Here is a 57,671-nt window from a genome sequence, read left to right as displayed (position 1 = left end):
CATGGCGCGGAGGTTCTCCAGGACCTGCTTGCCGAGCGGGGTGTTGAAGGCGGCCTTCTTGCCCGTGGTGTCGACGACGTCGCCGCCGAGGCCGTAGATCGAGGCGGTGAAGTGCCAGCCGCCGTTGTTGCCGGCGCTGTACTCGCCGAAGCCGGAGACTCCGCCGCCGAGCTCCGCGATCTTGTCGGAGGCCGTACGGACCTCTTCCCAGGTGGTGGGGGGCGAGTTGGGGTCCAGTCCCGCCTCTTCGAAGAGCTTCCGGTTGATCAGCAGGCCCATGGTGTAGTTGCTGGTCGGCAGGCCGTAGAGCTTGCCGTCCTGCTTCAGCACGTCCAGGACGTTGGGGTCGATGTCCTTCAGCGCGGGCACGGACTTGTCGTTGACGTACGCCGAGATGTCCTCGGCGCCGTCGTTGTCGAGCACCTGCTGAAGGTCGGTGAAGTAGGTGTAGTAGACGTCGGGCTGGGACTTCGCCTTGAGCATCGCGGTGAAGCGCGGCGGCTCCAGGCACTGGCCGGGCGTGGACTTTCCGTCGATCTTGACGTTCGGGTACGTCTTGTTGAACTCCTTGACGTCCTCGTTCCACTCCTTCAGCTCCGCGGCCTTCGCGGCCGGCGGCATGCAGTCGATCGAGAGCGTCACCTTCGCCTTCGGGTCCAACGGCGCTGACGGGTCTGACGACCCGCCGCCGGAGTCGCCGTCGTCGTCGCTGCTGCTGCTGCTCGTGCCGCAGGCGGCGAGAGTCAGGGCGAGCACGGTGACAATGGCGGCCGCGGCGGTGCGGTCGATACGGCGATTACGGCGGAACCCAGCACTTCTCATCGATGGTCCCCTTCGGGCATGAGCGTGGAAGGCCCACGGCTGAAACTCTGCCGGGGCGCGGCACACTCAACCACCGTCGACAGGGGACCGCAAGATCTCGCGCCGTTTTCGTAAAAGTTTGACAGTCTTCCGCATCGGCTACGACCCGCACCGGGGGCCGGAGTTGGACAGGGCGGGATTTGTCAGACAGGCCCCTCAGGACTGCCGCAGGGCCCCCGAGGGGGCCCTGGAAGGGGCTTGCAAGGGCCGTACGGGGCCGTCGGCGCGGCCAGGGGGAATCCGGGTCCGCGCGGTCGGGCCGGCCCGGACGGGAGGCCGTGGGGCCCGTCGCCCGGACGGGGTCTAACGGGGCGACTGCGCCGTGGAGCCCCGTACGACCAGCTCCGGCTCGAACAGCAGCTCGCCGGGCGGCACCGCGCCTCCCTGGATCTGGGCGCACAGCAGCTCGACCGCCGCCCGCCCCATGGCCTCGATGGGCTGACGGACCGTCGTCAGCGGCGGCTCGGTGCAGTTCATGAAGGCCGAGTCGTCGTACCCGACCACGGAGACCTCGCCGGGGACGTCCAGACCGCGCCTGCGGGCCGCGCGTACGGCTCCGAGGGCCAGCGGGTCACTCGCGCAGATGATGCCGGTGACGCCCCGGTCCAGCAGCCGCGCGGCGGCGGCCTGGCCGCCTTCCAAGGAGAACATCGACCGCTCGATGAACTCGTCGGGCAGGGACTCCCCCGCCGCCTTCACGGTCGCGAGGGCGGCGGCGAGCTTGCGCCGCGAGGGGACGTGGTCGGCCGGGCCGAGGACGAGACCGATGCGCTCGTGGCCGAGCGACGCCAGATGCCGCCACGCCTGCTCGACGGCGACGGCGTCGTCGCAGGAGATCGTGGGGAAGTCGAGATTCTCTATGGGCGCGTTGATGAGCACGACGGGGATCTTGCGCTCGTGGAGCTGGCGGTAGTGCTCGTGGGGAGCGTCCGCCTGGGCGAAGAGACCCCCGGCGAAGACGACCCCGGACACCTGCTGCTGGAGGAGCAGTTCGACGTAGTCCGCCTCGGAGACGCCGCCCTTGGTCTGTGTGCACAGGACGGGCGTCAGGCCCTGCTGCGCCAGCGCGCCGCCGATCACCTCGGCGAAGGCCGGAAAGATCGGGTTCTGCAGCTCGGGCAGGACCAGGCCGACCAGTCGGGCGCGCTCGCCGCGCAGCTGGGTGGGCCGCTCGTACCCCAGGACGTCCAGGGCGGTCAGCACGGACTGGCGTGTGGCCTGGGAAACTCCCGGCTTGCCGTTGAGCACCCGGCTGACCGTGGCCTCGCTGACCCCAACCTTCTTCGCCACCTGAGCAAGTCGTCGCGTCATGCACGCAAGACTAGCGCAAGCGATGCAAGCTACTTACTTCTCAGCGTAAAGTCCCAGCACAGCCATGGTGCCACCCGGGGAGCCCCCGGGCGGCACCATGTCGACGCCCACACCTGTGGTGCGCGGTGCCTCGCGCCGTGTGCCGCTGTCCTACGGGTTGATATGGATCTTGAAGTTGGGCGTGGTGTTCTTCACGTCCAGAGCGTTGCCGCTCATCCTCAGACCGTTGAACGTGACCTCACCGACCGCGGGACCCTGCCCCGCCTCCGACATCTCGTTCGCCCACAGACCGAAGCCCGACTTGGCGTCGAAGGCGTCACCGCTCTTCTTGGCGCCGGTGATCGAGATGTCGCTGAGGATCGTGTCCTTGATCGGGAACTGCGGTTGTCCTCCCACGTAGTTGGTCTGGAACATGATCCCGCTGTACGTCGGGTCGACGATGTCCACATTGTTGATCCGGATGCCCTGGAACACCTTGGACGCGGAGAACAGCCAGATTCCGGGGAATGTCTGCGAGCCCCAGAAGTGACCGCCGGCTCTGACGATCGACACGTTCTCGATCGTCGTGGGCTCGGTCCCGAAGCCGTTCATCGGATAGCCGAAGTCCAGTGAGCTGACCGTGATGCCCGAGTAGACGAGCGTGTCCGCGATGTGGATGTTGCGGAAGGTGTTGTTGAAGCCGCCGTAGACGGCCACACCCGCCGCGCGCCAGGTCAGGATCGACGTCAGGTTCTCGTAGACGTTGTCCTTCATGTCCGCGCCGCCGGCGTCGATCGCCGAGAAGAGCGCGAAGCTGTCGTCTCCCGTGGCCCGGGCCTCGTTGTTGGTCACGAGGTTGCCGGTGCTGCCGTTGGTCATGTTGATGCCGTCGGCGAACATGTTGCGGATACGGGAGTTCTTGATGGTCATGTCATCGGTGTTCGCGCCCCAGTAGAGGCACACCATGTGCTCGTTCCAGATGTTGTCGATCTCGATGTCGCGCACATTCGAGAAGTCGAACACCTTGCCCGGACCGTCGATACGCGAGGTGTAGTTGCCGAAGTACGCGAAGTTCTTGAACGACGAACCCGCGGCGGCGGCCTCGGCCCGGAAGCCGACGTCGGTGTTGTCCTGCGTCGACGGGGCGTGGAACTTGGTGTACCAGGGACCGGCCCCGATCACCTGCACGGGCTTGCCGTACACCTGGAACTTGCTGGCCGTCTGGTAGTCACCGGCGGGCAGGTAGACACCCTTCAGGGTGCCCGTGTTGTCCATCCGGACCCGGTCCAGGGCGTTCTGCACGTCCTGGTGGGTGAAGCCGGCCGGGACCGTGTACGTGGCGGGGTCCGGGTTGGCGACCGGTGCGACCTGCTCCAGGTTGATGAAGTCGATCGCGTAGGTGGTGTTGTTGGCCGCGTCCTTCTGCAGCTTGATCTTGCTGCCCGCCGGGACGGTCTTGCCCAGCATCACGTTCGCCTCGTCGTAGATGTGACGGGGCGCGCCCTGGCCCGGGGAGTTGCCCGGTCCCGCCTCGGCGCCGTACAGCCAGGCGTACTTGGACGTGAGGTCGATCGCCTTGAGGAAGACCCCGTCCACATAGACGTTGAGCGTGGAGTTGATGCCCCCGCCGCCCGCCGAGTCGGGGATGGAGAACCGGGTCACCAGCGTGTTCGTGCTGGCCCGGGTGGTGAACTCGACGAACTCGCCGGTCGCGTCGAGGTTGACGGCCCTGCGGCCCGACGCCTCGCCCGCGATGTCGCCGATCGTCCGGTTGGGACCGACCTTCGTCGCGCCGCCGCCGGTGGTGCCGTCCTCGGCCTCGTACATGTCGAACGGCATGTTGGCGCCGCGGCCGACGAAGAGCGGCTGGGTGCTGGTGTTGTTCTCGCGCTTGACCGGCACCTCGTTGGCGTCGTCCGCGACGACGACCCGCACGGTGTACGAGCCGTTGGCGGCGGTCCAGGTCCCCATCGAGACCGGCGCCGCGGTGGCGCCCGCCGCGATGGCCCCGCTGTGCGCGCCCGTGAGGGTGCGCACCGTGGCGCCCTCGGAGTTGAGCACGGTCAGGGTGATGCCGTGGCTGCCGCCCGCGGAGGCGACGGTGCCCTGGTTCTTGAGCGTGACGGAGAAGTTGACCGTGTCACCGGCCGCCGGGGCGGACGGGGACGAGCCCAGGGTCGCCACCAGGTCGGAGCTGGCGACCGGCTTCACCACCAGCGGGGACGCGGCGGTGAAGGTGTTGTTGGTCTCGTTCTGCTCGATGACCGCTTCCGCCACGTCGGCGACCGCGCTCAGTTCGTAGCTGCCCGCGTCACGCGGACCGATCGAGGCGCTGACGTTCGCCGACGCGCCGGGGGCGAGGGTGCCCACCGCCGCCGTGCCGACCTTGGAGTCACCGAGACGGAACTCCAGCGAGCTGGCGGCAGCGGCGACCGTGCCGTTGTTGCGTACCGTCGCCGACAGGGTGATCGGGTTGGACTCGACCGGCTCGGTGGGAGACGCGGTCACCGCCGTGACCTGGAGGTCCGGGTTGGGCGCCGGCTCACCGAGCACCTGGAACTCGGCCACCTGGCCCGCGCCGGCACCGGTGTTGGAGGTGAACCGGACTGGACGTCCGCGACATTGCCGGAGACCGGGATCGTCACCTGGTTCCCGGAGGCCGGGCTGAACGCGTAGTCCTTCGCGGCGGCCAGGCTGGTGAAGCCCGTGGCGCTCTGCTCGCGCCCCAGCACCTGGATGTTCTGGGTACGCGGTCCCCAGCTGCTGTCCGGGTTGAGCTTGACGACGACGCTCTCGGTGGAGGCGTTGGCGCCCAGCTTCACGGTCAGCGTGTTGGGGTAGCTGCCCCCGGCGCCCTCCCAGTAGGTCGACGTCGAGTTGTCGTTGGCGTTGGCCGCGACGAACGTGTGGACCACGGAGGAGGCGCTGATCGGCTTGCCGACGGCGAGGTTGGAGACCGAGCCGGTGCTGCCGGTGCGCACGACCGTGTTGCTGTTGCCCGACCGGTTGCCCGCCGCGTCCCTGGCCCGTACGAAGTAGGAGACCGTGGTGCTGGCCGGCTGGGTGTCCGTGAAGGTCAGGACATTGCCCGCGACGGTGTCGCGCAGCACGTTGTTGGCGTAGACCTCGTAGCCGGTGACCGCCGTGTTGTCGCTCGACGCCTGCCAGGTGAGCCTGACCTGGGTCGGCGACGGCGTGGTGTGGGCGAGGCCCGTGGGCGCGGTCGGCGCCTGGGTGTCGCCGCCGGCCGGCCTGCGGGTGACGGTGTTGCTGTTGCCCGACTGGTTGCCCGCCGCGTCCTTGGCCCGTACGTAGTACGAGACCTCGGCGTTGCCGGGCTGGGTGTCGGTGAAGGTGGTGACCGTGCCGGCGACGCTGGTGCGCAGCACGTTGTTGGCGTAGATGTCGTAGCCGGTGACCGCCGTGTCGTCGGTCGACGCCTTCCAGGTCAGCTTGATCTGACCGGAGGCGGGCTCGGTGTACGCCAGCTCGGTGGGCGCCGTCGGGGCCTGGGTGTCGCCCGTCTCGGGGCCGTAGATCTCCAGCTCGGAGAGCTGGGCGCCGGGCTGCTCGGTGTTGGCGGTGACCAGGACCCGTACGTAGCGCGTGGTGGTGGCGTCGAAGGGGATCGTCACCGTGTTCCCGGAGCCGGGCGCGAACTGGTACGCCTGGGAGGCGGTCAGGTCCGTGAAGGAGGTCCCGTTGGCGCTGCCCTGGATCTTCAGGGTCTGGCTTCGCGCTCCCCAGCCGTCGGGGAGCTTCAGCACGACGCTGTTGACGCGGACGGAGGAGCCGAGGTCGGCCTGGATCCACTGGGGGAAGGCGCCGTTACGGCTCTCCCAGTAGCTGGCCTTGTTGCCGTCGTTGGCGTTGGCCGCCGCGTACACCTCGGTGTGGCTGCTCTCGGTGAGCGTCCGGCCGGCGGCCAGGTTCACCGACGCCGCGGCGGCCTTGTGGACCTGGAGCTCGGCGAGCTGGCCCGCGGAGGCCACGGAGTTCTTGGTGATGTTCACACGGACGAAACGCGCCCGGGTGGCGGGGAACGAGATGCTGACCTCGTTGGCCTCGCCGGGACTGAAGGTGTACGAGGCTGAGGTCTTCAGCGTGGCGAAGCTGGTGCCGTCGGCGCTGCCCTGGACGGCGAGGGTCTGCCTCCTGGTCTCCCAGTCCGCCGGGAGCTTCAGGGTGACCTGGTCGATCCGGGCGGCGGAGCCGAGATCGGTCTGGACCCACTGGGGAAGGCTCTTGCCCGAGCCCTGCCAGTAGGTGGACTGGTTGCCGTCCGCGACCATCCGGGCGGAGTGGTCGATCGACGCGCTGCTCGCCGCCGCGGTGGAGCCCGCGGCGATGTTGGGACCGTCGGCCGCCGAGGCGGTGAGCGACGGCCAGCCGACCATCAAGAGACTGGTGGTGACGACGGCGGAGAGCGCCCGCCATCTCCAGCGGTGAGATCTCATGTATCCCCGATCTTCGGCCTCGGCGCGGGGGCGCCGGGGCGCGGCTCTGTCTGCATGGCTGGTGCCACCTGGCTGGTGCGACAAGCGTTTCTGCACTGACGAGAGGGATCTTTTGCGTTGTGCGGTCAGAGAGTTGCAGAGAAATGCGAGAGCGTCCACCAGTCCGACAGAACCAAGTCGGCCGTTCTCTGGCGCGAAAACACCCACAACGGACCCACCAGCCCCTATCAGTCAGCTTTCCAGCGAACCTTCGGCAGGCCGCAAGCGGGCCGCAAATCGCGTAAGCCATTTGCGTCATCCTGGAAATTTCAGAAAGACACCTGCGCGGTCTACCGTTCTCGACCATGAGCGCCGGACCGACGACCTCGCAGCGACGGCGGCGATTCGGCTGGCCACGGCGCGTCTTCTCGCAGGTGCTCCTGATGCAGCTGGCCGTCGCCGCGGGTACCGCCGTGCTCGCCACCGGACTCTTCCTCCGACCGCTGAGCGACCAGCTCGACGACCAGGCGATGCGCAGGGCGCTGGCGATCGCCGAGACGACCGCCTCCGAGCCGGTCGCAAAGGCCCTGCTGGCATCGCGGCCGTCGGTGGACGGCCCGGTGCAGACGGAGGCGGAGCGCATCAGACGGGCCACCGGCGCCGAGTATGTCGTGATCATGGACAGACGCGGGGTCCGCTGGTCACACACCGACACCGGCCAGATCGGCCGGGTCGTCTCCACCGACCCCAGCCAGGCGATCGCCGGCAAGGACGTCATGGAGATCGACAGCGGCACCCTCGGCCGCTCGGCGCGCGGAAAGGTCCCGCTGCGCTCCTCGTCCGGGGAGATCATCGGCGCCGTCTCGGTGGGCATCGCCTACGACAGCGTCCGGACGCGTCTGCTGGCGACGATCCCCGGACTGCTCGCGTACGCGGGCGGCGCCCTGGCCGTCGGCGCGCTCGCCGCGTATCTGATCTCCAGACGGCTCCAGCGCCAGACCCATGACCTGGCCTTCTCCGACATCTCGGCGCTGCTCGCGGAGCGCGAGGCCATGCTGCACAGCCTGCGCGAGGGAGTGATCGCCCTCGACGGGAGGGGCCGGATCCGGCTGATGAACGACGAGGCGCAGCGGCTCCTCGGTCTCGGGCCCGAGGCCACCGGACAGCCGCTGGACATGGTGCTCGGCCCGGGGCGTACCACCGATGTGCTGGCGGGCCGGGTGGCCGGCGACGACCTGCTGACCGTGAGCGGCGGCCGGGTGCTCATCGCCAACCGGATGCCGACGGACGACGGCGGCGCCGTCGCCACACTCCGTGACCGCACCGAGGTCGAGCGGCTGGGCCGGGAGCTGGACGCCACACGCGGTCTCATCGACGCGCTGCGCGCCCAGGACCACGAGCACGCCAACCGGATGCACACGCTGCTGGGGCTGCTGGAGCTGGAGATGCACGACGAGGCGGCCGAGTTCGTGACCGAGGTCGTCGGGGTCCACCGCGCCACCGCCGAGCAGGTCACCGAGCGGATCCACGACCCGCTGCCGGCCGCCCTGCTGGTGGGCAAGGCCACCGTCGCCGCCGAGCGGGGTGTCTCGCTGCGTATCTCCCCCGCCACGCTGCTGCCGGACCGGCTCGTCGACCCGCAGGGGCTGGTCACGGTACTGGGCAATCTGGTGGACAACGCGCTGGACGCCACGGCCGGCTCGAAGGACGCGCGCATCGAGGTGGAGGTACGGACCGAGGGCCGTACGGTCGTCCTGCGGATCTCCGACAGCGGGCCCGGGGTCCCGGCGGAGCGGCGCGAGCTGGTCTTCACGGAGGGCTGGACGACGAAGGAACTGCCCGCGCACGGGCGGCGCGGGCTGGGCCTCGCCATGGTGCGAAGGCTCGCCGAGCGTCAGGGCGGCAGCGCGCGGGTCGGCGAATCGGCGGACGGGGGCGCGGAGTTCACCGTCGTACTGCCCGAGGCGCTGGCCGAGGAGAGGGGCGAGGAGACGGAAGGGGTGGCGGGCGAGTTGGCGGGCGCGGAGCTGGGTGAGGTGGCCGAGGTGGCTGAGGTGGCAGGCGATACGGCGGGGGCCCCGGCGGGTGGCGTGCCGGGTGATACGGCGGGGCCGGTGACCACGGGAGAGACACGATGATCGACGTACTGGTCGTGGACGACGACCTCCGGGTCGCCGACATCAACACCGCCTATGTGGCGAAAGTGGCCGGTTTCCGGGTCGTCGCGAAGGCGCATTCGGGGGCGGAGGCGCTCACCTGCCTCGCCGACCGACCCGTCGATCTGATCCTTCTCGACCACCATCTGCCCGACCGCAACGGCCTCTCGGTGGTACGGGAACTGCGCGGGCTCGGCCATCCGACCGACGTGATCATGGTGACCGCCGCGCGCGACGTGGCCACCGTCCAGGCCGCGATGCGCCACGGGGCGCTCCAGTACCTGGTCAAGCCCTTCAGCTTCGCCGGGCTGCGCACCAAACTGGAGGCGTACGCGAGGCTCCGCCGGATTCTGGAGAGCGGCGGCGAGGCCGAACAGGCCGACGTGGACCGGATGTTCGGCGCGCTGTCGGCGCCCGCGGCCCCGCCCGAACTGCCCAAGGGCCACTCGCCGAGCACCGCCGAGGTGGTACGGCAGGTGCTGCTCGGCGCCGAAGGGCCGCTCTCCGCTCAGGAGATCGCCGAGTGCGCCGGCATGAGCCGGCAGACGGCGCAGCGGTATCTCAAACTGCTGGAGCGGGCGGGCCGGGTACGGCTCAGCCTCCGGTACGGCGAGACGGGCCGCCCCGAGCACCGTTACGCGTGGACGGCCGGCGGCTGAGCCGGTCCGCCCGTCAGACGGCGCCCGCTCCGGTGAGTGAACGCACCTCGGACTCCGCGTGCTTGGCCTCGTCGGCCGGTTCGCGGGAGAGGACTGTGCCGATCCAGCCCGCCAGGAAGCCGAGCGGGATCGAGACCAGGCCCGGATTCTGGAGCGGGAAGACATGGAAGTCCACGCCCGGGAAGAGCGCCTCGGGGGTTCCGGAGACGACGGGTGAGAACACCACCAGGAGCACCGCCGGCACCAGTCCTCCGTAGACCGACCAGACCGCTCCGCGCGTGGTGAAGTTCCGCCAGAAGAGCGAGTAGAGCAGCACCGGGAGATTGGCGGAGGCGGCGACGGCGAAGGCGAGACCGACGAGGAAGGCCACGTTGAGATCGCGGGCGAGCAGCCCGAGCGCGATCGCCACGGCGCCGATGCAGGCGGCCGCGATCCTGGCCACGGCGACCTCGCCGAGCGGCTTGGCATGGGGGGCGGCGCGGTTGCCCGCCCGGGAGTTGGCGCGCCGCCTGCCGCGCCGCCCGCCGTGCGGCCTGGCTCGCGACTCGGCGTAGGGCCCCGCCTGCGGTCCGGTGCGCTGCCCGGCGTGCGACCCGGCGTGCGGCCCGGCGTGCGGCCCGGCGTGCGGACGCTTGAAGGAGGCGTAGAGGTCGTGCGCGACGGACGCCGACGAGGCGAGTGTGATGCCCGCGACGACGGCGAGGATCGTCGCGAAGGCGATGGCGGCGACCACGGCGAAGAGGACCGTGCCGCCGGTGGAGCCCGCGCCCCCGCCCAGGTCCAGGGCGAGCAGCGGCACCGCCGTGTTCCCCGCCGCGCTCGACGCGCGTACCTCGTCGGTGCCGACCACGGCGGCGGCCCCGAAGCCGAGCACGATCGTCATCAGATAGAAGCCGCCGATCAGTCCGATGGCCCAGACGACCGAGCGGCGCGCCGCGCGGGCGGTCGGCACCGTGTAGAAGCGGGAGAGGATGTGCGGCAGCCCGGCCGTACCGAGCACCAGGGCGAGCCCCAGACTGATGAAGTCGAGGCGTGCGGTCCACCCCCCGCCGTAGGCGAGACCGGGCGACAGGAACTCCTTGCCGTGGCCGCTGCGTTCGGCCGCGGTGGTGAGCAGCGCGTCGAAGTCGCCGTGGAAGCGGAGCAGTACGAGAACGGTCAGCGCGACCGTGCCCGCCATCAGCAGCACGGCCTTGACGATCTGGATCCAGGTGGTGGCCCGCATCCCGCCCAGCGTCACATAGACGACCATCAGCGCGCCGACGCCGATCACCGTCCACGCACGCGCCGCCTCGCTCGTGCCTCCCAGCAGCAGTGCGACCAGACTGCCCGCCCCGACCATCTGCGCCACCAGATAGAGAACGGACACGGCGACGGAGGACGTTCCCGCCGCGATCCTCACCGGGCGCTCGCGCATCCGCGCGGCGACGACGTCGGCCAGCGTGAACCGGCCGCAGTTGCGTACGAGTTCGGCCACCAGCAGCAGGACGACGAGCCAGGCGACGAGGAAGCCGACGGAGTAGAGCATGCCGTCGTAGCCGACGAGGGCGATGAGACCGGAGATACCGAGGAAGGAGGCGGCGGACATGTAGTCACCGGCGATGGCGAAACCATTCTCCATGGGAGAGAAGAGCCGTCCGCCGGTGTAGAACTCCTCCGCCGAGCCGTGCCGCTCGCGGCTCACCCAGGTGGTGATGCCGAGGGTGACGGCGACGAACCCGCTGAACAGCAGCAGCGCCAGGGTCTGATGGTCGCCGCTCATCACCGCTCCCCCGCCCGCGCGATGTGGTGCTCCCGCGTCCTGGGGCGCTCCCAAGTCCCGTGGTGTTCCCGCGTCCCGTGGTGCTCCCGGGTCCGGGTCCGGTCGAAGACGTTCCAGCGCAGATCGAGCGCGTCCCGGTCCCGGTGCAGCCGGGCATGGCGTGAGTACGCCCACGTCAGCAGGAACGTGCTGAGGAACTGGCCCAGCCCGGCGACCATCGCCACATTCACCGCCCCCGCCACCGGGCGCGCCATCAGGTCCGGCGCGGTGGTCGCGGCCACGACATACGCCAAGTACCAGGCCAGGAAGGCGAGCGTGGCCGGCCCGACGAAGCGCCGGTAGCGGCCGCGTACCTCCTGGAAGGCCGCGCTCCGCTGGACCTCCAGATAGATGTCGGCCGCGCGGGGCCGGTCTCCGTGCTCACCGGCGCCCGCCCCGGCGTGGGTCGTGCCCGTGGCCGGCGCGAGGGGGGTCGTCGGTGTGCCCGTACCGTCCAGTTCGCCCCAGCCGGAGGCTGGCGCGTCGTACCAGGGGTCGTCGGTCCGCACTGCCGCGGCGTCGCGCCCCTCCTGCTTCTCCACCGGTCAACTCTCCTTGTCAGCGAGCCGTTTCGGCCGCGCCCCAAGAATGGGCAGATCGGGAAGATCCCGGACTCTTCTCTCTTCGACTTCACCCCATCAGGTGATGTTTGTCCCGGGTGGCTGGATGAGCCCGTGCTGATAGGCGTAACGGACCGCCTGCGCCCGGTCGCGCACCCCGGCCTTGCCGAAGATGTTGTTGATGTGGGTCTTCACCGTCGCGGCCCCGATGCGCAGCCGCCGGGCGATCTCATGGTTGGAGAGGCCCTCGGCGACCAGGGACAGCACCTCGGTCTCGCGGGCCGTGAGCCCGTCGGGGGCCGCGTCGCGCTCCGGTACGGCGGAGACCGCGCTGACCCGTTCCAGCAGTCGGCGCTGCACGGCGGGGGCGAGCCCGGCGTCCCCGGCCATCACGTCCTGGACGGCCTTGACTATCTCGTCGCCGCTCGCGTCCTTGGTCAGATATCCGCGCGCGCCGGCCCGTAGGGCGGGGAACAGCGAGTCGTCGTCGTCATAGGTGGTCAGCACCACGACCTGGGTCGCCGGGTGCCGCTCACGGATGCGGCGGGTCGCCTCGACCCCGTCGCAACGCGGCATACGCAGGTCCATCAGGACGACGTCGGGGCCGAGTTCACCGACGAGGGTCACCGCCTCCAGGCCGTCCTTCGCCGCGCCGACGACGTCGATGCCGGGCATCAGCCCGAGCAGCATCACGATCCCCTCGCGCACCACGGCCTGGTCGTCGACCACGATCACCCGCGCGGCTGTGGCGGCGCTCACGCGGGCACTCGCAGGCGCACGGTGAAGCCTTCCCTCCTGGACCGGTCCCGGGGATCGGTGCCGTTCGCGTCTGCGCCCTCCCCGGAATCGCGCGGCCCGGGACCGCTCGCGACGCCGCCTCCTCCTACGGAGGCCGAGGGGCCCGCCTCCAGACTGCCGCCGAGCAGTTCGGCACGCTCCCGCATCCCCAGGAGGCCGAACCCGGAGCCGGAGAGGGCCAGTTCACCGCCCGGCGCGTCCGCCCCCTCGTCCCGTACCTCCAGCGTCACGACACCCTCCCCGTACTCCAGCCGCAGCGTGACGTCCGCCCCCGGAGCGTGCTTGCGCGCGTTCGTGACGGCCTCCTGCGCGACGCGGCGTACGGCCCCCGAGGCCTCCACGGGCAGCAGCCGCGACTCCCCCACGACCTCGGTGCGCACCCCGTCGACCGCCAGCTCCCGCAGATAGTCCTCGACAGGCACCATCTGCCCACGGAGCGCCGAGAGCGCCTGCCGCGTCTCGGCCAGGCCCTGTCTCGCCATGGAGCGCGCCTCCACCACCCGGCGCAGCACCTGCTCGCGGTCGTATCCGCCCTCGATCTGCAGCCGGGCCGCCTCCAGATGCACGAGCTGCGCGGAGAGGCTGTGGGCCAGCACGTCATGGATCTCGCGGGCGATCCTGGCCCGCTCGGCCAGCGCGGCGGAGTCGGCCTCGGCCGCCCGCGCCGCCCGCTCCTCCGCCAGCAGCCGGAAGCCGGTCACACGCGCCTGGGCGTCGAGCCGCAGTGTGTAGCCGCCGAGCAGGACGGCGCTCATGGTGACGATCACCGAGGGGAGCGCCTCCTCGTTCGCCAGGGCGAGGACCGCGAACAGCGACGTCCAGACGCCCAGGGCAGCGGCGAGCGGCAGTCTGTCCATCGCGAGGACACCGCCCATGACCCAGAGCAGCGCGGCCGTCTTCTCGGCCCCCGCCGCGTACGCGCCTCCTCCCAGGAGGGCGGCCAGGAGAAGCAGCCCCAGGGAGGCGAGCAGTCGGCCCTCGATGGTCCACCGGTGGAAGAGCACCACGATCGCCAGGAAGCAGAGCAGCCCCAGCACGGGCAGCACCAGGAGCCGGCCGTGGAAGGCGTCGGAGTGGTACGCGCTCACGACCAGCCAGCAGGCGAGCACGGAGGACAGCAGATAGTCCAGCGCGGTCCTGACGGGCGGCAGCCCCACCCGGGTCAGCGCCTCTCTGCTCGGCCACGCGGTCCCTGCGCCGATCGGCATCCGAAACCCTCTCTCTCGGCGTCGATGCTACGGAGCGCGAAGGGCCGCGGAATCCTCTTCCGGGTGGAACCGTGAACGGCACCGGGCTCCACCCGTGGGTGGAGCCCGGTGGACGGTCGGGCGCCGGGTCAGACGTCGATCCTGGCGCGGTCCAGCGTGGCGGCGGAGCTGGTGATGAACTCCTTGCGCGGCGCGACCTCGTTGCCCATCAGCAGATCGAACACCTGCTCGGACGATTCGAGGTCCCCGATGTTGATCCGCCGCAGCGTGCGGTGGCGCGGGTCCATGGTGGTCTCCGCGAGCTGGTCGGCGTCCATCTCGCCGAGGCCCTTGTAGCGCTGGATGGAGTCCTTGTAGCGCACGTTCTTGCGCTGGAACTCCAGGAGCGTCTGCCGCAGCTCGTTGTCCGAGTACGTGTACACGTACTTGTCCTGGCCCTTCTTGGGCTGCACGAGCTCCACCCGGTGCAGGGGCGGAACCGCCGCGAAGACCCGGCCCGCCTCCACCATGGTGCGCATGTAGCGCTGGAACAGCGTCAGCAGCAGACAGCGGATGTGCGCGCCGTCGACATCGGCGTCGACCAGCAGCACGATCTTGCCGTAGCGCGCGGCGTCGATGTCGAACGTCCTGCCCGACCCGGCCCCTATGACCTGGATGATCGCACCGCACTCGGCGTTCTTCAGCATGTCGGACACCGACGACTTCTGAACGTTGAGGATCTTGCCGCGGATCGGCAGCAGCGCCTGGAACTCGCTGTTCCGGGCGAGCTTGGCCGTACCGAGCGCGGAGTCGCCCTCGACGATGAACAGCTCGCTGCGCTCCACGTCGTCGCTGCGGCAGTCGGCGAGCTTGGCCGGCAGCGACGAGGTCTCCAGCGCCGTCTTCCTGCGCTGCGCCTCCTTGTGCTGACGGGCGGCGATACGCGTACGGGCCGCGGCGACGACCTTCTCCAGGACGGCCCGCGCCTGCGCCTTGGCGTCCCGCTTGGTCGACGTCAGGAACTCCTTGAGCTCCTTGGAGACGACGTTGGCGACGATCCGGTTGGCCGCCGACGTCCCCAGGATCTCCTTGGTCTGGCCCTCGAACTGGGGCTCGGCGAGACGGACCGTGACCACGGCGGTGAGCCCTTCGAGGGCGTCGTCCTTGACAACGTCGTCCTCGGCGACGCGCAGGAGCTTCGCCGAGCGCAGCGCCTCGTTGACCGTCTTGGTCACCGCGCGCTCGAAGCCAGTCATGTGCGTGCCGCCCTTGGGGGTGGCGATGATGTTCACATAGCTGCGCATCGTGCTGTCGTAGCCGGTGCCCCAGCGCAGCGCGATGTCGACGCCCAGCTCACGGGTGACCTCGGTGGGGGTCATATGACCGCGGTCGTCCAGGACGGGCACGGTCTCCTTGAAGACGCCCTGGCCGGTCAGCCGGAGCACGTCGCAGACGGCCTTGTCCTGCGCCAGATACTCGCAGAACTCGCTGATCCCGCCGTCGTAACGGAACGTCTCCTCGACCGTCTCCCCGCCCTCGCTCTCGCCGGCCGCCCGCTCGTCGCGTACGACGATGGTCAGCCCCGGCACGAGGAAGGCGGTCTGGCGGGCACGCTGGTGCAGCGTCTCCAGCGAGAGCCTGGCGTCCTTGAGGAAGATCTGCCGGTCCGCCCAGTACCGGATCCGGGTGCCGGTGCGCGTCTTGGGCACCCGCTTGCCCTTCAGCAGGCCGTTCGCGGGATCGAAGGGGGCGTCGGGGCCGGACTCGGTGAACATGCCGGGGACGCCGCGGCGGAAGCTGATCGCGTGCGTGGCGCTGTTGCGGTCGACCTCGACGTCCAGCCGGGCGGAGAGGGCGTTGACGACGGAGGCGCCCACACCGTGCAGACCGCCGGAGGCCGCGTACGAGCCGCCGCCGAACTTCCCGCCGGCGTGCAGCTTCGTCAGGACCACCTCGATGCCGGAGAGGCCGGTCTTGGGCTCGACGTCGACCGGAATGCCCCGGCCGTTGTCCTTGACCTCGACCGAGCCGTCCTCGTGCAGAGTGACGTCGATCCGGTCGCAGTACCCCCCCAGGGCCTCGTCGACGGAGTTGTCGATGATTTCCCAGAGGCAATGCATCAGGCCACGGCTGTCGGTCGACCCGATGTACATACCGGGTCGCTTCCGGACCGCTTCGAGCCCCTCAAGGACGAGCAGGTGCCGCGCGGTGTAGTTGGAACCGTCACGATCTGCGGTCAGCAGCGCACTGGACGGCACGGACGTCTCGGCGGTCACGCGGTTCGCTCCTCGCTGAATTTGAAATGTGGCCCGATGGGTAAGGGCCCGGCATCGGTCGCCGCTCAGAGGGTACAGAGGCCTGGTAGAGCCGTTGTAGCGCCACCCTATTGAATTCTCATGCTAGCCGAGGCTCGCATGAGTGTTCGATCCCTCGATGGAGTGAAGCACACATCACGTTCCCTTCCAGGCATGAACCATTTAGGCTCCGGGCACGTCCTCATGAACAACCGGCAAGCCAGCCGGTGAGGATCGACCCCCTGACAAGCAACGCGAAACCGTAAAGCTAAGCAATACGGCTCATTCGCCGCCAACCGGCAACACACAGCCGCCTCGGGAAGAAGTTTCGAGGAAAGGCCGCGAGCGGGAACGTTTTCGGCCTGGTTGGATGTTGACCCTGGTACGACAGCTCGTCGAGCTAGAGAAGAGGCGACGTGACTACTGTTCTGACCCCCGCGAGCCCGCTGACGGCCGCTGACCGCTGCGACCGCTGCGGCGCCCAGGCATATCTGCGCGTCGTCCTGACCAGCGGTGGTGAACTGCTCTTCTGCGCCCACCACGGACGCAAGTTCGAGCCGGAACTCAAGAAGATCGCCGCGGAAATACAGGATGAGAGCGACCGACTGACGGCCGTGCAGGCCGCCGGTGGTGAAGAGGAACGCTGATCCCTCGCATCCACGACGAGCCAAGGGCCGATCCAGGACCGGCCGACGGGCCGCCACCCCGCTGAAACCGGGACGGCGGCCCGTTCTCGTTGATCGGGCCCGGCGCCCCCTCAGCCCCTGCGACGGCTGCCCACGGCCCCGGCCACCTGGTCCACGGCCGAGGTGATCCGGGTGTAGACCCCCGGACTCCCGGCCTTTCCGCACCCGCTCCCCCACGAAACCAGCCCGATGAGCCGCCCACGGGCCACCAGCGGCCCTCCGCTGTCGCCCTGGCAGGCATCGTGCCCGCCCTTGGGATCGCCGGCACAGAGCATCGTGGAGGCCTCGTAGCGGCCCCCCGAGCCCCCCGGGTAGGCCCGCACGCACTCGGAGTCCGCCAGGACCTTCACGGGAGCGGAGCGCAGCGCGGAGGCGTATGCGCCCTGGCCGGTGGTGTCGCCCCAGCCGTAGACCTTCGCCGGGGTGCCCGGAGCCAGGGCCTCCGTGCCCGGATCGGCCGGCCGGACGGCGTACCGCGCGGGCAGCGGCTCGGCCAGTGTGAGCACCGCGAGGTCCGAGGCGTGGGTGGCCGGGTCGTACGCCGGGTCGATCCGTACGGAACCGACCCGGACCTCCCTGCCGCCCTTCCCCCGCAGCTCCTCCCGGCCGGCGATGACCCGCAGATCGGTCACGTCCTCGGGCTTCACCCCGAGCACGTCCCTGCCCATGCAGTGCGCGGCCGTGAGCACCTTCGTCGGCGCCACGACCGCGCCGCCGCAGAACTGGCCCGCACGGGTGTCCCCGAACCGCTCGCGGCTGGACAGCGCCACGACCCAGGGACTCTCCGCGGCCGGCGCCGGCTCCCCTCCCACGACCACCCGGTCCGCGGCGGCCGGTGAGGGGGACACGAGCGGCAGCACCGCCCCTGCGGCGATCGTGGCCAGTCCTCCCGTGAGCACTCGGGCAATAGGGCGACGCATACTGGCTCCTGACTCTCCGGTGACTCCTACTGACACAGAGTCACCCATTGAGCCGACAAACGCATCCCCGCAACGCCTGAGGGCCCGCGATCCCGGTCGGGATCGCGGGCCCTCGGCAGGGGCCGCGCCGGTACGGAGAACCGGCCTAGTCCAGGTAGTCGCGCAGAACCTGCGAACGCGAGGGGTGACGGAGCTTGGACATCGTCTTGGACTCGATCTGACGAATGCGCTCACGCGTGACGCCGTAGACCTTGCCGATCTCGTCCAGCGTCTTGGGCTGTCCGTCGGTGAGGCCGAAGCGCATGGAGACCACACCGGCCTCACGCTCGGAGAGCGTGTCGAGCACCGAGTGCAGCTGCTCCTGGAGCAGCGTGAAGCTGACCGCGTCCGCCGGGACGACGGCCTCGGAGTCCTCGATGAGGTCACCGAACTCGCTGTCCCCGTCCTCACCCAGCGGGGTGTGCAGGGAGATCGGCTCACGACCGTACTTCTGGACCTCGATGACCTTCTCGGGGGTCATGTCGAGCTCCTTGGCCAGCTCCTCCGGGGTGGGCTCACGGCCCAGGTCCTGGAGCATCTGGCGCTGCACGCGCGCGAGCTTGTTGATGACCTCGACCATGTGCACCGGGATACGGATGGTGCGGGCCTGGTCGGCCATGGCGCGGGTGATCGCCTGACGGATCCACCAGGTGGCGTACGTGGAGAACTTGTAGCCCTTGGTGTAGTCGAACTTCTCGACCGCGCGGATCAGACCCAGGTTGCCCTCCTGGATCAGGTCCAGGAAGAGCATGCCGCGGCCGGTGTAGCGCTTGGCCAGCGAGACCACCAGACGGAGGTTGGCCTCCAGGAGGTGGTTCTTGGCGCGGCGCCCGTCCTCGGCGATGATCTCCAGCTCGCGCTTGAGCTTGGGGGCGAGCTTGTCGGCGTTCGCCAGCTTGTCCTCGGCGAACAGACCCGCCTCGATGCGCTTGGCGAGCTCGACCTCCTGCTCGGCGTTGAGGAGCGGGACCTTGCCGATCTGCTTGAGGTAGTCCTTGACCGGGTCGGCGGTGGCGCCGGCGACGGCGACCTGCTGGGCAGGCGCGTCGTCCTCGTCGTCGTCGGAGAGGACGAAGCCCTTGTTCTCGCCCTCGGTCTCCTCCTCCTCGCCCTTGCCGGCCTGCGCCTCCTCGGGCGTCTCCTCGCCCTCGGCGGCCTCGTCGGCATCCTTCTTGCCGGCGGTCTTCTTCGCCGCGACCTTCTTGACGGCGGTCTTCTTCGCCGCCGCCTTCTTGGCCACGGTCTTCTTCGCCGCCGCCTTCTTGGCGGGCGGGGCGGTCTCGTCGGCGGGCGTCTCGACGGTCTCGGCGACCGGTGCGGCGGTGGCCGCGACGGTCTTCGTATGAACGGTCTTGGCGGCGACTGTCTTGGTGGCGGTGCGCTTCGCCGGGCTCTTCGCAGCGACGCTCTTGCGGGCGCGCTTCGGCGACTCCGCGGCACTGACCATCAGCGTCACACCCTCTTCCTCGAGGATCTGGTTGAGGCTGCGCAGAACATTCTTCCACTGGGTTGGCGGAATCTGGTCAGCCTCGAAGGCCCGACGCACGTCGTCGCCGGCGATCTGCCCATCAGCCTTTCCCCGCTCGATGAGCGCCATCACAGACTCGGACTCGGCGATCTCCGGCGGGAGCGTACGGGATGTGCTGGCCGACACGAACAACCTCTCGGAACGATGGAAACGGCTTCCGGCTCCCCCCAAGGATCGGGGCGGAGCCGACGACCGTCGACTGGGGATGCGCCGACGGCGCGGGCTGGACCTCGGAGGCTGCGTACAGCGCCACTCCTCGTGGCGCTATTCCCTCCGTGGCTGTCACCTCTTAGGTCATCGCCCTGCCTCGCGGAGTGTTACGCCCATTCCACGTGGCCCGAGTCACACCTCATTTACGGCAAAGCAGCCAGAAGGGATTTATCGCGCATTCGTGCCGCCGGGCCCATGGGTCCGGCGGCACGTGACGCGTACGCCCCCGTCCGTCCTGACCTCTCTCTTCTCCTGCTCGGCACCGCGGGACTCGCCCTCAGTACCCCGGTGGCGCCCTCAGTGCTCGCGGGGCGCGGGAACGACTCGTTCCACTTCAGGGTGGACCATCAGAAGCTGCCGCATGGCCGATTCGGACGCCTGCGCGTCACCCGCCGCGAGGGCCTCGACGATCCGCCCGTGGTGCGCCAGCGACGCGTCCGTCGGGCGGTCACAGCCGGTGACGGGGCCGCCGGAGACCTGGAGGGCCGCCGAGACGATCCCCGAGAGGTGCTCCAGCATCCGGTTGCCCGCGAGCTGGATCAGCAGGGAGTGGAATTCGGCGTCGGCGCGCGAGAACGTGATCGAGTCACCCTGGGCGATGGCGTGGCCCATGATCTCGACCATGTCGGCGAGCCGCTGCTGGACGTCCTCGCGGCCGTGGCCGGCGGCGAGGCGCGCCGCGAGCGGCTCGATCGTCCAGCGCAGCTCGGTCAGCTCGCGGCGCTGGTCGTCGCGTTGCGGCCCGAACGCCCGCCATTCGATGATGTCGGCGTCCAGCAGGTTCCAGTCGCTGACCGGGCGGACCCGGGTGCCGACGTTGGGGCGGGCGCTGACGAGGCCCTTGGCCTCGAGGACGCGCAGGGACTCGCGGACCACCGTGCGGGAGACCTCGAAGCGCTGGCCGATCTCCTCCGGTACGAGCGGCCGGTCGGCGCCGAGATCGCCGGAGACGATCATCTGGCCGAGCTGCTGGACGAGTTGGCCGTGCAGGCCCCGGCCCCGGCTGCCCGCCGAGCGCCGGCCCACCCGGCCCAACTCGTTGTCCGCGCCGTCCCAGGCGGGGGTGGGAATGCGGTCGGCGCCTGGCGCCTCCGCGTAGGGGTAGCGGTCGATTCCGCCCGCGGCCGCGAGGCCGGAGTCGACGGAGCGGGCGGCGGTCATCATGGTGTGCGCAAGGGTACTCACGCATCCTTTGTCGGCTCCGCTCGTCGGCCCCTTGAGGTCTTTGGTGAAAAGCACACGAAAGGGTGATCGGCGCCCGCCCTTCGATTGACGACTTATCGTAAAGAAGCGGGCGGAATCAGGGAGTTATGGGCAGGGGCGACAGCTCCGGTCTTTCGGTGATCACCAACGGGCCCTGCGGCGAAGGCTCGTGAACAGATACGCGCACAGCAGGGCGGACAGCGAAAGCGTCAGAGCCGCCCCGACCGGCTGGGAAAGGACCCGACCGGTGGCGGCCAGCCAGGGGTCGGCGGCCTCCGGCCATCGCGCCCACGCCAGTTCACGCAGTCTGGACGGCAGTCCGACGATCGAACGCGCTGACGGGACGGCGAGTCCCTTCTGTACGAGGGGGACGACCACGACCGGTACGGCGAGCACGGCGGCGACTCCCGCGCCGGTGACCCGGAAGATGCCGGCGCCCAGCAGACCCGCCCACGCGCAGCCGACGGTCAGTCCGGCCCAACTGGCCGCGAGCGAGGGCCAGTCCGGGGGCACCACGTCCGTTCCGCCGCCGTACACCAGTCTCATGGCCTGTGAGTCGACGACGACGGTGAGGGCCGCGAGCAGCAGGGCCGCCGCGCCGGTGACGGTGAGTTTGGCGAACAGCAGGCCGAGGCGGCGCGGGACGGTGCCCCGGCCCGCCGCGAGGGCGGGGTAGCGGAACTCGTCGCCGAAGGCGAACGCGCCGAGCAGACCGGCCCCGAGGGCGGCCGGCGGCAGCGGGAGGAAGGTGGGCCAGGCCGCGAGGAGCCCGGGCAGCGGGGTGTTGCCGGTGCGGGCGAGCGGCAGGGTCAGCGCGAGGGAGGCGGTCAGGACGGCGGCGGCGACCAGCCAGGCGGTCCGTACGCCGAGGAAGCGGCGGAGCTCGTACCGGAACGGGCGCAGGGGGCCCCGCACGGGCCGCGCGGGCAGCGGAGGCGGAAGAACCCCCGCGCCGGACTCCGAGGGCGTGCGCCGTACCTCTGAGGGCGGTGGCGGGGGCGCCTCGCCGGTGTCCCCTGTCTCGTCGGCGAGTTGGTGGACGAGGATGTTGTGCCGGAAGGCCGTCTCGCCCAACTCGGCGCAGTTGCTGCCGAAGACGGTCAGTCGGCCGCCGGAGTCCGTGACGATCTCGACGGAACGGCGTTCGGCGCGCGCCTCGCGGTTCACGGCGTCGGCGAGCCGGGCCGCGTGCGGGGTCCGGACGACGACGCGCGGGCGCAGCCGGGTCCGCGCGAAGTCGGCGGCCTCCTGGTCGGCGACGAGACGTCCTTCGTGGAGGGTGACGACACGGTCGGCGGTGCGGGCCGCTTCCTTGGGATCACTGGTGGTGTAGAGAACGGTGCCGCCGCGCGCCGCGTGTGCGCGGAGCAGTCCGTGCAGCCAACTGTTCTCACGGGGCGAGAGACCGGCGGCGGGCTCGTCGAGGACGAGCGTGTGCGGGTCGCCCAACAGGGCGGCGGCCAGGCCGAGTCTGCGGTCCATGCCGAGAGAGAGGGTGCCCAGCGGTTCGTCGCGCAGGGCGCCGATGCCGACCAGGTCGAGGAGGACGTCGGCGCGCGCGGCGGGCACGCCGGCGGCGGCGCAGAGCATACGGAGCTGGCCCCTGGTGGTGCGCGCGGGGTGCCCGGGAACGTCGCCGAGCAGGACCCCGACCTCGCGGGCCGGGTGGGCGATGCGGTGGAGGGGCCGGCCGCGGAAGTAGGTGATTCCGCGGCCGGATTCGAGTTCGAGCATCAGCCGCAGGGCGGTGGTCTTGCCGGCGCCCTCGTCGCCGAGCAGCGCCGTGACGCCGCCGGCCGCGGCTTCGAAGGTCAGATCGTCCACGGCGGGCGGGAGGTCGCGGCGGGGGGTGCTGGTGAGTCCGATGGCCTGGAGCATCGCTTCTCTCGCGGGGAGGTGAGACCGCTCGGCGGCAGTATGGGTACCGCAGCAAGATAACGCGATATGTCCGACTTGTGGCGCAGGGTGGTGGCCACGGGTGTCAGACGGCGGGCTCAGACCTCGGGACGCAGCATCGGGGGATTGAGGACCGTGGCCCCGCCCGCCCGGAACAACTGGGCGGGCCGGCCGCCCTGCCGTGTGGTGGTGCCGCCGGACGGCACCAGGAAGCCGGGGGTGCCGGTCACCTTGCGGTGGAAGTTGCGGGGATCGAGCGCGACGCCCCACACCGCCTCGTACACCCGGCGCAGCTCCCCGACCGTGAACTCCGCCGGGCAGAAGGCGGTGGCCAGCGAGGAGTACTCGATCTTGGAACGAGCCCGCTCCACCCCGTCCCCCAGGATGCGCGCGTGGTCGAAGGCGAGCGGGGTGGGCTGTTCGTCGTCGCGACCGAAGCCGCCCTCGTGGTCGAACAGCGCGTCCACGGGCGCCCAGCGGGCGCTGTTGGCGTCGCCGCCGGCGCGGGGCGCGGGAAGGTCGGGCGCGAGCGCCAGATGGGCCACGCTGACGACCCTCATCCGCGGGTCGCGCTCCGGCGCCCCGTAGGTGGCGAGCTGTTCGAGATGGGCGCCGTTCGCCGCGGGCGACGCCGGGTCGTGCGCGCAGAGGCCCGTCTCCTCGGCCAGCTCGCGGGCGGCCGCCGCACCGAGATCCTCATCGCCCTTGACGAAGCCGCCGGGCAGCGCCCAGCGCCCCTGGAAGGGTGCTTCACCACGCCGTACGACCAGCGCACACAGGGCGTGGCGACGCACGGTGAGCACGACCAGGTCGACGGTGACTGCGAACGGGGGGTAAGCCGACGGGTCGTAGGGCGACATGCCGGTGATCTTAGTCGTCTGCCTGACGATAAACATCCGTTCCGCTCAGGTCGGCCGACTGCGGGTTCCGCGATTCCGGCGACCCTTCGCGTGGCACGGGCACGGTGTGGACGTCTCCGCGTGATGGTCCGTCCGGTGGACGGCACGGCGCACCACTTGGACAGCGCGGCGGCTCCTGGAACCGCTCGACCACCACCGCGGGCTAGCGGGCGGGCACGCCGAAGGCGCGGATGAAGGTGTGCACCCCGCTGGCGACGACCGTCCGCAGCCGGTCCTCGGCGACGTTGCGGGGATCGGGCTGGTCGTCGTTGGCGAGCAGGAGCGTCAGGGCGCCGAAGTGGAACGCGGCGATACGGGTGTCGTCGATGTCCAGGAGCCCGGCCTCGACAAAGCGGTCGAAGCGTGCGGCGAGAGCGTGGACGACCGGCTCGGTGGAGACGTCGTCGGCGGGAGCCTCCGTCTGCCATCGGCGCTGGTTGACGAGGGTGAGAACCCCTCCGTAACCCTGCGAGCCCATCATCATCGTCGCCAGGTCGCCGGCGAGGTCCGTCAGCGCCTCCTCCAGCCGCGGGAGCGTCTGGATGTCCGCCTCGTCGATGTGCCGCCGCAGAGCGTCGTCGGCCGAGGCGCGCAGCGCTTCCGACACGTCGACGAGGATCGCGAGGAACAGCTGCCGCTTGCTGCCGAAGTGGCTGTAGAGCGTCGCCTTGGACACCTGGGCGCCGGCCGCGACCGCGTCCATGCTGACGTGGTCCACCCCTTCCCTGACGAACAGCTCGCGCGCCGCCGTGAGGATCGTCGCGCGCTTCTTGGCCGCGCGCAGGCCCCTACCGCTCAGCGGCTCGGCCTGCGGAAGAGGTGCTGTCGACATGGAGCCATGATAGCCAGCTCACAGGACTGCCAGTACTGAACGGTTCAGTATTGCGAATCGGTACTGAACCGTTTAGTTTTGCTTTTCATGAGTGCTTCCACGAGTACGACGACCTCCCTGAGCGCCGGGGTCTCGGACCGGCGGCTGACCGCGATCGGCGCCGTGCTCGCCCTGGGCGCCCTGATCACCCTTCTCGACACGACGATCGTCAACGTCGCGCTGCACCGGCTGCAGACCGGGTTCGGCTCCTCCGTCGCGGACACGCAGTGGGTGGCGACCGGCTATCTGCTGGCCTTCGTCGCGGTCATCCCCGTCAGCGGCCGGCTGTCGGAGCGAATCGGGTCGCGCACCTCATGGATGCTGGCCCTCGCCACGTTCCTGGCCGGTTCCGTGCTGTGCGGCGTCGCCGGCTCGCTGCCGGAGCTCATCGCCTACCGCGTCCTGCAGGGGATCGGCGGAGGCATGGTGATCCCCGTCGCCATGGGGCTGATGACGCAGGCCGCTGGCAAGGAGCGCGTCGAGCGCGCCATGCTCGCCGTCGCCCTGCCGGCGGCGCTGGGCCCGATCCTGGGCTCGGTCCTCGGCGGAGTGATCGTCGAGTCCTGGAACTGGCACTGGATCTTCCTCGTCAACGTGCCGGTGTGCCTGGTCGCTCTCGGCCTGGGCCACTTCGTCCTTCCCCGCGTGCCCGGACAGCGGGACAAGCGCTTCGACACCCTCGGCTTCGCCCTGCTGACGCCCGGAGTCGTCGCCGTCGCCTTCGGCGTCGGCAAGTCCGCCGAAGGCAAGGGCTTCGCAGCCGCCAACGTCTGGGCGTCCCTGACCGCGGGCGTGATCCTGCTGGGCCTGTTCACCCGGCACTCGCGGCGCTCGGCCGACACGGCACTGATCGACATACGGGTCTTCGCCCGCAAGAGCTTCGGGATCGGCAGCCTCGTCACGTTCGTCAGCGGCTTCTCCCTGTAAGCGCTGATGCTGCTGATGCCTCTGTACTACCAGGTCGTTCGCGGCGAATCCGTGCTCGCCACCGGGCTGCTGCTGATCCCGCAGTCGGTGGGCACGATGCTGTACTTCGGCCTCGTCCGGAAGTTCACCCGGCGCCTGGACGGAAGGATCGTCATCGGCGGCGGGCTGCTCCTCATGATGATCGGCGTGCTGCCCTTCGCGCTCTCCGGCGCCGGCGCGAGCACTCCGCTCCTGCTGGCCGGCCAATTCGTCCTGGGCATCGGCTTCGGCGCGAGCACCTTCCCCGTGCTCTCCCTCGCGCTGGCCGGTCTCTCGCACGACGAGGCGCCGCGCGGCAGCGTGGCCTTCAGCATCGTGCAGCGCGTCGGCTCGCCCTTCGGTGTCGCCGTCGTCTCCGTCATCCTCCAGAGCGGCCTCAACAGCGCCCGCGCACCGCACGAAGTCCTCGACGCCTTCACCGGCACGTTCTGGTGGACGCTGCTGTTCACCGCCATCCCGCTCCTGGTCGTGCCCTTCCTCCCCGGCAAGAACGTCGTGGAACCTGACCGGGCCACCGATGAGCTGGAGCCCGCGGCCGCGTGAACTCCACCTCACCCCGACCCGCTCCAGGGGCGGCCCTCTCCACGGCCGCCCGCCCCCTTCGCGAAAGAGAGAAGCCCGTGAAAAGCCGCCTGGTGGACCGTCTCCTTCTGCCGGTCCGTGTCGACAGCATCGAGCAGCAGGGGCCACGTCTGCGCAAGGTGACCCTCACCGGCCCCGCGCTCGCCGGTCTCGCCTGGCAGCCCGGCCAGCACGTGCGCCTTCAGGTCGCGCCCGCACCGCCCGCCATCGACTGGCTCGTGGGCACCCTGCGGACCTACTCCGTATGGGATCACCACGACCGGACCATGGAACTGATCGTGTTCGACCACGGTGAGGGACCCGGGGCAGGCTGGGCACGCACCGCCCGCCCCGGCGACGAGCTGATGCTCCTCAAGCCCCAGGGCGACTTCACCCCCCGAAGCGGGGCCCGCTACCACCTCTTCGCCGGGGACGAGACCGCCCAGGTCTCCTTCGGCCCCATGCTGCGCGCCCTGACGGACGACGCCCAGGTCTTCGCCCGCGTGGAGGTCGACACCCCCGAGGAGCGCGTAGACCTCTCCCCGAAGCACCTCGGCGGCCCGCGCCCCGGCTGGAACGTCGACTGGACCTACCGGCAGGGCCGCTCCGCCGCCTCCTCGCGGTCCCTGGTCGAGGCCGTGCGCGGCCTGTCCCTGCCGGACGAACCGGGCGTGGCGTATCTGGCGGGCGAGGCCAGAACGATCCAGCTCGTCCGCCGCCACCTCGTCGAGGACCGCGGGTGGTCACGGCGCGATGTGGTCACCAAGCCGTACTGGACCCCCGGCCGCAAGGGCCTGGACTGACGATCCACGTCATCCCCCGCAGCGCCGCCGCACCTTCGGCGCTCCGCGCCGCCCGGTCGTCCGGCGGCGATGCGCAGAGCCGGACCGTTCCGGTTCACCCGCGAAAGGAAACACCATGCAACACCCGTCTCGGCGCAGGCTGACCACGGTGGACGAGGTCGAGGCGATCGTCGGCCGTCCGGCGTCGGTGGTCATGCTCAAGCAGGTCACCACGCTCGACGCAGGGTGCCGGGGCGTCCTGGCCCACAGCCCGCTGGCCGCCCTCGGCTATCGCGACACCGATGGCGTCCGCCGGACGACGTTCATCGGCGGGATGCCGGGCTTCGCCCGCGCCCACTCCTCCACCCGGCTCTCCTTCAGCCACCCGGGGCCCGGACAACCGAAAGGAGGTGCCTCGCTGTTCTTCCTGCTGCCGGAAGTCGGCGAGATCCTCCGTGTCAACGGCTCCGTCGCCGCCGTCAAAGCCGGCCGTACCCACATCGACATCAACGAGGCGTACGTGCACTGCGCCCAGGCCGTCCTGCGCTCCGGCCTGTGGCGGACACCGGCCGCCGCCTCCTCCGACGAGTACGTCGAGGCACCGGGCGAGGGGCCTCTCGGCCGGCCCGGCATCGCCGCCTTCCTCGACGCGGCACCGTTCCTCGCCCTGTCCACCTGGGACACCGAGGGCGGCAGCGACACCAGCCCACGTGGCGAACGCTCCGCGGTCGCGCGGATCGTCGACGGCCGCAGGCTCGCCGTCGCCGACCGCAAGGGCAACAAACGGGCCGACACCCTCCACAACCTGCTCCAGGACGACCACGTCTCCCTCGCCGCCCTTGTCCCCGGACGCGGCGGCGTGCTCCACCTGGACGGACGCGCCACGATCACCGACGATCCCACGCTCCTGGAGACGATGGCGCTACGCGGCGTGCCCCCGCACCTGGCCCTGCTCATCGACGTCGACCACGCCGAGATCACCGGCAACGACGCCCTGTCCCGCTCACGCCTGTGGCTCCCCGGCACCCAGCACGACCGCGAGGCGATGCCGGACATGATGGCCGTGGCCGGCACCCACCTCGCCGCCGGCTCCGCAGCCGCCGACAGCGGCCCTCCCGCCTTCCTGCTCAAAGCCATCCAGGCGATCCCCGGGGCCACCCGGCTCCTGCGCCGCGTCGCCGACCGCGGCTACCGCAGCGGCCTCAGCAAGGAGGGCTACCAGGACATCGAGCCGGCCGTCCCTACCCGGCGGCGCGGCCTGCCGCGCAGGCGCCCCGCAGCCACGGCCCGCCCGCTCGAACCCCTGCGGCGTGTGCGCCTGGCCGACATACGCTCCGAGACGCCTCACACCCTCACCCTCGTACTCGAAGACACCGGCGACACCCCGCAACCCTTCGACTTCCGGCCCGGCCAGTACTTCACCCTGGTCGCCGACCTCGACGGCACACCCCACCGCCGTGCCTACTCGGCCACCTCGATCCCGGGAACGCGCCAGCTCCACCTGACCGTCAAACGCGTGGAGGGAGGGCGGTTCTCCACCCACGTGCACCAGGACCTGCGCGTCGGCGACCAGCTCGCGCTGCGCGGGCCGTTCGCCGGGGCGGCGACCCGTACGCGTGGCGATCCGAGCACCCGGCGCGTGCCGCCGGTCCCCCTCTCACCTGCCGCTTTTCGTCCCCTTCTTCTGCCCAGCGCGTCCGGCTGCCCGGCCGCGTGTCCCCGGCGCGCCGGGACGGGACCTCGGTGACGGCACCGTCCGTGGCGCCTCCTTCTTGGCCATCGCCTTCTTGATCGTCGACTTCCCCACCACCCTTTTCATCGCCCTCCGGGCCTGCTTCGTCGTGGACTGCCGCTGCCGGCGAGGCACGGGGCCCGCGGTGGCGACGCGCTCGGCGCGCATACAGCGCCGGAGGGTCTCCGGGTCGAGCCCTTCGTTGAACGCCTGGTGCAGGAGTTGGGCGAAGGTGTACGTCGGGTCCAGGCGCAGCGCCAGTCCGAGCGCGACCCGCGCCACCGGCTCGTCCCCGCAGGACCAGGCGACCCACCCCGCCAACGTGAGCGGGGGGACCGCGTGCTCGGCGTAGGAACCCACACAGCGACGGGCCAGGGCCCGCCAGAGCCGGAGGGCAGCCTCGGCGTCGGGCCCCTCCATCCACTGCGCCGCCCGGTCCCGGGTCTCCCGGTCCTGGAGGCCGATGATGACCGTCGCCGCCTCGTCGTCGGTGATGAGCCGGTCGTCGGCGGCGTCCGTACCCCCGCCGGTGCCCTCGCCGCCCTCTCCCCTGCGCGGCGGCGCCGGCGGCGTCTGAGCCAGGCGGTCCAGCAGTCCACGGGCCGTCCGGAGCGTCGACGCCGCCACCTCCTCGCGATCTCCACCGCCCAGAATCATCGGCACCAGCGCTGCCGCCGCCTCGTCAAGTGCCCGCTCCTGTTTCGCGGCCTTGTCGGGCGAACCACGCCAGGGCTCCAGTCGCGCCTCCATCTCCCGCAGGGATCCCCGCACTTGGATCCCCGCGTAGGTGGAGGCCGCGGCCATCACGGAGGTGCCCGGCAGCGCCAACGGGGTGCCCTCGGGCGGGCAGCAGCGGGTGTCCGGGCAGCAGTAGGACCAGAAACGGCCGTCGGAGATGCAGAGCACCTCGTGCACGGGAATGTCGAGGCCCCCGAAACCCGTGCGGATGAGCTGCGCGAGCGGCTGCAGGCGGTCACGTACGCCACGGCCCGTGGACCCCTCCCCCGGGTCCTGGCAGAGAAAGGCGACGATCCCGTCCGGCCGGGACCCACGCCGCTCGCTCCCCTCCACCAGGCACGCGGCCAACTGCTCGGAGACGGGGGCCCATTCGCGAGGCGAGCGCGGGATGCCGAGCCTCAGCCGCCCGCCGAAACGGCCCTCGCCGCCGTGCAGCGCGACGAGCACGATCGAGTCGGAAGGATGGAAGCCCATCAAAAATGGCAGGGCGTCGGCGAGTTCGGCGGGGCTGCGCAGGGTGACCTGCTGCTCGTCGGCGGGACGCGTCGGTTCGCTGTGCTTGTTCATGACTCGACGGTCCCGCGGAAGCCGGAATCCCGCGACCCCTGTGGATAACGTTATCCACAGGCCGGCTCTCGCATTCGCGCTTTGTCGGTGCCATCGGGTTGCATGGGGGCATGACCAACGCAGAACGTGCGGCACTCCGGGCCTCGGCCGACTCCGTCCTCGCCCGTCTTGTCGGTGACGCCACCGGCGCTGCCCGCCTGCGCGAGGATCAGTGGCGGGCCATCGAAGCGCTCGTCGCCGACAAACGCAGGGCGCTGGTCGTGCAGCGGACCGGCTGGGGCAAATCCGCGGTGTATTTCGTCGCGACGTCCCTGCTCCGCGCCCGAGGCAGCGGCCCGACCGTGATCGTCTCCCCGCTGCTGGCGCTGATGCGCAACCAGGTGGAGGCCGCCGCCCGTGCCGGAATCAGCGCGCGCACGATCAATTCGTCCAACTCCGAGGAGTGGGAGACGATCCAGGCCGAGGTGACGGCGGGCGAGATCGACGTCCTGCTGGTGAGCCCCGAGCGCCTCAACAATCCCGATTTCCGCGACCAGGTCCTGCCCGCCCTGTCGGCGGCCACGGGCCTGCTGGTCGTGGACGAGGCCCACTGCATCTCCGACTGGGGCCACGACTTCCGCCCCGACTACCGCCGGCTGCGCACGATGCTCGCCGAGCTGCCGTCCGGCGTCCCGGTGCTGGCCACCACCGCCACGGCGAACGCGCGGGTGACGGCCGATGTCGCGGAGCAGCTGGGTACGGGAGCGGGCACGGACGCGCTCGTGCTGCGCGGAGCGCTGGACAGGGAGAGTCTGAGTCTCAGCGTGCTCAGGCTGCCCGACGCCGCGCACCGGCTGGGCTGGCTGGCCGACCATCTGGCCGAACTTCCGGGCTCGGGGATCATCTACACCCTGACCGTCGCGGCGGCCGAGGAAGTCACCGCGTATCTGCGCCAGTGCGGTCACACGGTCGCCTCGTACACGGGCCGTACGGAGAACGCGGACCGGCAGCAGGCCGAGGAGGATCTGCTCGCCAACCGCGTCAAGGCGCTGGTCGCCACGTCGGCGCTGGGCATGGGGTTCGACAAGCCGGACCTCGGGTTCGTCGTCCATCTCGGCTCCCCGTCCTCCCCCATCGCCTACTACCAGCAGGTGGGCCGTGCCGGGCGTGGTGTGGAACACGCGGAGGTGCTGCTGCTCCCCGGCAAGGAGGACGAGGCCATCTGGCAGTACTTCGCGTCGGTGGCCTTCCCGCCCGAGGAACTGGTCCGGCGCACCCTCGACGTGCTGGCGCAGGCGGACAGGCCGCTCTCGCTGCCCGCCCTCGAACCGCTGGTCGAGCTGCGGCGCACCCGCCTGGAGACGATGCTCAAGGTGCTCGACGTGGACGGCGCGGTGCACCGGGTCAAGGGCGGCTGGACCAGCACCGGACAGCCCTGGGTGTACGACTCCGAGCGGTACGCGTGGGTGGCGCGCCAACGGGCGAGCGAACAGCAGGCCATGCGGGACTACGCGACGACGACGGCCTGCCGGATGGAATTCCTCCGGCTCCAGTTGGACGACGAGGAGGCCGCGCCGTGCGGACGGTGCGACAACTGCGCGGGGGCGCGGTTCACGGACAAGGTCTCGGGCGCCGCACTCGACGCGGCCCGGGGCGAGTTGGGCCGCCCCGGCGTGGATGTGGAGCCGCGCAAGATGTGGCCGACCGGGCTGACGGCCGTGGGTGTCGACCTGAGGGGCCGGGTTCCCGCCCACGAGCGGAGTTTCCCCGGGCGGGCGCTCGGCCGGCTCTCGGACATCGGGTGGGGCAACAGGCTGCGCCCCATGCTGGCGCCGCAGTCACCGGACGGTCCCGTCCCCGGCGATGTGGTGGACGCCGTGGTAAGTGTCCTCGCCGACTGGGCGAAGGGGCCCGGGGGTTGGGCATCCGGGCTCGACGACGCGCCGCCGCGTCCGGTGGGGGTCGTGACCGTCGCCTCGCGGAGCAAGCCGCAGCTCGTGGGATCGCTGGGCAGCCGGATCTCCGAGGTGGGCCGGATGCCGCTGCTGGGTTCGGTCGAGTACGCGCCGGGCACGGAGGACACCCATATCTCCCGCACGAACAGCGCCCAGCGGGTCCGGTCGCTGCACGAGGCGTTCACCGTGTCGCCGGAGCTGGCCGACGCCCTGGCCTCGGCGGCCGGTCCGGTTCTGCTCGTCGACGATCTCTCCGACACCGGCTGGACGTTGGCGGTCGCCACCCGGCTGCTGCGACGGGCCGGAGCCGAGGGGGTGTTCCCGCTGGTCCTCGCGGTCCAGACGTGACCATGTCTGGGAGGGACCCGGGATGGGCAGGGTCACAGCAAGGATATGCGCGTCATTCCCACTCATTCCGGTCAGCGGAGCCATTTGCTCGTTGCCGCTTGCCCAAGTGCCCGTAAGAATTGGAGAAGCCCCCCGCACGGTCGAACTGTTCGCGGTCCGCAGGGACTGTGCCCCGGCGCGCCTCACCCCGACCCAGCCCGCTCTGTGGGCGCGTATGCGAAGGGAGGAACGTGACCTTCGGATTCGCTCCGTCCGCAGCCTCATCGATCACGACAGCCGATTCCGTCACCCGCCTCGCCAGGATGCTCGAACCCGCAGAGTGGGCGGAGGCCGGCATACCCCTGCTCAGCAACCCCCGCGAGGTCGTCAGCGGTCTGCACTCCCGGCACCGGCCGACCCCGGCGACCGCGATCGTCGCCGTGCTCGACCACGAGGAACGGCTCGCGGCCAGCGCCTCGTTCGCCCCCCGGGCGGTACCGGTCGACGGCTGGGAGTTCCGGAACTCCCTGCTGGCCCATCTGCGCCGGGTGATCCCGCACGATCTGCGCCGCCGCACTCCGGTGCGCACCGCCGTACTGGTCTACTGCCGTGACGGTGACGAGCGCTGGACGGAGGAGGACGGTGCCTGGATGTGGGGGCTGCGGGACGCGTGCACGCTGCACGGGCTTCGCTGCGGCGCCTACATCACCCTGACGCGTGGCGGCTGGCAGGTGCTGGGCGAGGGCCGGGGCGGCCGTCGGCCCAGCTCCGACTCGCTCCCCGAGAGTCTCGCCGAGTCGGTGTCCGACCCCACTCCCCCGCCACTGCGTTCCGGTGGCGGCGCCGTGGAGACGCTGCGGCGTACGGCGGCCCGCTGAGCGGTCGCCTCATCGCCACCGGCCCGGCCGCCCTCCTCGGGGCAGCCGGGTCGTGACCGGTCCGGACCGCGGACATCCCTGGCCTCGGCCCCGCACCGGGTGAAACCCGAGTCAGACGCCCGCGCCGAGAACGGAGTTGACCCGCTGGGGGTCACCGCACACGATGAGCAGCGCGCCGGCCCGCTCCCGAGCCCGCGGCAGCACACGCGCGGCGGCGTCGGAGTCGCCACCGTTGAGCGCGACGACGACCACGGGCCGCGCCTTCGCACGGTCCAGCGCCGAGGCGTCGGCGAAGAAGACGTCCTCGCCGGTGTCGTGCTGCTCCCAGTAGGAGCTCTCGCCGAAGGACAGTTCGTGCGTCGCCCACGGGTGCTGTTCGCCCGTCGTGAGCACGAGGATGTCCCCCGGCGCGCGACCGGAGTCCAGCAGCAGGTCGACCGCCTCCTCGGCGGCGTCCAGCGCACCGTCCTCCGAGGCGGGGATCAGTTGGATCTGAGGTTCGGAACGGGTCTCCTGCCGGACGGCGGCGGGCCGTTCGGCGGGAGCCTGCGAGCGCTCCGGCGGCGCGGGTCTCGCGGGACCGCGACCCGGATGACCGGGACGCGGTGTGGCCGCGGACCGCGGACCCGGAACGGCACGCGGGCCGGGCACAGGACGCGGACCGGGAACGGGACGGGGGTTCGACGCGGTGCGGCCGGTGGCCGGAGTGGCGCGCGGACCCTGGGCACTCTCGTGAATCTGAGGCTCCTCGGGGATGAGAGGCATGAGTGGATGTCTATCAAACGCAGACGCGCAAGTCACCGGTGGGGTGGTCACATCTGCGCCATATGTATCGCTTGCCGAGTACGGCCGGGCGTAGCGCGGGGGCGGTACTCGCCAGAACCGGACGGACCGGTCACGTCGGATGGTTCGAGCGGGTCGTTCGCCTCGGGCGGTCACCTGGGCGTTCTCCTCGGACGTTCGCTTCAGGTGTGTGCTGACGAGCGTTCGAGTCGCGGCATACGGATCAGGTCGTCCGGGTCAGAAGTCGAAGCCGAGCTGCCCCTCGCTCTCCAGCAGCTCCGCCTCTGCGGAGATACGCACCTTCTTGAGATGGCGCCACCGGGGCAGCGCGTCGAGATAGGCCCACGAGAGCCGGTGGTAAGGGGTCGGCCCCCGTTCCAGCAGGGCCGCCTTGTGCACCGGCGAGGGATATCCGGCGTTGTCGTGGAAGGCGAAACCCTCGCATTCCTCGGACGTGGCGCCCAGTTCGGCCATCATCGCGTCCCTGCGCACCTTGGCCAGCACCGATGCGGCGGCCACCGAGACACAGGAGATGTCGCCCTTGATGACCGTCCGGACCTGCCAGGGCTTGCCGAGGTAGTCGTGTTTGCCGTCCAGGATCACGGCGTCGGGCCGCACCGGCAGTGCGTTCAGGGCACGTTCGGCGGCGAGCCGGAGAGCCGCGGTCATCCCCAGGTCGTCGATCTCCTCCGGGGACGCGTGCCCTATCGCATGCGAGGTCACCCACGACTCGAGCTCCAGCGCCATGTCGGCGCGGCGCTTGGGAGTGATCAGCTTGGAGTCGGTGAGTCCGACGGGGGCCCGGCGCAGGCCCGTGACGGCCGCGCAGACGGTCACCGGTCCCGCCCACGCTCCGCGTCCGACCTCGTCGACCCCGGCGACGATCTTGGCGCCGGTGGTGGCGCGGAGCGATCGCTCTACGGCGTGGGTGGGTGCTTCGTACGGCATGACGTCGTCAAGGTTACGCCGCCGCCGGCCCGCGCGACACCCCGGGTTCCCCCAGCCGTACGCGGACTGTCGACATCAGCAGTCCCCGTGAGGCCCTCTACGCCCAACGGTCCGCCGGCGTACGGCCGTAGGGCGTACCCCGGCCGCGCGGACCGTCACCCGGACCGGCCGGGACCGCGGGTCGGCCCGGGGCCCCGGGTCACTCCGAGGCCGCAGGCTCACTCCCAGGCCGTCGTCAGTCCGAGGACGACCTGAGCATCGGCAGCATGACCTGGTCGATGAGCTGCCCGATCTCCTCGTCGGACCATTCACTGGCGCAGACCTTCGAGCGGTACATCAGCACGGCCGGAATGACGTCGAAGACCATCGAGCCGGTGGCGTCGGGCCGTACGTCGCCCCGCCGGATACCCCGGTGCACGACCTCCCCGAAGAGGTTGGCGGACGGTTCGATCACGCCGCTCATGATCAGTGCGTGGAAGCGCTCGGAGGATGACTGGTCGCACTCGTGGAGAACCGCCCGGAGCGCCCAGCCCGGCCGGGAGTACATCGCGTCGCGGACCAGCCGGGTCAATTCGTAGAGATCGTCGCGGATTCCGCCGAGATCGGGTGCGTCGTCGAGCGAGGGGAGCCCGGACATCAGCGCGTCGGCGACGAGATCCTCCTTGGAGGGCCAGCGTCGGTAGACCGCCGCCTTTCCGGTCTGCGCCTCGGCGGCGACGCCCTCCATCGTCAGGCCGTTCCAGCCCACCGTGCTCAATTGCTCCAACGTGGCGTCGAGGATCGCCCGTTCGAGCACCGGCCCGCGACGTCGCGGCACCACCGTCCGCGACCGAGCGGTGGCCGAGGAGCGTGAAGTAACCATCAGCAGTTCTCCATGAGGCAAAGATTCAAGCGGCAGCTTCAGTGAACGGTTGCGTTCACTGATGGGGACTCACTACCGTGGACGGCACAGTGAACGCATCCGTTCACTAATTCACTTGGGGGATTCGTAGTGACAACCTCTCAACTCGAAGCAGAACGCGAGCCGGGTGCGGCCCGCCGGGAAGGGCGGCCAGGCATCGCGCTGGCCGTCATCGCGGCCTGCCAACTCATGGTCGTACTCGACGCGACAATTGTGAACATCGCGCTCCCGCACATCCAGGATGCCCTCAGTTTCTCCACCACGGACCTGTCCTGGGTGCTGAGCGCGTACACGCTCACCTTCGGCGGTCTGCTTCTGCTCGGTGGCCGCGCCGGCGACATCCTCGGCCGCCGCCGCGTCTTCATGACCGGCATCCTGCTCTTCACCTTCGCCTCGCTCCTCGGCGGTTTCGCCCAGGAGCCCTGGCAGCTGCTGGCGGCCCGGGCGCTCCAGGGGGTCGGCGGCGCCATCGCCTCGCCCACCTCGCTCGCCCTCATCACCACCACGTTCCCCGAAGGCCCCGCACGCAACAGGGCGTTCGGAGTCTTCGCCGCCGTCTCCGCGGGCGGTGGCGCGATCGGCCTGCTGGCCGGCGGAATGCTCACCGAGTGGCTCGACTGGCGCTGGGTGCTCTTCGTCAATGTCCCGATCGGCGTGCTCATCGCCGTACTGACCCCGATGTACATCAGCGAGTCCAAGCGTCACCCCGGCCGTTTCGACCTCTCCGGCGCCGCGACGTCCACCCTCGGCATGGCCTCGCTCGTCTACGGATTCATCCGGGCCTCGGAAGAGGGCTGGCGCGACTCGCTCACCATCGGGTCGTTCGCGGCGGCCGTCGTCCTGCTCGCGGCCTTCGGCCTCGTCGAGTCGCGCGCGAAGGAACCGATCACTCCGCTGCGGATGTTCGCCGACCGGAACAGATCGGGCAGCTACATCATCATGCTGACCCTGGCCGCGGCCATGTTCGGGATGTTCTTCTTCATCGTGCTGTTCGTGCAGAACGTGCTCGACTACACACCCATCGAGGCCGGCCTCGCGTTCCTCCCCGTGACCCTCGCGATCGGCCTGGGAGCGGGGCTCTCGCAACGGCTGCTGCCGGTGCTCGGCCCGAAGCCGTTCATGGTCACCGGCTCGACCATCACGGGCATCGGACTCTTCTGGCTGACGCTGATCACCCCGGAGAGCTCGTACCTGAGCGGTGTGCTCGGTCCGATGGTCCTCTTCGGCTTCGGCATGGGGCTCAACTTCGTGACCCTCACGCTGACCGCGGTCTCCGGGGTCGCTCAGCACGAGGCGGGCGCCGCGTCCGGCCTGCTCAACGCGAGCCAGCAGGTGGGCGGTTCGCTGGGACTGTCCATCCTGGTCACGGTCTTCGGTACGGCCAGCCGCAACGAGGCGGAGAAGCAGCTGCCGTCGTTCATGGCGGAGGCCTCACCGGCCGAGAAGGCACAGTTCGCCCAGACCCACGAGATGCCGGGGCGCTGGGGCCACGAGGTGCTGACACAGGGCATCTCGACCGCCTTCATGGCCGCCGTGGGCATGGTGCTCCTGGCCCTGCTGACGGCGTCGCTGGTGGTACGGGTGCGCAAGAGCGACCTGGAGGCGCTCAGCGGCAAGGCCGGCGCCGCCGGCCCGGTCGCGTAAACCCGTACGGAGACCCGTACGGGACGTCCCGTGAGGGAGGACGTCCCGTACGTAGGAGGTGACTGCGCCCGGCCGGCCCGTGCGGCCCGCCGGGCGAGTCCCCCTCAGTAGCCGTCGCCGGTGTGACCGTCCCCGTACGTGTCGCGCCCGCCGACCGAATCGTTTGTCGCGCTCATCGCCGAGCACTCCGCCCAACGAGGCTTGATCGGCCTCTTGTCGAGGATGTCCCGGGCCCTCGACTCGCCCCAACTCGTGGCGTACCACGGCTCGTCCGAGCCGCCGAGTCCGCGCTCGATACCCAGCAGCGCGCAGGAGCGCAGCGGCTCGGGGAGCGTGTCGAGTTCCGGTACGGCATCGGCGGAGAGCTGCTGGAAGTAGTCGATGTCGATCTTGTCGGACGTCCGGTAGCGCTCGACGTTCCGCTCGGCGACAAGCGCGTCCGGCGAGATCAGACCGAAGATCAGAACGCTCGCCGCACCGCTGACGGCCACGGCGCGCGGCAGCCAGCGTCCTCCGAAGGCGCCAGCGGCCATGATCAGGACGATGACGACCCCGAGCCACATTTCCATCGCGGCCACCGAGACACGCAGCCGCGTGAGGCCGTACGCGTCCACGTACAGGTCCATCCGGCGCAGCGCCGAGGCGACGACGACGAGCGTGAGAACGCACAGCACGCCGAGCACGGCGCTCACGAGCGTGCGGTCCCTGGCACCGTCGCGCGGTGCCCAGCGCCGCGCGAGGGCGATCACGACCAGCGTGAGCAGGGTCGCGCCGAGCAGTTGCCAGAAGCCCTGCGTGGCGTACTCGGAGTACGTCAGCCCGGTCTCGCTCAGCACCTTGTCGTAACCGCCGAAGAGCACCGTGAGCTGTACGCCGATGAACACGGCGAAGAGCAGGTTGAGCACGATCAGCGGCAGCGCCCACTCGACCCGGTTGCGCGGAGCGCCCGGCCGTACGGTGATCCGGTCCCAGTGCAGCGGCGCCGCAGCCGTGTACGCGGCGGCCAGGGCGCCCACGACGCCGAGCACGAACAGCAACGTGCGCCATGGTCCGTCCGCGACGGAGACGTCCGGGGTCAGCCCGCCGAGCAGATCGGCGAAGGCGGCGTCGGCGCTCGCGAAGAGCGCGCCGAACACGACGAGCAGGACGACCGCTGCCGCCACGGTACGGACGACGGGCGCCCACCGGCCCCGCGAGCCCTCGGCGCGCTCGCGCACACCCTTCACACCCCAGAACACACCGGTGCCGAGGGACCCGAACAGCCCGAACGGACCGAGGATCACGCCCGGCCAGGTGCGACAGCCGTGCAGCGCGAGAGAACCGAGCGCCAGCGCGGACGCCACGGCGAGGAACGTCGGCCAGCCCGCGTCACGCAGCGCGGGGACGGCGAGCAACGCGATGCCGCCGACGGCCCAGACGAGGGTCCACGGGCGCAGCCGCCGTCCGGCCTTCCGGGCGGCGAAGTACGCGGCGAGCGCGGCGGGCACGCTCACGATCAGCAGGTTGAGCCCGAGCCCCTCGCCGAGCAGCAGACCGCTGAGCAGCCCCGTGACGACGACGCACCAGAGACTGGCGACGCTTATTCGGGCCGGGTCGTCGGAACGGATCTCGCCGATCCAGGCGGGAGGTTCGTTCCGGGTGGGCTGCCACTGCTGCCAGTCGGTGGGATGCGGCTGCGGCCGGCGGCCGGGGTGCGTGGGCGCCTGCCGGTGGGGCGCTGTGCGGGTCCGCGCCCCGGCCCCGGCCGGCTCAGGGGCTCCCGTCTGCGCCGGTACGGCCCGCGCGCGGGGCGGCGCGTCCTGGATGTCCCCCGCTTTCCCCAGGTCCTGCGCGTGCGACGGATCCGGTCCCGTCTCCCCGCCCGACGCCGGTTCCGGTGCTTCATTCGAATGCGATGGCGTGTCTGTCACTGGCCCCCCTCCCCGCCCGGTGCCGCGCGCAGGCCGACGGATCGGTGCGTGGGTCCCGGGCTCATGTAGGCGCACGCCCCGTGGGTGATCAACGGGGCGGCGATGGGCCGAGGCTAGCGCCGCGCGGCGGTAGCGCCCGTTCCGGGGCGAGTCTGTGGCGGGACCGTGACAGTGGTCCCCGGGCGCACCTCCTGAAGAAGACGTGCGGAGGGCGCCGCGGATGAGCGCCTCCTCTGGAGGTCGTCCCAGAAAGCAGCCTCTTGAGGAGACCTCTTAAAGAGGGCGCGTTCGACGCAGGGATGTCGTCAGTGGGGGCGGGACGGCAGCCACTCCGGCAGCGCTTCGGTCTGCTCCAGCCAGAGCGCCGGTGGCGCGCCGGCTTCCACCGCGGCCACCACTCCCCCGACGATGGCGCAGTTCGTGTCGACGTCGCCGCCCACCTGGGCGGTGTTCCAGAAGGCCCGCTCGAAGTCGCCGAGCGAGCGCGCCGCCGACCAGAGCGCGAACGGGACGGTGTCGTGCGCGGTCGTACGCCGCCCACTGCCGAGCACCGCGGCGACCGTATGGGCGTCGTCGTAGTCGAGCATGTCCCGTGCCCGGCGCAGCCCGACCCCCACGGCGCTGCGGGGTACGAGCGCGATGACACCGTCGAGCAACTCCTCCGGGGTGGGAGGTCCGGCCGGGCCGGCGGCGATGGCCGTCGCCGCCGCCACCGCCATCGCACCGGCCACCGCCTCGCGGTGCTGATGCGTCGTGTACGCGGAGATCTCGGCCTGGTGAGTGGCCTGCTCGGGGTCGTCGGCGTACCAGGCACCGAGCGGCGCGATACGCATGGCGGCGCCGTTGCCCCAGGAGCCCTGGCCGTTGAAGAGTCCGGCGGCCAGCTCCCGCCAGTCGCCGCCCTCCCTGACCAGACGGAGCATCCGGTTCACCGCGGGGCCGTAGCCCCGGTCGAAGTCGTGGTGCGTGGCGAAGGAGTGCGCCAGCGCGTCCTGGTCGACGCGTCCGTGGACGACGAGGACGGCCAGGACGGAGGTGGCCATCTCGGCGTCGTCCGTCCACTGCCAGGGTCCGGGCGGCAGTTCGCGACGCTTCAGCAGGGGATGGTTCACAGGGACGAAGAACTGTGAGCCGAGCGCGTCTCCTACGGAGAGCCCGCGCAGGCTCGCCATGGCACGTCGGTGGCGCGGGTCGGGCGGAGGGGGCGTGGTGTCAGCGGTCATCGCCCCCTCACTCTAACCGGTGACGCCGTACGGCTCCGGGGTCCGCCAGCGCTCGAACGGCCGGTCCAGTGTGTATCGCCCGTCCTCACCGAGCAGCAGCGTCCGGGACTCCCCGTTGCCCGGATTGGACAGCGACTCGAACTCCGCGACGGACCAGTGGAACCAGCGCATGCAGAAGAGCCGCATGGTCAGGCCGTGGGTGACCAGCAGCACGTTGGGGGGATGGTCGGAGGCCTCGAAGCTCCGGTGCAGGCTCTCCAGGAAGGCGTCGACGCGGTCGTACACATCGGCGCCGGACTCGCCCTGGGCGAAGCGGTAGAAGAAGTGCCCGTAGGCGTCGCGGTACGCCTTCTGGAGCCGTACGTCGTCGGGGTCCTGCCAGTTGCCCCAGTCCTGTTCGCGCAGCCGGGGCTCCTCGCGTACGCGTACCAGCTCCGGGTCGAGGGCGAAGGCGCGGAGGGTCTCATGGGTGCGGCGGTACGGCGACACGTACACGCTGACCCGCTCGCGGCCGAACTCCTCACGCAGCCGCGCGCCCGCCTCCTCGGCCTGGCGCCGTCCGGTGTCGGTGAGCCTCAGGGCATGGTCGGGCTCACGTTCGTACACCGTGTCGTCGGCGTTGCCCTCCGACTCGCCGTGCCGGACAAGGACGATGCGTCGCGGTCTCACCATGGGTCGACCCTAGATCGCGGGCTTCCCGGCGGGGCGATGACCCCCTGCGTCGCGCCGTACCGGATGAGTCGCGGCAGTCCTGCCGACCGCCTGGCCGTCGTGGCGTCGTGGTCGAACCTCGTGGGGCGTCAGACCGTCCAGCCGGGTTCGAGCTGGACGACGTCGCCCGCCAGCGCCGCGACGTCCGCGGCGGTCTGCGCGCGCAGCGACAGCCGCTCCACCCGCTCGATCCGGTACTTGCCGTGCTCGGCGGCCGACTGCCACATCGAGAGCACCAGGAACTCGTTGCCCGGCGCGTCCCCGAACACCCCGCGCACCATCCCCGGCGAGCCGGCCATCGCCGGATTCCAGACCTTCTCCTGCATGAGCGCGAAATGCTCGACACGGTCCTCACGCACTTTGCAGTGCGCGATCCGTACCACGTCCGCGTCCGTGAACTTCGGTTCGAAACCCGTCTTCACATCGAAGCGGTAATCGAAAAGCTTGGCCTGGGCGTCCTTGAAGGTGCCCATCTGCCCGGAGGCCAGCCGGTCGTGGGAACGCGCCATGAAGGAGTCGTAGAAGGCCCGGCTCTCCCAGAAGGCGAAGACGTGCGCCACCCCCGGCCGCCCCCTGCTCCACCCCCCGCCCTGTCCCCGGAATCCCGGCTCACCGAGCAGCCCCGCCCATTTCCGCTGCCCCCGTTCGAAACCACGTCGGTCCGTCACCGTGCAGCGAATCCACTTGACCAGCACCGCGCCATCGTACGGGGCCGAACGTGGCCCAGGTCACGCTCCGGGAAGCCCGTTGGGAGCCGCACGATGATCGATATGACGGCTCTGCACGCCAACCCGCTCTTCACCCGTCCGGAGTCCGCCGAAAGCGTGTTCCGTCGCCCCCGGCACCGCGCCGCACCACTCGATTCAGGGCTCCTTCGGGAACGTCCAGTTCACCTCACGCACCCGGGGAAGCGGGCTCTTCGTCAATACTGAGGACTACTGGCCAGGGGGCGCGGGCCGTGGAGGCCGGGCCGGGGTCGGACGGCGACGGGTGGCCGAGTGGCGTCAACTCGCCGTTACGGGCGGTGCGTTGTCGGTGCGGCCGACTAGCCTTGCGTTCAGTGATGTTGGGCGTACGGAGGGGTGACCGGTGAGCAGCAGTCTCAACAAGGGCGTCAAGAAGGTCGAGGTCGTCCTCAAGTGGGATCCCAGCGAACTGGGCCGGCCCCCGCACGACCTGGACATCGTGGCCGCGACGTACACCGCCGACACCCCCGCCGACCGGCCGGCGTATCTGGTGCACTTCGACAGCCGCTCACCCGACGGGACGATCATCCTGGAGAGGGAGAGCCGCACGGGCCAGGGGTTCGGCGTCGACGAGTTGATGAAACTGGAGCTGGACCGGCTGAACGCGAAGTTCGTGCGCGTGGTTGTGGGAGTCGTGATCCAACAGCGGGAGGGCCGGCGGACGTTCGGCGACATATCGCGTCCGACGGTCCGTGTCGTCGAGGGCCTCGCGGAGCTGACGGCGAGTGACTTCGCGGATGTCCCGGGCTCGACGGCCGCGACGATCGCCGTGTTCACCAGGGACGACCTGGGGACGTGGGACTTCCATCGGGCGTTCCGGGGCTTCGACGCCGATCCGCAGGAGTTCACCGAACGGATGGGCGAGGTCTGACGGCGCCACGACGCCGACGGGGGACGGGCGTCGGCACCGTGCCGACGCCCGTCCCCTCCGCCTCAGGCGATCAGCTGCAGCCGCTCGTCGACCCGCAGCCCTCGCAGATGTAGCAGGACCCGGCCCGCTGCATCTTCGTGCCGCAGGAGAAGCAGAGCGGCGCGTCGGCGCTGATGCCGAGTTGCATCTCGACCAGTTCCGCCGAGGTGTGCGCCTGCTTGGGGGCCGGTGCCTCCGCCGCGCCGGACGTCGCCGTCGGACCCACCGACTTCAGCGGCTCCACGGGGCGCGGGGTGGACTGCACCAGGCTGTCGGCGTCCAGACCCTCGTCCTCCAGGGACGGCTCGTACGAGCCGGTCTCCAGGTGACGCTGCCGCTCGTCCGCCGAGTGGATCCCCAGGGCCGACCGCGTCTCGAACGGAAGGAAGTCCAGCGCCAGCCGCCGGAAGATGTAGTCCACGATCGACTGGGCGAGGCGCACGTCCGGGTCGTCCGTCATACCGGCCGGCTCGAAGCGCATGTTCGTGAACTTCGATACGTACGTCTCCAGCGGGACGCCGTACTGAAGTCCCACGGAGACCGCGATTGAGAAGGCGTCCATCATGCCGGCGAGGGTCGAGCCCTGCTTCGACATCTTCAGGAAGACCTCACCGAGGCCGTCGTCCGGGTAGGAGTTCGCCGTCATGTACCCCTCGGCGCCGCCCACCGTGAAGGAGGTGGTGATGCCGGGGCGGCCCTTGGGCAGGCGCATCCGGACCGGGCGGTACTCGACGACCTTCTCCACCGCCTGGCGGATGGTGTCCTCGGCCTTCTCGGCGACCTGCTCCTTCTTCTTCGCGGAGAGCGGCTGGCCGACCTTGCAGTTGTCCCGGTAGATCGCCAGCGCCTTGACGCCCAGCTTCCAGGCCTGGAAGTAGACCTCCTCGACGTCCTCGACGGTGGCCGTCTCCGGCAGGTTCACCGTCTTGGAGAGCGCGCCGGAGATCCAGGGCTGGATCGCCGCCATCATCCGGACGTGGCCCATCGCGGAGATGGAACGCTCACCCATCGCGCAGTCGAAGACCTCGTAGTGCTCGGTCTTGAGGCCGGGCGCGTCGATCACGTTGCCGTTCTCGGCGATGTGGGCGACGACCGCCTCGATCTGCTCCTCCTGGTAGCCCAGGCGGCGCAGGGCCTGCGGCACGGTGCCGTTGACGATCTGCATCGAGCCGCCGCCGACCAGCTTCTTGAACTTGACCAGCGCGAGGTCGGGTTCGAGGCCGGTGGTGTCGCAGGACATCGCGAGACCGATGGTGCCGGTGGGCGCGATGACCGAGGCCTGCGCGTTGCGGAAGCCGTTCTTGGCGCCGAGCCGGATGACGTCCTGCCAGGCCTCGGTGGCCGCGGCCCAGATCGGGCTGTCCAGGTCGTCGACGTGCACGGCCGCGCTGTTGGCGTCGGCGTGCTGCCTCATGACGCGCTGGTGCGGCTCGGCGTTGCGCGCGTAGCCGTCGTAGGGACCGACGACCGCGGCCAGTTCGGCGGAGCGCTTGTACGACGTGCTCGTCATCAGGGAGGTGATCGCGCCGGCGAGCGCGCGCCCGCCGTCACTGTCGTACGCGTGGCCGGTCGCCATCAGCAGGGCGCCGAGGTTGGCGTAGCCGATGCCCAACTGGCGGAAGGCGCGGGTGTTCTCGCCGATCTTCTGGGTCGGGAAGTCCGCGAAGCAGATGGAGATGTCCATCGCGGTGATGACCAGTTCGACGACCTTGGAGAAACGGTCGATCTCGAAGGACTGGTTTCCCTTGTCGTCGTCCTTGAGGAACTTCATGAGGTTCAGCGACGCGAGATTGCACGAGGTGTTGTCCAGGTGCATGTACTCGCTGCACGGGTTCGAGCCGTTGATCCGGCCGGACTCCGGGCAGGTGTGCCACTGGTTGATCGTGTCGTCGTACTGAATGCCGGGATCGGCGCAGGCCCACGCGGCCTCGGCCATCTTGCGGAAGAGTGACTTCGCCTCGACCTCTTCGATGACATCGCCGGTCATCCGGGCGCGCAGCCCGAACTTGCCGCCGGCCTCGACGGCTTTCATGAACTCGTCGTTCACACGGACCGAGTTGTTGGCGTTCTGGTACTGGACGGACGTGATGTCGTCCCCGCCCAGGTCCATGTCGAAGCCCGCGTCACGCAGCGCGCGGATCTTCTCCTCCTCCTTCACCTTGGTCTCGATGAAGTTCTCGATGTCGGGGTGGTCGACGTCGAGGATGACCATCTTCGCCGCGCGCCGCGTGGCGCCGCCGGACTTGATCGTCCCGGCGGAGGCGTCGGCACCGCGCATGAAGGAGACGGGACCCGACGCGTTGCCGCCGGAGGAGAGAAGCTCCTTGGAGGAGCGGATCCGCGAGAGGTTGAGGCCGGCGCCGGAGCCGCCCTTGAAGATCATGCCCTCTTCCTTGTACCAGTCGAGGATCGACTCCATGGAGTCGTCGACGGCCAGGATGAAGCAGGCCGAGACCTGCTGGGGCTGGGGCGTCCCCACGTTGAACCACACCGGCGAGTTGAAGCTGAAGATCTGGTGCAGGAGGGCGTACGCCAGCTCGTGCTCGAAGATCTCGGCGTCTGCGGGCGAGGCGAAGTAGTGGTGCTCCTCGCCGGCCTTGCGGTACGTCTTCACGATCCGGTCGATGAGCTGCTTGAGGCTCGTCTCACGCTGGGGAGTGCCGACAGCCCCGCGGAAGTACTTGCTGGTGACGATGTTGACCGCGTTCACCGACCAGAAGCCGGGGAACTCGACGCCACGCTGGTCGAAGTTGACCGAGCCGTCGCGCCAGTTGGTCATGACGACGTCCCGGCGTTCCCAGACCACCTCGTCGTACGGATGCACGCCGGGGGTGGTGTGGATTCGCTCGATACGCAGGCCCTTGCCGGTCTTGGCTCCCTTGCTCCGGGAACCTCGCGCCGTCGGACCGCTCGCCGTCTCTGTCATGCCGCCTCCCATATACAGGCGAAAACGCCCTGAAGTGCCACGTTCTTCCCTTGGCACAGTGATGTGTCCGATGCCACCGGCGCCTCGTGGGGCGCCTGTGGCGGGTCTCATCGCCGCCGGGCGCCCGATCGACAATGATCGGTCGCTGAGCTGTCGCGATAGGTCGGTAACCGATCGATGATCCATCGATGACCGATCGGTCCTCACCGACTGGTCGGTGTGACCGGTGCCGCTGCCGGTGTCCGGTCAGTCGGCGGCGGTGACGGGCTCGGGGACCGCGGAGGTCGCGCCGGACCCGCCTTTCTCTTCAGGAGGCCGCGTACGGAGCTCCGCCACGGCGGCCTCGAAGTCTTCGGGCGAGTCGAACGCCCTGTATACGGATGCGAAGCGCAGGTACGCGACGAGGTCGAGCTCCTGCAAGGGGCCGAGTATGGCCAGCCCTACATCGTGGGTGGTCAGTTCGGCGCTGCCGGTGGCGCGCAGCGCCTCCTCGACCCGCTGGCCGAGTTGGGCGAGAGCGTCCTCGGTGACCGGTCGTCCCTGGCATGCCTTGCGGACGCCGGAGATGACCTTGGTACGGCTGAAAGGCTCCGTGACTCCGCTGCGCTTGATCACCATCAGCGAGGCGGTCTCCACCGTCGTGAAACGGCGCGAGCAGTCGGGGCACTGACGGCGGCGCCGGATGGACGTCCCGTCGTCGGTGGTGCGACTGTCGACGACACGGCTGTCGGGGTGCCTGCAGAAGGGGCAGTGCATGGCTTCCGACCCTCCTTCACAGCACGACTGAGAAGCCCCGACGACCCTGGACGGGCCTTACGAAGCGGTCTCCAGCATAGGCGATGGCCTCCGCGGGGAAAGACCCGGGACCACTACTTCTGGGCGACTGAGCCAATCCAACCACTACATGTGGGGATCGCGCACGCTTCGGAGCGGTCGCGCGTGTCGCGCCGGGCGACGGATCGGCGGCCCTGCGGCGCTCGGCGCGAGCGGGCCCGGCACGAGAGTACGGGAGCCCGGAAGGTGCCGCGGTCCCGGGCCGCCCGATGAGACACTGGGGCCTCGTCGGCGGTGCCGCGAGAGCTGTCGGGCCTGTCGCCACGAGCCCTCCGGCGGGCCGTGGAAGTCTCTTGGACGAGCCGCGGACGGGCCGTGGACGGGCCGTGCGGAAGGCGCCGAATAGGCGCTACATACACCGCCGAAATTGCCGCGTCAGCGCATCCGGGGATTTTCACTCGAACGTGTGTTTGGCGCAACCTTTCGAAAGCAACTACCGTTGTCCAGCTAGGGAGAACATTTCGAGAGGGGCCGACGTGACCACCGCAGCAGACAGCGCCACCATTACCGCCCAGGACCGCTCCCAGAGCCGACTCGAGCCGGTGCATCCCATGAATGACGCAGCCGCAAATCCGGAGGGCGTAAAGCCCACCCGTTCGCTGCCCGGCCGACCTCCTGGAATCCGGGCGGACAGCTCCGGTCTCACGGACCGGCAGCGGCGGGTCATCGAAGTCATCCGTGACTCCGTTCAGCGGCGGGGATATCCGCCGTCGATGCGGGAGATCGGCCAGGCCGTCGGCCTGTCCAGCACATCCTCGGTCGCCCATCAGCTGATGGCCCTGGAGCGCAAGGGCTTCCTGCGCAGGGATCCGCACCGGCCGAGGGCGTACGAGGTCCGGGGTTCCGACCAGCCGAGCACCCAGCAGACGGACACGACCGGCAAACCGGCCGCCTCGTATGTGCCGTTGGTCGGCCGGATCGCCGCCGGTGGGCCGATCCTCGCCGAGGAGTCCGTCGAGGACGTCTTCCCGCTCCCCCGCCAACTGGTGGGTGACGGCGAGCTGTTCGTTCTCAAGGTCGTCGGGGACTCGATGATCGAAGCGGCGATCTGCGACGGCGACTGGGTGACGGTCCGCCGCCAGCCGGTCGCGGAGAACGGGGACATCGTGGCCGCGATGCTGGACGGCGAGGCCACCGTCAAGCGCTTCCGCCGCGAGGACGGCCATGTGTGGCTGCTCCCGCACAACGCGGCGTACCAGCCGATTCCCGGTGACGACGCGACGATCCTCGGCAAGGTTGTGGCGGTCCTGCGGCGGGTGTGAGGGCTCGCCGGCTCAGGCCGGCCCCGGGACCTACTGCGCCGGTCCCGGGGCCTCGCTGTGCCCGCCCGGAGCTCGCTCTACGCATCCGGGGTCCTCTCTGCCTCCTTGTGCGTTCTTTGTGCGTTCGGGCCCGCGCCGTCGATCCGGCCCGCTCCGGCTCCTCCCGCTACGCCGCCTACTGACCGTCCGCCTTCGCCCGCGCGTCGATCGCGGCCAGCGAGCGACGGGCCTGATTGGGGTCGGTGGTGTACCAGAAATCGGGCATCGAGGCCCGTAGATAGCTGCCGTACCGCGCCTTCGCCAGCCGTGAGTCCAGTACGGCCACGACACCACGGTCCCCGGACGCCCGCACCAGTCGGCCCGCGCCCTGCGCCATCAGCAGGGCGGCGTGTGTGGCCGCCACGGACATGAAGCCGTTGCCGCCCGCCTCCTCCACCGCTTTCTGGCGCGCGCTCATCAGCGGGTCGTCGGGGCGCGGGAACGGAATCCGGTCCATCACCACCAGCTGGGAACTCGGCCCGGGCACGTCCACGCCCTGCCAGAGCGAGAGGGTGCCGAACAGACACGTCGCGGGGTCGGCCGCGAAAGCCTTGATCAGCTCGCCGAGGGTCTCCTCCCCCTGGAGCAGGATCGGCGTGTCGAGCCGGCCACGCAGCTCCTCGGCGGCCGCCTGGGCGGCCCGCATCGAGGAGAACAGTCCGAGCGTACGGCCGCCGGCCGCCTCGACCAGCTCCGCCAGCTCGTCCATCATGTCCGCGCGCGATGCCTCCCGGCTGGGAGGGGAGAGATGACGGGCGACATAGAGAATGCCCTGCTTGGGATAGTCGAAGGGCGAACCGACGTCGATGCCCTTCCACTGCGGCACTTCTTCTCCCTGAGTCCCCTCCGGGGCCAGCCCCAGCGACGCGCCGACACCGTTGAAGTCGCCGCCCAGCTTGAGTGTCGCCGAGGTCAGCACCACCGAGCGCTCACTGAAGAGCTTCTCCCGCAGCAGGCCGGAGACCGAGAGCGGGGCGACCCGCAGAGACGCCCCGAAACGGTCGTGGCGTTCGTACCAGACCACGTCCCACTCGCTGCCGTTGGCGATCCGCTCGGCGACGCTGTGGACGGACTCGACCGCCGCGAGTGCCTGCTTGCGCACCGCGTCCTCGTCCTGCACCGACTTGTCGCGGGTGGCGCCCATCGCCGAGATCACCGTGCGCGCGGCGTCACGCAAGGACATCAGCGCGTAACCGAGATCCTCGGGGATCTCTTCGAGCCGGCCCGGGAGCGCCAGCTCCATCAGCCGTTCGAAGGTCTCGGCGGCGGTCTGGAGCGAGTCGGCCGCCTTCTCGTTGACCAGCTTGGCCGCTCGGCGGACCGCGCGGTTGACCTGGCCGGGGGTCAGCTCGCCCGTGGCGACCCCGGTCACCCGCGACACCAGCTCATGGGCCTCGTCGACGATCAGCACCTCGTGCTGCGGGACGACGGGTGCGCCCTCGATGGCGTCGATGGCCAGAAGGGCGTGGTTGGTGATCACGACATCGGCGAGCTTGGCCCGCTCACGGGCCATCTCGGCGAAGCACTCGGCGCCGTAGGCACACTTCGCGGCACCCAGGCACTCGCGCGAGGAGACGGAGATCTGCGCCCACGCCCTGTCGGAGACGCCCGGCGTGAGATTGTCCCGGTCGCCGGTCTCCGTCGTGTCCGCCCAGTCCCGCATCCTCAGGAGGTCCTGACCGAGCTTGCTCGTGGGCGCCGCCGCCTCGAACTGGTCGAAGAGCCCGTCCTCCTCTTCCTGCGGCACGCCTTCGTTGAGGCGGTGCAGACAGAGGTAGTTGGAGCGGCCCTTGAGCATGGCGTACTCGGGCCGCCGCCCCAGCAGGGGGCTCAGCGCGTCGACCGTGCGCGGAAGGTCACGCTCCACGAGCTGCCGCTGCAGGGCCAGGGTCGCGGTGGCCACCACGACACGCTCGCCGTGCGCCAGCGCGGGCACCAGATAGCCGAGTGACTTTCCGGTGCCGGTGCCGGCCTGCACGAGCAGATGGGAGTTGTCGTCGATGACCTCCGCGACGGCCTCGGCCATGGTGACCTGGCCTGGGCGTTCCACACCGCCGACAGCGGTGACGGCGGCATGGAGGAGCTCGGAGAGAGATGGCTTCGTCATAGCTCGACCACCCTAAGGCTCACCACTGACAACGACGATCACGTCTCGCTCGCTCCGGCCACGGGGAGGGCGAGCGGGTTGGCCACGGTCCCGTGCACGGCGGCGTGCGGGCGTTCCGCGCGGTCGCGATATCCGTCGACATGCAGCCGGTTGCGGTTGAGGCAGAGCCGCGCGATTCGGGGCGTGAGCAGGTCGAACGTGTCGAAGCGATCCTTGAGTTCGGGGAACCTGGCCTGGTGGCGCAGGATTTCGGCCCGTACGAGTGACCAGAACGTCCGCTCCGGTACGCCGAGTTGGTCCTGGCAGAGCGGCGCGAGGAAGCGGAAGACGCCGATGAAGAGCCCGGAGTGGATGAACTGGGTGAGGAACGACGGCTCTTCCGTAAGGAGGATGTCCTTGACCTCCGGCGGCATCGCCTCGTGCTCGGGCAGGGGCTGGGCGCTGACGTTCACGTCGTCCACGAAGTCCTTGATCGCGAGACGCACCGGCACATCCCTCTCGTCGAAGACGACGACGGCGTTCTCCCCGTGCGGTGAGAAAACGGTTCCGTAGCGGTAGAGGAAGCGGAGAAGGGGTGGCAGCAGCGCGGCGAAGAGCCGGCGGAGCCAGTCCTCGGCGGAGAGCCCGGACCGTTCCACGAGCTCGGCGGTGAAGGCCCGGCCCTGGGGGTCGGTGTGCAGGAGGGACGCGAGGGTCCGGGCCCGTTCGCCGGGGGCCAGCCGCGCGGGCAGGGGTTCGCGCCAGATCGCGCCGAGGAGTTCCTTGTACTGGTACGGGACCTCGGGAAGGTGGTCGTAGAGCGGGTGCGTCACCGTCACCGACGCCACCTCGCCGAGCAGGATCACTCCGCATTCGTCGCTGAGGAAAGGATCCGCCTCGTACAGCCCTCGCATCCAGGCGGTGACGGCGGGTGCGGCCAGTGTGCGTTCGGTGGGCAGGCCGCGCCAGACCAGGGTGTTGAGGATGGACAGCGGCAGTTTCACCGTGTGCCGGTCGGGCCGGGTGGTGTTGAGGAAGGTGCGGATGGACTGCTGGGGCAGTCTGACGTCGCCGTCGGTGGGGAGCGGGACGATCGCGCCGGCGGCGATCTCGGCGGCGTAGAGCGGCAGGAGCACCTCGTCCCACTGCCAGGGGTGTACGGGGAGATAGAGGTACGTGGACGGGTCGAGGCCCCGCGAGCGGAGCACCGAGGCGAAGCAGTCTCGGGTCACGGGGTCGAGTTCGGAGCCGTAGAGCTGTTCGGGAGAGGCGAGGGAGGGGACGCCCCGGTAGGCGGCGAGGTCCGTGCTGACGGCTATCCAGGGGAGCGCGGAGGGGGTACGGGACTCGGGCGCCCAGCGGGTGGCGTCGCTGGCCGAGAATCCGGTACGGCCCTTGTTGAGTATCAGCCAGGGGTGGCCGGTCTGATGGCCTTCGAGGTCGGCGTAGTCGAGATCGGCGAGCTGGGCCGCGGTGAGCGCGGTGCCGTCGATCCTGGCGTCGGCGACGAGGGTGGCGTTCAGTTCGCGGACGACATGGCCGAGGGTGGCGCCGTCGATCGCGAGGATGCGGCGCGCGAGGACGAGAAAACGCAGGGGATCGCGGAAGGGCTGCCCGGCGAGTTCGACGGAGTCGGGGTCGACGCGCCAGCCGCCGTACGCGCCGCGTCGGGCGCGGAAGGTGAGCGGGGTGCCGTCGTCGAGCGGGAGCGTGTAGTGGTCGGGGGTTTCGCCGTTCGAGCCGGCCCGGGCGACGGGCTCGATGATCTCCTCGTACGCGAACTCTCCGAGGAGTTTGGCGAGGAGGCGGGCTGCGGCGGCGGCCCAGATCCGCGGGGTCAGTTCGGGCGGGGTGAAGAGCGGGGTGGTGGCGAGGGGGTCGCCGGGAGCGGTGGGGATCGGGTTTTCGGTGGTGCTGGTGATGTCCGTACCGGGGTCACCGGCTATCGGGCTGGTGGGGGAACCGCTGCCGGTGGTCGCGGAAGCGCGTGCGGTCGGGGATGTCGGCAAGGGGACTCCTCGGGACGGAACCGATGTGGATCGTGCGGTGTATGGAAAGCAGCGGGTCGTTCACAGCAGGTCTCGCAGGGCTCGTTCGCGAATCATGAGAGCGGCTCGTTTTTCGGGAAGGTCGAGCTCCGCGGAGAAGCGGAAGCCGGCCGTGAGAAAGGCCGACACGGAGGGGGTGTTGCGGATGTCCGGTTCCGCGATGACACGGCCGCAGTGCGGGCGATGGTCGAGGACGAGGTCGGCGACGGCGCGGAGGAGGGTGGTGCCGACACCGCGGCCGCGGTTGGCCACGCCGCCGATAAGAAGGTGGATTCCTGTGTCATGGGGACGGGCGGGGTAATGGCGGGCGAGAGGGTCGAGATCGGCGCGGTAGAGCTCCCAATAACTCATGGGCACACCGTCGAGCACGCCCAGGCACGGGACGCTGCGTCCGTCGCCGCGCAGCTGTGCGCGCAGATGGTCGGCGGTGACGTCCTCGGGGCCCTCCAGCTCCCAGAAGGCGGCGACTGCGGGATCGTTCATCCAGCGGCTGACCAGGGTCAGGTCGCGCTCGATCCGGACGGGGACGAGGCGGAAGACACCGGCCGACGTGCCCGCCGCGCCCCACCTGGCGGGGAAGTCGAGGAGCGCGGACTCGCCGGTGCCAGCCGAGGATGTCTCGGCCGGCACCGGCTCGTCGTCTCCGAGCAGCCCCACGAAGTCCTCCGTCAGCCGGAGGTCGAGGGTGTCCTCGGCGGCCTCGCCCGGATGCGGTGCGGGACCGGCTCCGGTCCCGGTCCCGGCGGTGGTCCCGGCGGTGGTCCCGGTGCCGGTGCTCGCGTCGGTGGGAGGCACGGCGGCTGTCTCCTCTCGGCAGTTCGGACGGGTGTGTGCGGTCAGGCGCGAAGGGGGTTGGGGATGGTGACGTAGACGGACTGGGTGTCGACCGGGCCGACGAGTTCGTCCAGGCCGTGCAGTCGGGTGAGCAGGTTGGCCTTGCAGCGAAGGGTGGTCGCGTCGAGGAGTTGGCCGGGCAGGGGTGAGCCGAGTGCGGCGGCGCGGGCGAGGAACTGGCGGAAGGCGGCGATGAGTACGCGTTCGTCGGCCAGCCCCTGGGAGCCGAAGGCTCCGATGAGACCGAGGACGTTGTTGATGCCGAGGTAGTAGGCGAACCGCTCGTCGGTGATGTGGTCGGGGACGAAGGTGTCGCTGACCTTGCCGATGTCGGGGAGGCGCTGGTCGAGCGCTTCACGGTGGGACTCGCGGAAGTAGTAGCCCTGGTTGTCGCGGTAGCGACCGCCGACGGGCCAGCCGTCGGGGTCGAGGACAACCAGGGTGTTCTGCTGGTGGGCTTCCAGCGCGACGCCTGCCGTGCCGTCGAGCCAGAGCACCGGGCGTACGACCTGGTCCAGGTAGCGCAGGAACCACTCCGCCGAGACGGCGCCGGTGGGCCGGCCGGTGCGCGCGACCAGGCGGTTCACGGTGTCGGCGAGACGCGAGTGTGTGTCCGGGCGGCCGGGCCAGGGGCGGGGGGTGACGAGTCCGGCGACGCAGACCGCGTCGTTCTCGGGACGGAACGGGTTGTGGCGCAGCATCACGTCGAGCCCGGGGACCGGTTCGCCGTCGGGCGTGTCGACGGCGAGCCAGGCGGGGTCGCGCACGATGTCGAAGCCCGGGTGGGCGGCGCGCCACTGCTGGGCGAGGCCGCCGCGCAGCAGCCGGTGGACCTCGACTCCGCGGTGGAGCTCCTTGCGGAGGTTCTCCCTGCGGGAGTTGGTGATGCGTACGCCGAGGGAGAGCTTGAGCATGGCGGGGGCGCCGGTCCGGTGCACCGTCCGGACCGAGGAGGTGGGGTGCCAGGGGTCGCCGTGCGGCCCGAGATCGTGGAGCAGACCGGCGTCGAGGAGGGCGCGGACGGCGGGACGGTGCGTCAACTCCCGCGCCTGCCAGGGGTGGAGAGGCAGGGGCACGGTGTGGTCGGGGAGTTCCAGGTCTCCGGCGAGGCGGGTGGTGAGCTGCTCGGCGTGGACGGCGCGGCCCTGCTCGGTCCAGGCCGAGTCGGTGGCGAGTACGGACCGGTCGACGGCCATCCAGTGGAGGGGGAAGGAGCCGCGCAACTCGGGTGCGTAGTGGCGGTGTTCGGTGTCGGAGAGCCCCTCGCGGCTCTTGGGGGTGGGGTGGAGGGGGTGTCCGAGGACGAGGGACTGTTCGGCGGCGAGGAAGAGGTCCGTCCCCGTGGTGCCGGGGTTTGCCCGCCGGTCGGTGAGGAAGACGGCCGTGCGGCGGGCGGAGTCGGCGACCCTGGCGACCAGTTCGGCGCCCTGGCTCTGACCCGCCTCGCGGCTGAGGAGTGCGGCGACGGTGACGGCGTCGAGGGGAGCCGATCGCGGTCCCGCGCTCTGAAGGAGGGGCATGCCGAAGCGGTGCCAGCCGGTGGCCGACCAGTAGCGCACGGGGACGAGCAGTGCGGTGCCGCTCGCGTCGAGCGGGATCCTGAGGGTCTCTCCGTCCGGCCGGGAGACGCCGCTCTCCCTGGCCCAGCACCGCAGCAGGTTCTCCACCGACGCGCCGTCGGCTGCCTTCCCCGCGTCGGGGTCGTCGAGGTGGTCCGGGTGGTCGGCCGCCGCTGCCCGGGCGGTGGGGGCCCCGGGCGACGCGGCCGGTGTGCGGGGATCGGCGTTCGCGTCTTCGGCGGTGGGGAGTTGGCGGGGCACCGTGGCGGTGCCGATCGTCACGGGCGCGGCCGTCACCGGGGGGTTCGGATCACCCGGTCCGGGGTCCTGGGTGGCGGTGGCCGGGCGGCCGACGATCTCGGGTGCGTCGGGCGTGGGGGTGGAGTTCACGGGAGGACTTCCTTGTGAGGGGGCCGGGTCAGCGAACCGGAGCGGTTGCCGACCGGAGGTGTCGGTGGTCTTTCCGCCGGTCGTCACAGCGGTGGTCCCCGGACCGGACGAAGGCGTCGTCGGCGGGTGCGACGAGCGGCATCGGTGGGTTCGGTTCGGTCACGGCCACGGCTGTCGGTCCTCCCGCCGGAACGGTTACGTCACGCGTCGACGCGGCGGGTCGAGCGCCGCGGTGCGAGTGGTGAACGCCGGCGTCGAGTCCCCCGAAGGTACCAACGACGGGAAGCGTCCGGGAGCACGGCCGATCGGAAGATCCTTCGTCGGCGGAACCGTGGCCCTGCCCTCCGCCGTCCCCAACGGCACCGGCATAGTGGGGGCCTCATTCCGGCGCCGGTCCCCAGGACCGGGTCGTTTCATCCGGTTCGATCCAGTTGATTCGTCAGTTCAGAAGAGTTCCGAAGTCCCAGGGGGATCCCGACATGCGAGCCATTCGCCCACCGTTCACCACCCGCCGTGGGAGGGGCGCGCGGCGTGGAAGTTCCTCCGCGGTCGCGGTCGCCTCGATCGCCGTGGCCCTGGCTCTCACCGCCACCGCTTGTGGGCCGGACGAGACCAACTCCGCCGACAAGCCGAGCGGTTCCTCCGGTGAGGCCTCCGACGGCAAGATCACCATTCCGGCCGATCTTCAGGACCGTCTCAAGGAACACGGGATCGACCTGGACACGTGGAGGGACGGCGAGTGGAAGAACTGGGACAAGGACAAGTGGCTCCGTGAGGCGCGGGACTACGTCAACCCGATCATCGAGGACCTCTGGGACCCGGACCGGATGCGGGACGCGGAGGAGCCCGACCGGCCGGTCGAGGAGGAGGACATCTCCGGGGACGCCGGTGTGACCGACCCGACTCCTGAGTCGGTGGAGGCGGCGGCCGTGAACGCGCCGTACGACGGGGACGCGCCCGAGGCGGGCAAGCTCTTCTTCGACGGGCCCGAGGGTTCGATGGTCTGCTCGGCGACCGTGGTGAAGGACCCGGCCAACCCTGGCAAGTCCAACATGGTGTGGACGGCGGGCCATTGTGTGCACGCGGGCAAGAGCGGTGGCTGGTACCGGAACATCGCGTTCGTCCCGTCGTACAACAACAGCGCCCTGCCGATCGGGGAGTTGGAGACCGCCTCCAAGGAGGAGATCGCACCGCACGGCATCTGGTGGGGCGAGTGGGCGCAGACTTCCGAGGAGTGGATCGCGGAGGGGGCGCCGACGGGCGGCCTGGGTGCTCCGTTCGACTTCGCGGTGATCCATGTGACACCGGAGAAGGGCGGTGACGGCACGTCGCTGGAGGAGACGGTCGGTGCCGCGCTGCCGGTGGAGTTCAACGCGCCGGCCACGCCGGAGATCGATTCGATGACCGCGACCGGTTATCCGGCGGCGCCGCCGTTCGACGGACAGAAGCTCTACCGGTGCGAGGACAAGCCGGGCCGGCTGTCCATCAACGCCCAGGACCCGACGATGCACCGCATCGGCTGCACGATGACCGGCGGTTCGTCCGGGGGCGGCTGGATCGCGAACGGCGCCGACGGCGGGCCCGCGTTGGTGTCGAACACCTCGATCGGACCGGTGACCGCGGGCTGGCTCGCGGGCCCGCGGCTCGGTGACGAGGCCAAGGGCATCTACGAGGCTGTCAGCGAGAAGTACGCGGGCCAGTAGGACCCGGCGGCGGTCACCAGGGTCCGTCGGGCACGACGGGCCGCCGCCGGTACTCCCTCCTTCGCGGGCCCGGAATCGGGCCGCATAGAGTGAGATCACCGCATGGGTGGTCCGCCTGAGGGCCACCTTTCTGCGTGACACGTGCATGGCAAGTGACTCAAATGCTTCCAGGGGGAACGTTTTTTATGCGATCGATACGTCCGCTGCTGGCCGCGACCAGCCTCGTCGCGGCCCTCGCGCTGACGGCCACGGCCTGCGGTGGTGACAGCGAGGACAGCGCGTCCGACAAGTCCGCCTCCTCGACTCCCGCTGCCGACGGGGCGGGCGGCGGAGGGATACCCGCGGATCTGGCCGACCGGCTCAAGGAGCACGGTGTCGACCCGGAGAAGTGGAAGGACGGTGAGTGGAAGAACTGGGACAAGGACAAGTGGCTGCGCAGCGCAAAGGACTTCGTCAACCCGGTCATCAAGGACCTGTGGAAGCCCGAGCGGATGAAGACGGCCAAGTCGCCGACAAAGACTCTCGCCGCCGGTGACATCTCCGGCGACCAGGACGTCACCGACCCCGAGCCGCAGCCGGTCCAGGCCGAGCCGGAGAAGACGCCGTACACCGACCACGCGGCGCCGGTCGGCAAGGTCTTCTTCGACTCCCCCGAGGGCTCCATGGTCTGCTCGGCCACCGTCGTGAAGGACCCGAAGAACCCCGGCAAGTCCAATCTGGTGTGGACCGCGGGCCACTGTGTGCACGCGGGCGCGGGCGGCGGCTGGTACCGGAACATCATGTTCGTGCCCGCGTACAACAACACGGGCAAGTCCGCCGACGCCCTGCAGAACGCGCAGCCGCAGGAGGTCGCGCCGTACGGGCAGTACTGGGCCGACTGGGTCGCGACCTCCAACGAGTGGATCAACGAGGGCGGCCCGACCGGCGGCGACGGAGCGGCGTACGACTACTCGGTCATGCACGTCACTCCGGAGAACGGTGGCAAGTCCCTGGAGGAGACCGTCGGCGCGGCCCTGGACGTGGACTTCGACGCCCCCGAGGCGAGCGGCATCGGCGACCTGGGCGCATGGGGCTACCCCGCGGCCCCGCCGTACGACGGGCTGATCATGCACAAGTGCGTGGACGCGGCCGGCAGGCTCTCGATCGCTCCCGGCACGCCCACGATGTGGCGGATCGGCTGCACGATGACCGGCGGTTCCTCCGGGGGCGGCTGGATCGCGGCCGGGCCTGACGGCGAGTCGGTGCTGGTCTCCAACACCTCCATCGGCCCGGTCACCGCGGGCTGGCTGGCCGGTCCCCGGTTCGGCGAGGGCGCCGAGCAGCTCTACACGATGATGAGTGACAAGTTCGCGGGCCAGTAGGCGCTCGCGTCACGGCACTCGGCACGTACGCGGTACGGCGGAAGGCCCGCCCCCTCGGCAAGAGGGGGCGGGCC

The 57,671-nt window shown here is 70.4% G+C and carries 41 protein-coding genes and 1 pseudogene (1 of these 42 running past the window's edge); 14 read left to right on the top strand and 28 right to left on the bottom strand.

Going from position 1 to position 57,671, the window contains the following annotated elements:
- The 3 genes and pseudogenes from ACFWU9_RS25365 to ACFWU9_RS25355 form a co-directional block, all read right to left on the bottom strand.
- On the bottom strand, positions 1-822 hold the 5' portion of the coding sequence (locus ACFWU9_RS25365; RefSeq protein WP_384322189.1) for an ABC transporter substrate-binding protein. The gene continues 600 nt to the left of window position 1, outside the view; only the first 822 of its 1,422 coding nucleotides appear in the window; its start codon is at positions 820-822; its stop codon lies beyond the left edge, outside the window.
- Positions 823-1,164: 342 nt separating this feature from the next.
- Positions 1,165-2,172: a LacI family DNA-binding transcriptional regulator gene (locus ACFWU9_RS25360; RefSeq protein WP_384322187.1), complete on the bottom strand. Its 1,008-nt coding sequence runs from the start codon at positions 2,170-2,172 to the stop codon at positions 1,165-1,167.
- A gap of 150 nt (positions 2,173-2,322) precedes the next feature.
- Positions 2,323-6,608, bottom strand: a pseudogene (locus ACFWU9_RS25355) (discoidin domain-containing protein).
- 344 nt (positions 6,609-6,952) lie between these two features.
- Here ACFWU9_RS25355 and ACFWU9_RS25350 point away from each other — a divergent pair.
- Together ACFWU9_RS25350 and ACFWU9_RS25345 are read left to right on the top strand one after the other, a co-directional pair.
- Positions 6,953-8,725: an ATP-binding protein gene (locus tag ACFWU9_RS25350; protein ID WP_384322185.1), complete on the top strand. Its 1,773-nt coding sequence runs from the start codon at positions 6,953-6,955 to the stop codon at positions 8,723-8,725.
- Complete coding sequence (locus tag ACFWU9_RS25345; RefSeq protein WP_384322183.1) at positions 8,722-9,402, top strand: response regulator; 681 nt, start codon at positions 8,722-8,724, stop codon at positions 9,400-9,402. The genes ACFWU9_RS25350 and ACFWU9_RS25345 overlap by 4 nt, the downstream gene beginning before the upstream one ends.
- Positions 9,403-9,415: 13 nt before the next feature.
- Here ACFWU9_RS25345 and ACFWU9_RS25340 read toward each other — a convergent pair whose 3' ends face one another.
- The 5 genes from ACFWU9_RS25340 to ACFWU9_RS25320 all read right to left on the bottom strand — a co-directional run bounded on the left by ACFWU9_RS25340 (position 9,416) and on the right by ACFWU9_RS25320 (position 16,024).
- Positions 9,416-11,164, bottom strand: a complete 1,749-nt coding sequence (locus tag ACFWU9_RS25340) for a cation acetate symporter (protein WP_384322181.1) — start codon at positions 11,162-11,164, stop codon at positions 9,416-9,418.
- Positions 11,164-11,745, bottom strand: coding sequence for a DUF485 domain-containing protein (locus tag ACFWU9_RS25335; protein ID WP_384322179.1), 582 nt, complete (start codon positions 11,743-11,745; stop codon positions 11,164-11,166). Before ACFWU9_RS25335 ends, ACFWU9_RS25340 begins: the two co-directional genes overlap by 1 nt.
- A gap of 96 nt (positions 11,746-11,841) precedes the next feature.
- Positions 11,842-12,522 carry a response regulator gene (locus ACFWU9_RS25330; RefSeq protein WP_384322177.1) on the bottom strand — a complete coding sequence of 227 codons (681 nt, stop codon included), beginning with the start codon at positions 12,520-12,522 and terminating at the stop codon, positions 11,842-11,844.
- Positions 12,519-13,769, bottom strand: coding sequence for a sensor histidine kinase (locus ACFWU9_RS25325; protein WP_384322175.1), 1,251 nt, complete (start codon positions 13,767-13,769; stop codon positions 12,519-12,521). The genes ACFWU9_RS25330 and ACFWU9_RS25325 overlap by 4 nt, the downstream gene beginning before the upstream one ends.
- Before the next feature lie 128 nt (positions 13,770-13,897).
- A complete protein-coding gene (locus ACFWU9_RS25320; protein WP_384322173.1) occupies positions 13,898-16,024 on the bottom strand; it encodes a type IIA DNA topoisomerase subunit B in 2,127 nt (708 codons plus the stop codon).
- A gap of 434 nt (positions 16,025-16,458) precedes the next feature.
- On the opposite strand from ACFWU9_RS25320, the gene ACFWU9_RS25315 reads away from it, so the two are divergent.
- Positions 16,459-16,689, top strand: coding sequence for a hypothetical protein (locus ACFWU9_RS25315; protein WP_384322171.1), 231 nt, complete (start codon positions 16,459-16,461; stop codon positions 16,687-16,689).
- Positions 16,690-16,799: 110 nt separating this feature from the next.
- Here ACFWU9_RS25315 and ACFWU9_RS25310 read toward each other — a convergent pair whose 3' ends face one another.
- From ACFWU9_RS25310 to ACFWU9_RS25285, 6 genes are all read right to left on the bottom strand, one after another.
- Entirely contained in the window at positions 16,800-17,648 is an 849-nt protein-coding gene (locus tag ACFWU9_RS25310; protein ID WP_384322169.1) for a S1 family peptidase, read from the bottom strand.
- A gap of 145 nt (positions 17,649-17,793) precedes the next feature.
- Positions 17,794-19,341 carry an RNA polymerase sigma factor gene (locus ACFWU9_RS25305; RefSeq protein WP_384322167.1) on the bottom strand — a complete coding sequence of 516 codons (1,548 nt, stop codon included), beginning with the start codon at positions 19,339-19,341 and terminating at the stop codon, positions 17,794-17,796.
- Between the two features lie 381 nt (positions 19,342-19,722).
- A complete protein-coding gene (locus ACFWU9_RS25300; protein ID WP_384322165.1) occupies positions 19,723-20,610 on the bottom strand; it encodes a FadR/GntR family transcriptional regulator in 888 nt (295 codons plus the stop codon).
- Positions 20,611-20,769: 159 nt separating this feature from the next.
- Positions 20,770-22,506: an ATP-binding cassette domain-containing protein gene (locus tag ACFWU9_RS25295; RefSeq protein ID WP_384322163.1), complete on the bottom strand. Its 1,737-nt coding sequence runs from the start codon at positions 22,504-22,506 to the stop codon at positions 20,770-20,772.
- Between the two features lie 116 nt (positions 22,507-22,622).
- Positions 22,623-23,384, bottom strand: a complete 762-nt coding sequence (locus tag ACFWU9_RS25290) for an NUDIX domain-containing protein (protein WP_384322161.1) — start codon at positions 23,382-23,384, stop codon at positions 22,623-22,625.
- A gap of 202 nt (positions 23,385-23,586) precedes the next feature.
- Entirely contained in the window at positions 23,587-24,255 is a 669-nt protein-coding gene (locus ACFWU9_RS25285; protein WP_384322159.1) for a TetR/AcrR family transcriptional regulator, read from the bottom strand.
- Between the two features lie 87 nt (positions 24,256-24,342).
- Here ACFWU9_RS25285 and ACFWU9_RS25280 point away from each other — a divergent pair, with 87 nt between their 5' ends.
- The 4 genes from ACFWU9_RS25280 to ACFWU9_RS25265 all read left to right on the top strand — a co-directional run bounded on the left by ACFWU9_RS25280 (position 24,343) and on the right by ACFWU9_RS25265 (position 28,350).
- The gene (locus tag ACFWU9_RS25280; protein WP_384322157.1) at positions 24,343-25,221 is read left to right on the top strand and encodes an MFS transporter; all 879 of its coding nucleotides are present in this window, start codon (positions 24,343-24,345) and stop codon (positions 25,219-25,221) included.
- 6 nt (positions 25,222-25,227) lie between these two features.
- Positions 25,228-25,803 carry a hypothetical protein gene (locus ACFWU9_RS25275; protein WP_384322155.1) on the top strand — a complete coding sequence of 192 codons (576 nt, stop codon included), beginning with the start codon at positions 25,228-25,230 and terminating at the stop codon, positions 25,801-25,803.
- 77 nt (positions 25,804-25,880) lie between these two features.
- The gene (locus tag ACFWU9_RS25270) at positions 25,881-26,624 is read left to right on the top strand and encodes a siderophore-interacting protein (RefSeq protein ID WP_384322153.1); all 744 of its coding nucleotides are present in this window, start codon (positions 25,881-25,883) and stop codon (positions 26,622-26,624) included.
- Positions 26,625-26,739: 115 nt separating this feature from the next.
- Positions 26,740-28,350 carry a pyridoxamine 5'-phosphate oxidase family protein gene (locus ACFWU9_RS25265; protein ID WP_384322151.1) on the top strand — a complete coding sequence of 537 codons (1,611 nt, stop codon included), beginning with the start codon at positions 26,740-26,742 and terminating at the stop codon, positions 28,348-28,350.
- Here ACFWU9_RS25265 and ACFWU9_RS25260 read toward each other — a convergent pair.
- Positions 28,261-29,640 (bottom strand): DUF4192 domain-containing protein, encoded by a 1,380-nt coding sequence (locus ACFWU9_RS25260; protein WP_384322149.1) that lies wholly within the window; start codon positions 29,638-29,640, stop codon positions 28,261-28,263. The two genes, ACFWU9_RS25265 and ACFWU9_RS25260, sit on opposite strands and share 90 nt — an antisense overlap.
- A gap of 110 nt (positions 29,641-29,750) precedes the next feature.
- Between ACFWU9_RS25260 and ACFWU9_RS25255 the strand changes: the two genes are divergently transcribed.
- Both ACFWU9_RS25255 and ACFWU9_RS25250 read left to right on the top strand, forming a co-directional pair.
- A complete protein-coding gene (locus ACFWU9_RS25255; protein ID WP_384322147.1) occupies positions 29,751-31,922 on the top strand; it encodes a RecQ family ATP-dependent DNA helicase in 2,172 nt (723 codons plus the stop codon).
- Between the two features lie 230 nt (positions 31,923-32,152).
- Positions 32,153-32,779, top strand: a complete 627-nt coding sequence (locus ACFWU9_RS25250; protein ID WP_384322145.1) for a hypothetical protein — start codon at positions 32,153-32,155, stop codon at positions 32,777-32,779.
- A 111-nt stretch (positions 32,780-32,890) separates the two neighbouring features.
- On the opposite strand, the gene ACFWU9_RS25245 is transcribed toward ACFWU9_RS25250, so the two are convergent.
- From ACFWU9_RS25245 to ACFWU9_RS25235, 3 genes are all read right to left on the bottom strand, one after another.
- The gene (locus tag ACFWU9_RS25245) at positions 32,891-33,544 is read right to left on the bottom strand and encodes a hypothetical protein (protein WP_384322143.1); all 654 of its coding nucleotides are present in this window, start codon (positions 33,542-33,544) and stop codon (positions 32,891-32,893) included.
- 255 nt (positions 33,545-33,799) lie between these two features.
- Positions 33,800-34,510 carry a ribonuclease HII gene (locus tag ACFWU9_RS25240; protein WP_384322140.1) on the bottom strand — a complete coding sequence of 237 codons (711 nt, stop codon included), beginning with the start codon at positions 34,508-34,510 and terminating at the stop codon, positions 33,800-33,802.
- Between the two features lie 235 nt (positions 34,511-34,745).
- Positions 34,746-35,372, bottom strand: coding sequence for a TetR/AcrR family transcriptional regulator (locus ACFWU9_RS25235; protein ID WP_384322138.1), 627 nt, complete (start codon positions 35,370-35,372; stop codon positions 34,746-34,748).
- Positions 35,373-35,501: 129 nt separating this feature from the next.
- Between ACFWU9_RS25235 and ACFWU9_RS25230 the strand changes: the two genes are divergently transcribed.
- Entirely contained in the window at positions 35,502-37,055 is a 1,554-nt protein-coding gene (locus ACFWU9_RS25230) for an MFS transporter (protein WP_384322136.1), read from the top strand.
- Between the two features lie 104 nt (positions 37,056-37,159).
- On the opposite strand, the gene ACFWU9_RS25225 is transcribed toward ACFWU9_RS25230, so the two are convergent.
- From ACFWU9_RS25225 to ACFWU9_RS25210, 4 genes are all read right to left on the bottom strand, one after another.
- Entirely contained in the window at positions 37,160-38,965 is a 1,806-nt protein-coding gene (locus ACFWU9_RS25225) for a DUF4153 domain-containing protein (RefSeq protein ID WP_384322134.1), read from the bottom strand.
- Between the two features lie 305 nt (positions 38,966-39,270).
- Entirely contained in the window at positions 39,271-40,188 is a 918-nt protein-coding gene (locus tag ACFWU9_RS25220) for an ADP-ribosylglycohydrolase family protein (protein WP_384322132.1), read from the bottom strand.
- Positions 40,189-40,200: 12 nt separating this feature from the next.
- Positions 40,201-40,860 carry a histidine phosphatase family protein gene (locus ACFWU9_RS25215; protein WP_384322130.1) on the bottom strand — a complete coding sequence of 220 codons (660 nt, stop codon included), beginning with the start codon at positions 40,858-40,860 and terminating at the stop codon, positions 40,201-40,203.
- A gap of 128 nt (positions 40,861-40,988) precedes the next feature.
- Positions 40,989-41,594, bottom strand: a complete 606-nt coding sequence (locus tag ACFWU9_RS25210; protein ID WP_384322128.1) for a YdbC family protein — start codon at positions 41,592-41,594, stop codon at positions 40,989-40,991.
- Between the two features lie 394 nt (positions 41,595-41,988).
- Here ACFWU9_RS25210 and ACFWU9_RS25205 point away from each other — a divergent pair, with 394 nt between their 5' ends.
- Positions 41,989-42,516, top strand: a complete 528-nt coding sequence (locus tag ACFWU9_RS25205; protein ID WP_384322126.1) for a TerD family protein — start codon at positions 41,989-41,991, stop codon at positions 42,514-42,516.
- Between the two features lie 70 nt (positions 42,517-42,586).
- Here ACFWU9_RS25205 and ACFWU9_RS25200 read toward each other — a convergent pair whose 3' ends face one another.
- Positions 42,587-45,481, bottom strand: a complete 2,895-nt coding sequence (locus ACFWU9_RS25200) for a vitamin B12-dependent ribonucleotide reductase (RefSeq protein ID WP_384322123.1) — start codon at positions 45,479-45,481, stop codon at positions 42,587-42,589.
- A gap of 246 nt (positions 45,482-45,727) precedes the next feature.
- Positions 45,728-46,237, bottom strand: coding sequence for a transcriptional regulator NrdR (nrdR, locus tag ACFWU9_RS25195; RefSeq protein ID WP_384322121.1), 510 nt, complete (start codon positions 46,235-46,237; stop codon positions 45,728-45,730).
- A 554-nt stretch (positions 46,238-46,791) separates the two neighbouring features.
- Between nrdR and lexA the strand changes: the two genes are divergently transcribed.
- On the top strand, positions 46,792-47,577 hold the full coding sequence (gene lexA / locus ACFWU9_RS25190) for a transcriptional repressor LexA (RefSeq protein ID WP_384322119.1): 786 nt from the start codon (positions 46,792-46,794) through the stop codon (positions 47,575-47,577).
- A gap of 175 nt (positions 47,578-47,752) precedes the next feature.
- On the opposite strand, the gene ACFWU9_RS25185 is transcribed toward lexA, so the two are convergent.
- From ACFWU9_RS25185 to ACFWU9_RS25170, 4 genes are all read right to left on the bottom strand, one after another.
- Positions 47,753-49,723 (bottom strand): ATP-dependent DNA helicase, encoded by a 1,971-nt coding sequence (locus ACFWU9_RS25185; protein ID WP_384322117.1) that lies wholly within the window; start codon positions 49,721-49,723, stop codon positions 47,753-47,755.
- A 38-nt stretch (positions 49,724-49,761) separates the two neighbouring features.
- The gene (locus ACFWU9_RS25180) at positions 49,762-51,600 is read right to left on the bottom strand and encodes an IucA/IucC family protein (protein ID WP_384322255.1); all 1,839 of its coding nucleotides are present in this window, start codon (positions 51,598-51,600) and stop codon (positions 49,762-49,764) included.
- Between the two features lie 171 nt (positions 51,601-51,771).
- A complete protein-coding gene (locus tag ACFWU9_RS25175) occupies positions 51,772-52,545 on the bottom strand; it encodes a GNAT family N-acetyltransferase (RefSeq protein WP_384322115.1) in 774 nt (257 codons plus the stop codon).
- Between the two features lie 41 nt (positions 52,546-52,586).
- Positions 52,587-54,533 (bottom strand): IucA/IucC family protein, encoded by a 1,947-nt coding sequence (locus ACFWU9_RS25170; protein ID WP_384322113.1) that lies wholly within the window; start codon positions 54,531-54,533, stop codon positions 52,587-52,589.
- Between the two features lie 479 nt (positions 54,534-55,012).
- Between ACFWU9_RS25170 and ACFWU9_RS25165 the strand changes: the two genes are divergently transcribed.
- Complete coding sequence (locus ACFWU9_RS25165; RefSeq protein WP_384322111.1) at positions 55,013-56,236, top strand: trypsin-like serine peptidase; 1,224 nt, start codon at positions 55,013-55,015, stop codon at positions 56,234-56,236.
- A 185-nt stretch (positions 56,237-56,421) separates the two neighbouring features.
- A complete protein-coding gene (locus tag ACFWU9_RS25160) occupies positions 56,422-57,597 on the top strand; it encodes a trypsin-like serine peptidase (protein ID WP_384322109.1) in 1,176 nt (391 codons plus the stop codon).
- Positions 57,598-57,671: the final 74 nt, after the last annotated feature.

The organism is Streptomyces sp. NPDC058653 (assembly GCF_042716895.1).
Lineage (GTDB): Bacteria > Actinomycetota > Actinomycetes > Streptomycetales > Streptomycetaceae > Streptomyces.
The sequence above is the reverse complement of the archived record's forward strand: the minus strand, read 5'-3'. Positions and strand labels throughout refer to the sequence as shown.

Excerpts from the sequence above, each read along its gene's own strand:
- ACFWU9_RS25360 (WP_384322187.1), bottom strand. The coding sequence starts at position 2,172 with ATGACGCGACGACTTGCTCAGGTGGCGAAGAAGGTTGGGGTCAGCGAG.
- ACFWU9_RS25350 (WP_384322185.1), top strand. The coding sequence starts at position 6,953 with ATGAGCGCCGGACCGACGACCTCGCAGCGACGGCGGCGATTCGGCTGG.
- ACFWU9_RS25345 (WP_384322183.1), top strand. The coding sequence starts at position 8,722 with ATGATCGACGTACTGGTCGTGGACGACGACCTCCGGGTCGCCGACATC.
- ACFWU9_RS25340 (WP_384322181.1), bottom strand. The coding sequence starts at position 11,164 with ATGAGCGGCGACCATCAGACCCTGGCGCTGCTGCTGTTCAGCGGGTTC.
- ACFWU9_RS25325 (WP_384322175.1), bottom strand. The coding sequence starts at position 13,769 with ATGCCGATCGGCGCAGGGACCGCGTGGCCGAGCAGAGAGGCGCTGACC.
- ACFWU9_RS25310 (WP_384322169.1), bottom strand. The coding sequence starts at position 17,648 with ATGCGTCGCCCTATTGCCCGAGTGCTCACGGGAGGACTGGCCACGATC.
- ACFWU9_RS25295 (WP_384322163.1), bottom strand. The coding sequence starts at position 22,506 with ATGCTCCAGGCCATCGGACTCACCAGCACCCCCCGCCGCGACCTCCCG.
- ACFWU9_RS25290 (WP_384322161.1), bottom strand. The coding sequence starts at position 23,384 with ATGTCGCCCTACGACCCGTCGGCTTACCCCCCGTTCGCAGTCACCGTC.
- ACFWU9_RS25285 (WP_384322159.1), bottom strand. The coding sequence starts at position 24,255 with ATGTCGACAGCACCTCTTCCGCAGGCCGAGCCGCTGAGCGGTAGGGGC.
- ACFWU9_RS25280 (WP_384322157.1), top strand. The coding sequence starts at position 24,343 with ATGAGTGCTTCCACGAGTACGACGACCTCCCTGAGCGCCGGGGTCTCG.
- ACFWU9_RS25275 (WP_384322155.1), top strand. The coding sequence starts at position 25,228 with ATGCTGCTGATGCCTCTGTACTACCAGGTCGTTCGCGGCGAATCCGTG.
- ACFWU9_RS25265 (WP_384322151.1), top strand. The coding sequence starts at position 26,740 with ATGCAACACCCGTCTCGGCGCAGGCTGACCACGGTGGACGAGGTCGAG.
- ACFWU9_RS25260 (WP_384322149.1), bottom strand. The coding sequence starts at position 29,640 with ATGAACAAGCACAGCGAACCGACGCGTCCCGCCGACGAGCAGCAGGTC.
- ACFWU9_RS25255 (WP_384322147.1), top strand. The coding sequence starts at position 29,751 with ATGACCAACGCAGAACGTGCGGCACTCCGGGCCTCGGCCGACTCCGTC.
- ACFWU9_RS25245 (WP_384322143.1), bottom strand. The coding sequence starts at position 33,544 with ATGCCTCTCATCCCCGAGGAGCCTCAGATTCACGAGAGTGCCCAGGGT.
- ACFWU9_RS25240 (WP_384322140.1), bottom strand. The coding sequence starts at position 34,510 with ATGCCGTACGAAGCACCCACCCACGCCGTAGAGCGATCGCTCCGCGCC.
- ACFWU9_RS25235 (WP_384322138.1), bottom strand. The coding sequence starts at position 35,372 with ATGGTTACTTCACGCTCCTCGGCCACCGCTCGGTCGCGGACGGTGGTG.
- ACFWU9_RS25220 (WP_384322132.1), bottom strand. The coding sequence starts at position 40,188 with ATGACCGCTGACACCACGCCCCCTCCGCCCGACCCGCGCCACCGACGT.
- ACFWU9_RS25215 (WP_384322130.1), bottom strand. The coding sequence starts at position 40,860 with ATGGTGAGACCGCGACGCATCGTCCTTGTCCGGCACGGCGAGTCGGAG.
- ACFWU9_RS25200 (WP_384322123.1), bottom strand. The coding sequence starts at position 45,481 with ATGACAGAGACGGCGAGCGGTCCGACGGCGCGAGGTTCCCGGAGCAAG.
- nrdR (WP_384322121.1), bottom strand. The coding sequence starts at position 46,237 with ATGCACTGCCCCTTCTGCAGGCACCCCGACAGCCGTGTCGTCGACAGT.
- ACFWU9_RS25185 (WP_384322117.1), bottom strand. The coding sequence starts at position 49,723 with ATGACGAAGCCATCTCTCTCCGAGCTCCTCCATGCCGCCGTCACCGCT.
- ACFWU9_RS25165 (WP_384322111.1), top strand. The coding sequence starts at position 55,013 with ATGCGAGCCATTCGCCCACCGTTCACCACCCGCCGTGGGAGGGGCGCG.
- ACFWU9_RS25160 (WP_384322109.1), top strand. The coding sequence starts at position 56,422 with ATGCGATCGATACGTCCGCTGCTGGCCGCGACCAGCCTCGTCGCGGCC.